Origin of the sequence: Cellulomonas xylanilytica (genome assembly GCF_007989805.1) — a bacterium.
In the GTDB taxonomy this organism is placed as follows: Bacteria; Actinomycetota; Actinomycetes; order Actinomycetales; family Cellulomonadaceae; genus Cellulomonas; species Cellulomonas xylanilytica.
Window position 1 is genome coordinate 1 of the sequence record NZ_BJUB01000018.1, and the last position, 43,612, is coordinate 43,612.

At 73.1% G+C, this 43,612-nt stretch carries 38 protein-coding genes, 1 pseudogene and 1 riboswitch; of the genes and pseudogenes, 24 read left to right on the top strand and 15 right to left on the bottom strand.

Annotation, left to right across the window (positions count from 1 at the left end):
* Window positions 1–676, top strand: a pseudogene (locus tag CXY01_RS20995) (hypothetical protein); the annotation flags it as partial.
* A gap of 100 nt (window positions 677–776) precedes the next feature.
* On the top strand, window positions 777–1,244 hold the full coding sequence (locus CXY01_RS20265; RefSeq protein ID WP_146931608.1) for an NUDIX hydrolase: 468 nt from the start codon (window positions 777–779) through the stop codon (window positions 1,242–1,244).
* On the opposite strand, the gene CXY01_RS20270 is transcribed toward CXY01_RS20265, so the two are convergent.
* The 4 genes from CXY01_RS20270 to CXY01_RS20285 are packed head-to-tail and all read right to left on the bottom strand — an operon-like array spanning window position 1,237 to window position 4,855.
* Window positions 1,237–2,052, bottom strand: coding sequence for an MBL fold metallo-hydrolase (locus tag CXY01_RS20270; RefSeq protein ID WP_146931611.1), 816 nt, complete (start codon window positions 2,050–2,052; stop codon window positions 1,237–1,239). The genes CXY01_RS20265 and CXY01_RS20270 overlap by 8 nt on opposite strands.
* A 57-nt stretch (window positions 2,053–2,109) precedes the next feature.
* Window positions 2,110–2,631, bottom strand: a complete 522-nt coding sequence (locus CXY01_RS20275; protein WP_146931614.1) for a hypothetical protein — start codon at window positions 2,629–2,631, stop codon at window positions 2,110–2,112.
* Window positions 2,628–2,975: a VOC family protein gene (locus CXY01_RS20280; RefSeq protein WP_146931617.1), complete on the bottom strand. Its 348-nt coding sequence runs from the start codon at window positions 2,973–2,975 to the stop codon at window positions 2,628–2,630. Before CXY01_RS20280 ends, CXY01_RS20275 begins: the two co-directional genes overlap by 4 nt.
* Window positions 2,972–4,855 carry an ABC transporter ATP-binding protein gene (locus tag CXY01_RS20285; RefSeq protein ID WP_146931703.1) on the bottom strand — a complete coding sequence of 628 codons (1,884 nt, stop codon included), beginning with the start codon at window positions 4,853–4,855 and terminating at the stop codon, window positions 2,972–2,974. Before CXY01_RS20285 ends, CXY01_RS20280 begins: the two co-directional genes overlap by 4 nt.
* A 138-nt stretch (window positions 4,856–4,993) precedes the next feature.
* Here CXY01_RS20285 and CXY01_RS20290 point away from each other — a divergent pair, with 138 nt between their 5' ends.
* Together CXY01_RS20290 and CXY01_RS20295 are read left to right on the top strand one after the other, a co-directional pair.
* Window positions 4,994–5,443 (top strand): MarR family winged helix-turn-helix transcriptional regulator, encoded by a 450-nt coding sequence (locus CXY01_RS20290; protein WP_246125520.1) that lies wholly within the window; start codon window positions 4,994–4,996, stop codon window positions 5,441–5,443.
* A gap of 24 nt (window positions 5,444–5,467) precedes the next feature.
* A complete protein-coding gene (locus CXY01_RS20295) occupies window positions 5,468–6,733 on the top strand; it encodes a threonine/serine exporter family protein (RefSeq protein ID WP_146931623.1) in 1,266 nt (421 codons plus the stop codon).
* A 6-nt stretch (window positions 6,734–6,739) separates the two neighbouring features.
* Here the strand turns inward: CXY01_RS20295 and CXY01_RS20300 are convergent, their stop codons facing one another.
* Entirely contained in the window at window positions 6,740–8,512 is a 1,773-nt protein-coding gene (locus CXY01_RS20300) for an ABC transporter ATP-binding protein (RefSeq protein ID WP_222594610.1), read from the bottom strand.
* Window positions 8,513–8,708: 196 nt separating this feature from the next.
* Here CXY01_RS20300 and CXY01_RS20305 point away from each other — a divergent pair, with 196 nt between their 5' ends.
* The 7 genes from CXY01_RS20305 to CXY01_RS20335 are packed head-to-tail and all read left to right on the top strand — an operon-like array spanning window position 8,709 to window position 17,051.
* On the top strand, window positions 8,709–10,157 hold the full coding sequence (locus CXY01_RS20305) for a pyridoxal phosphate-dependent decarboxylase family protein (RefSeq protein ID WP_371862788.1): 1,449 nt from the start codon (window positions 8,709–8,711) through the stop codon (window positions 10,155–10,157).
* Entirely contained in the window at window positions 10,154–11,416 is a 1,263-nt protein-coding gene (locus tag CXY01_RS20310; protein WP_146931626.1) for a lysine N(6)-hydroxylase/L-ornithine N(5)-oxygenase family protein, read from the top strand. The genes CXY01_RS20305 and CXY01_RS20310 overlap by 4 nt, the downstream gene beginning before the upstream one ends.
* On the top strand, window positions 11,413–11,988 hold the full coding sequence (locus CXY01_RS20315; protein ID WP_146931629.1) for a GNAT family N-acetyltransferase: 576 nt from the start codon (window positions 11,413–11,415) through the stop codon (window positions 11,986–11,988). Before CXY01_RS20310 ends, CXY01_RS20315 begins: the two co-directional genes overlap by 4 nt.
* Window positions 11,985–13,739, top strand: coding sequence for an IucA/IucC family protein (locus tag CXY01_RS20320; RefSeq protein WP_146931632.1), 1,755 nt, complete (start codon window positions 11,985–11,987; stop codon window positions 13,737–13,739). The genes CXY01_RS20315 and CXY01_RS20320 overlap by 4 nt, the downstream gene beginning before the upstream one ends.
* A complete protein-coding gene (locus CXY01_RS20325; RefSeq protein WP_146931635.1) occupies window positions 13,736–15,721 on the top strand; it encodes a penicillin acylase family protein in 1,986 nt (661 codons plus the stop codon). Before CXY01_RS20320 ends, CXY01_RS20325 begins: the two co-directional genes overlap by 4 nt.
* Window positions 15,718–16,275 (top strand): GNAT family N-acetyltransferase, encoded by a 558-nt coding sequence (locus CXY01_RS20330; RefSeq protein ID WP_146931638.1) that lies wholly within the window; start codon window positions 15,718–15,720, stop codon window positions 16,273–16,275. The genes CXY01_RS20325 and CXY01_RS20330 overlap by 4 nt, the downstream gene beginning before the upstream one ends.
* Window positions 16,272–17,051: a siderophore-interacting protein gene (locus tag CXY01_RS20335; protein ID WP_146931641.1), complete on the top strand. Its 780-nt coding sequence runs from the start codon at window positions 16,272–16,274 to the stop codon at window positions 17,049–17,051. Before CXY01_RS20330 ends, CXY01_RS20335 begins: the two co-directional genes overlap by 4 nt.
* A 23-nt stretch (window positions 17,052–17,074) precedes the next feature.
* On the opposite strand, the gene CXY01_RS20340 is transcribed toward CXY01_RS20335, so the two are convergent.
* Together CXY01_RS20340 and CXY01_RS20345 are read right to left on the bottom strand one after the other, a co-directional pair.
* Window positions 17,075–17,518 (bottom strand): pyridoxamine 5'-phosphate oxidase family protein, encoded by a 444-nt coding sequence (locus tag CXY01_RS20340; RefSeq protein WP_146931645.1) that lies wholly within the window; start codon window positions 17,516–17,518, stop codon window positions 17,075–17,077.
* Window positions 17,515–19,605, bottom strand: coding sequence for a (Fe-S)-binding protein (locus tag CXY01_RS20345; protein WP_146931648.1), 2,091 nt, complete (start codon window positions 19,603–19,605; stop codon window positions 17,515–17,517). The genes CXY01_RS20340 and CXY01_RS20345 overlap by 4 nt, the downstream gene beginning before the upstream one ends.
* Before the next feature lie 385 nt (window positions 19,606–19,990).
* Between CXY01_RS20345 and CXY01_RS20350 the strand changes: the two genes are divergently transcribed.
* From CXY01_RS20350 to CXY01_RS20380, 7 genes are read left to right on the top strand one after another with little or no spacing between them, the layout of a single operon-like run.
* Window positions 19,991–23,092, top strand: a complete 3,102-nt coding sequence (locus CXY01_RS20350) for a Na+/H+ antiporter subunit A (RefSeq protein ID WP_146931651.1) — start codon at window positions 19,991–19,993, stop codon at window positions 23,090–23,092.
* Between the two features lie 5 nt (window positions 23,093–23,097).
* Window positions 23,098–23,589, top strand: coding sequence for a Na(+)/H(+) antiporter subunit C (locus CXY01_RS20355; protein WP_146931654.1), 492 nt, complete (start codon window positions 23,098–23,100; stop codon window positions 23,587–23,589).
* Window positions 23,586–25,130, top strand: coding sequence for a Na+/H+ antiporter subunit D (locus tag CXY01_RS20360; protein WP_146931657.1), 1,545 nt, complete (start codon window positions 23,586–23,588; stop codon window positions 25,128–25,130). Before CXY01_RS20355 ends, CXY01_RS20360 begins: the two co-directional genes overlap by 4 nt.
* Window positions 25,127–25,678 (top strand): Na+/H+ antiporter subunit E, encoded by a 552-nt coding sequence (locus CXY01_RS20365; RefSeq protein WP_146931660.1) that lies wholly within the window; start codon window positions 25,127–25,129, stop codon window positions 25,676–25,678. The genes CXY01_RS20360 and CXY01_RS20365 overlap by 4 nt, the downstream gene beginning before the upstream one ends.
* A complete protein-coding gene (locus tag CXY01_RS20370; protein ID WP_146931663.1) occupies window positions 25,675–26,088 on the top strand; it encodes an MrpF/PhaF family protein in 414 nt (137 codons plus the stop codon). Before CXY01_RS20365 ends, CXY01_RS20370 begins: the two co-directional genes overlap by 4 nt.
* Window positions 26,085–26,486 carry a monovalent cation/H(+) antiporter subunit G gene (gene mnhG / locus CXY01_RS20375; RefSeq protein WP_146931666.1) on the top strand — a complete coding sequence of 134 codons (402 nt, stop codon included), beginning with the start codon at window positions 26,085–26,087 and terminating at the stop codon, window positions 26,484–26,486. Before CXY01_RS20370 ends, mnhG begins: the two co-directional genes overlap by 4 nt.
* Window positions 26,487–26,503: 17 nt before the next feature.
* Window positions 26,504–27,952 carry a phytoene desaturase family protein gene (locus tag CXY01_RS20380; RefSeq protein ID WP_146931669.1) on the top strand — a complete coding sequence of 483 codons (1,449 nt, stop codon included), beginning with the start codon at window positions 26,504–26,506 and terminating at the stop codon, window positions 27,950–27,952.
* A 58-nt stretch (window positions 27,953–28,010) separates the two neighbouring features.
* On the opposite strand, the gene CXY01_RS21000 is transcribed toward CXY01_RS20380, so the two are convergent.
* Both CXY01_RS21000 and CXY01_RS20390 read right to left on the bottom strand, forming a co-directional pair.
* The gene (locus CXY01_RS21000) at window positions 28,011–30,161 is read right to left on the bottom strand and encodes a carboxypeptidase regulatory-like domain-containing protein (RefSeq protein ID WP_186813495.1); all 2,151 of its coding nucleotides are present in this window, start codon (window positions 30,159–30,161) and stop codon (window positions 28,011–28,013) included.
* Window positions 30,162–30,265: 104 nt separating this feature from the next.
* The gene (locus CXY01_RS20390) at window positions 30,266–30,523 is read right to left on the bottom strand and encodes a DUF4235 domain-containing protein (RefSeq protein WP_146931672.1); all 258 of its coding nucleotides are present in this window, start codon (window positions 30,521–30,523) and stop codon (window positions 30,266–30,268) included.
* A 90-nt stretch (window positions 30,524–30,613) separates the two neighbouring features.
* Window positions 30,614–30,731: riboswitch (TPP riboswitch) on the top strand.
* Between the two features lie 56 nt (window positions 30,732–30,787).
* Here CXY01_RS20390 and CXY01_RS20395 point away from each other — a divergent pair.
* The 4 genes from CXY01_RS20395 (at window position 30,788) to CXY01_RS20410 (ending at window position 35,395) form a co-directional block, all read left to right on the top strand.
* Window positions 30,788–31,810 (top strand): thiamine ABC transporter substrate-binding protein, encoded by a 1,023-nt coding sequence (locus tag CXY01_RS20395; RefSeq protein ID WP_146931675.1) that lies wholly within the window; start codon window positions 30,788–30,790, stop codon window positions 31,808–31,810.
* Between the two features lie 2 nt (window positions 31,811–31,812).
* Window positions 31,813–33,558, top strand: a complete 1,746-nt coding sequence (locus tag CXY01_RS20400; protein ID WP_146931678.1) for an ABC transporter permease — start codon at window positions 31,813–31,815, stop codon at window positions 33,556–33,558.
* An 11-nt stretch (window positions 33,559–33,569) separates the two neighbouring features.
* On the top strand, window positions 33,570–34,544 hold the full coding sequence (locus CXY01_RS20405; protein ID WP_246125521.1) for an ABC transporter ATP-binding protein: 975 nt from the start codon (window positions 33,570–33,572) through the stop codon (window positions 34,542–34,544).
* A gap of 83 nt (window positions 34,545–34,627) precedes the next feature.
* Window positions 34,628–35,395, top strand: coding sequence for a hypothetical protein (locus CXY01_RS20410; RefSeq protein WP_146931684.1), 768 nt, complete (start codon window positions 34,628–34,630; stop codon window positions 35,393–35,395).
* On the opposite strand, the gene CXY01_RS20415 is transcribed toward CXY01_RS20410, so the two are convergent.
* Window positions 35,382–36,485, bottom strand: a complete 1,104-nt coding sequence (locus CXY01_RS20415; RefSeq protein ID WP_146931687.1) for a GNAT family N-acetyltransferase — start codon at window positions 36,483–36,485, stop codon at window positions 35,382–35,384. The genes CXY01_RS20410 and CXY01_RS20415 overlap by 14 nt on opposite strands.
* Window positions 36,486–36,553: 68 nt before the next feature.
* Between CXY01_RS20415 and CXY01_RS20420 the strand changes: the two genes are divergently transcribed.
* Together CXY01_RS20420 and CXY01_RS20425 are read left to right on the top strand one after the other, a co-directional pair.
* Complete coding sequence (locus CXY01_RS20420; RefSeq protein ID WP_146931690.1) at window positions 36,554–37,189, top strand: YgjV family protein; 636 nt, start codon at window positions 36,554–36,556, stop codon at window positions 37,187–37,189.
* Between the two features lie 218 nt (window positions 37,190–37,407).
* Complete coding sequence (locus CXY01_RS20425; protein WP_146931694.1) at window positions 37,408–38,655, top strand: Nramp family divalent metal transporter; 1,248 nt, start codon at window positions 37,408–37,410, stop codon at window positions 38,653–38,655.
* A gap of 125 nt (window positions 38,656–38,780) precedes the next feature.
* On the opposite strand, the gene CXY01_RS20430 is transcribed toward CXY01_RS20425, so the two are convergent.
* From CXY01_RS20430 to CXY01_RS21005, 5 genes are all read right to left on the bottom strand, one after another.
* On the bottom strand, window positions 38,781–39,527 hold the full coding sequence (locus CXY01_RS20430; protein ID WP_146931697.1) for a type IV toxin-antitoxin system AbiEi family antitoxin: 747 nt from the start codon (window positions 39,525–39,527) through the stop codon (window positions 38,781–38,783).
* Between the two features lie 405 nt (window positions 39,528–39,932).
* Entirely contained in the window at window positions 39,933–41,390 is a 1,458-nt protein-coding gene (locus CXY01_RS21280) for an RNA polymerase sigma factor (protein ID WP_246125522.1), read from the bottom strand.
* The gene (locus CXY01_RS21360) at window positions 41,387–41,509 is read right to left on the bottom strand and encodes a hypothetical protein (protein ID WP_281285345.1); all 123 of its coding nucleotides are present in this window, start codon (window positions 41,507–41,509) and stop codon (window positions 41,387–41,389) included. Before CXY01_RS21360 ends, CXY01_RS21280 begins: the two co-directional genes overlap by 4 nt.
* Window positions 41,510–41,748: 239 nt before the next feature.
* The gene (locus CXY01_RS20445) at window positions 41,749–42,672 is read right to left on the bottom strand and encodes a hypothetical protein (RefSeq protein ID WP_146931700.1); all 924 of its coding nucleotides are present in this window, start codon (window positions 42,670–42,672) and stop codon (window positions 41,749–41,751) included.
* Between the two features lie 54 nt (window positions 42,673–42,726).
* Window positions 42,727–43,612 (bottom strand): hypothetical protein (locus CXY01_RS21005; RefSeq protein WP_222594611.1); only part of this gene is annotated, 886 nt, incomplete at its 5' end.

Sequence of the window (43,612 nt, forward strand, 5' to 3'; positions counted from 1 at the left end):
CGTGGCGCCGGTCGATGTGTCGGGTGTGGCGGTCGGTGTCCTCGGTGACGCGCTCGTCTCCGGCGGCACGACCGCGCCGGGGGGTTCGTCGGACGGCGAGGCTCCCGGTGGTTCGGGTGGCGGGCTCATCTCGCTGCCCGTGACGCTCCCGGCCACCATCTCCGACGTCGCGATCGGGGTCGTCGGCGACGCCGCCGTGACCACCGGGACGCCCGGTACGACGCCGGGCACGACGCCCGGCACGACGCCGGGGACGTCGCCGGGCACGACGCCCGGCACGACGCCCGGTACGACGCCCGGTACGACGCCGGGCACGACGCCGGGCACGACGCCGGGCACGACGCCGGGCACGACGCCGGGCACGACGCCCGGTACGACGCCGGGGGCCACCTCCGGGAGCACGCCGGCGACCGTCGACGTGGTGGGCGCCACGGTCGTGGGGGCGTCGGTCGTCCCGGCCGGCCGGACCGTCAGCGCCGCCGCGGGGACGACCGCCGCGGCGCTCGCGGACACGGGCTGGACGCCGTGGGCCGCCGTCGCCGGGCTGGGCCTGATCGCCCTGGGCCTGATGCTGCACCGGACGGCCACGACGCGTCGGTCGACGCGGAGCCCGTTCACGCACCCGGCGCTCATGAACCACGTGCCGACCCAGCGCGGGGAGACGCCGGCTCGATGAGGGGACGCCGTCGCCGGGCCTGTGGGGCGGTCGCGGGGGGATCGCCCCGCGGGCCCGGGCGGCGGCACCCGGCTAGGGTCGCCTGCGTGACGACGGAGGCATGACGGTGGCAGCGCGCACGAGTGCCGGCCTGCTGGTGTTCCGGCGGACGGCCGGTCTCGAGGTGCTGCTCGGGCACATGGGCGGTCCGTTCTGGGCGCGCAAGGACGCCGGCGCGTGGACCATCCCGAAGGGGGAGCCGTCGCCGGGAGAGGCCCCCTACGTCACGGCGCTGCGGGAGTTCGCCGAGGAGCTCGGGGTGTCGGCGCCGTCGTCGGAACCCCTCCCGCTCGGGGACGTGCGGCAGAGCGGCGGCAAGGTGGTGACGGCGTGGGCGCTGGAGGGTGACCTCGACGTGTCCACCGTCGCCAGCAACCTGGTCGAGATCGCGTGGCCGCCGCGGTCGGGACGGACGCTCCTGGTGCCCGAGCTCGACCGGGCGGCCTGGTTCGCGCCCGACGAGGCGCGGCGGCTCGTCGTGACCGCGCAGGCCGCGTTCGTCGACCGGTTGGAGGAGCTGCTCAGGTGAGGTGGTCGAAGTCGCCGTTGGCCCAGCCGATGTGGCGCTCGGCGGAGCGGCGGACGACCTGCTTGGCGTCGGCCGCGATGACGTTGGCGAAGTTGCCGTAGAGACGGTCGAACTCCAGGCGGTCCACGTGGTCGGCGACCCGGCGGGCGACGGCGCCGGACAGCGGCAGGTGGTTGGGGTAGCTGCGCATGAACGCGACGGACTGCCGGTCGGGGTTGGCGAAGATGGTGTCGCCGCTCAGCAGCACGCCCCTGCCGTCCGCGCCGGCAGCCCAGTGCGCGACCGCGCTGCCCGGGAAGTGGCCGCCGGGCTGCGAGAGGGTCACGCCGGGCAGGACCTCCAGCTCGCCGGACCAGGTCTCGATGACGGGGTCCGGGCGGTTGATCCAGTGCGCGTCGGTCTCGGCGACGAGCACCCGCGGGTCGCCCAGCGCGCGGCTCCACTCCACCTGGACGCCGTACATGTGCGGGTGGCTGGCCGTGATCGCCCGGACCGGGCCGAGGGCGAGGACCTGCTCGACCACCGCGTCGTCGAGGAACCCGATGGGGTCCCACAGCAGGCTGCCCTCGGGGGTCACCAGCAGCTTCGACTGCTGGCCGATGCCGGCGCCGGGGGAGCTCGTGATCGCGTACAGGTCGGGTTCGAGCTCCTCGAGCTGCGCGCGGTATCCCTGGCCGCGCAGCTCCTCCAGGGTGGTCCAGCGCTGCCCGGACGCGGGCACCCACTGGCGTTCGTCGGCGCAGATGGCGCAGACGTCGTACTGCTCGGCACTCTCCACGGCGCACGTGGCGCAGATCCAGAACGTCATGCGGGTCACGCTAGCCGGAGGCACAGGTCCCGCAGCAGGGCGGTGCGCTACCCGGGTTCAGGAGAGGCCGAGCCGCTGGAGGGTCGCGGGGTCGAGGGCGACCGGGTTGCCGGGGCCGGCGACCGCGTGTCCGTCCGTGACGCCGTAGAAGCCCTGGTCGAGGTTCACCGGTGTCGGCAGCCAGTCCTCCTCCCGGTCCGCCGAGTCGTCCAGCAGGACCACGTACTCGCCGCCCGCCTCCGGCTCGGTCCAGTCGCCGGTGGCGCAGCTCGTGTAGCTGATCTCGACGGTCGAGCCCGCTGGTGCCGTGCCCTTCGCCGTCGCAGTGACCTCGATGGTCGCGATCGCGGTGGACAGCGGGTCGTCGGGGTCCTCGACGACCGACGTAACCGTGCCGCGGAGGATGAGGTCGGCGCTGGCCTCGAGCTCCGCTGTCGTCGGATAGGACGGGTAGTCGGCGGCGCACCCGGGCTGCGAGGCGGTGATCCGCGGCGCCACGAGCACGATCGCGACGACCGAGGCGGCCGCCATGGCGAGGACGCCCAGCGTCCAGCGCAGCACGCGGGTGCGGCGGGTCACGCCGGCGTCACCACGCACCACTCGTTGCCCTCCGGGTCCAGCAGGACCTGGAACGAGCCGGCGGTGTCGACGTGGACCTCACCGACCCTGGTCGCGCCCAGGGCCTCCGCCTGCCGTGCGGCCTCGGGGATGTCGTCGACGGCGACGTCGAGGTGGACGCGGTTCTTCACCACCTTGCCCTCGGGCACACGCTGGAACGCCACGCGGGTCCAGCCGGGCGGGTCGACGTGGTGCCAGTCGTCGTCGCGGCGCTGCGGGGTGCCGCCGAGCACGTCGGCCCAGAAGCGGGCCAGGCGGGCAGGGTCGGCACAGTCCATGACGACCTCGTCGATGCGTCCGATCATGCGGCGACGGTAGCGCCGCTCTCGAACTGGGTGCGGTACAGCTCCGCGTACACGCCGCCGCGGGCGAGGAGCTGGGCGTGGGTGCCCTGGTCGACGACGCGGCCGTCGCTCAGGACGACGATCGAGTCGGCCTTGCGCACGGTGGAGAGGCGGTGCGCGATGACGATGCTGGTGCGACCCGTCAGGGCCTCGTCGAGCGCGGCCTGGACCGCGGCCTCCGAGCCGGAGTCGAGGTGCGCGGTGGCCTCGTCGAGGATGACGACGTCCGGCGCCTTGAGCAGCATCCGTGCGATGGCGAGGCGCTGCCGCTCGCCGCCGGACAGCCGGTAGCCGCGGTCGCCGACGACGGTGTGGATGCCGTCGGGGAGGCTCGCGACGAGGTCGGCGATGTGCGCCTGCTCGAGCGCGCGCTCGATCTGCGCGTCCGTGGCGTCCGGCCGGGCGTAGCGCAGGTTCTCCGCGATCGTGTCGTGGAAGAGGTGGGCCTCCTGGCTGACCACGCCGACCGTCGCGCGCAGCGAGGCCTGCGTGACGTCCCGCAGGTCGGTGCCGGCGATCCGCACGGCGCCCTGCGTCGGGTCGTACATGCGGGTGACCAGCTGGGAGATCGTCGTCTTGCCGGCGCCCGAGTGGCCGACGAGCGCGACCATGTGGCCCGCGGGGACGGTGAAGCTGACGTCGTCCAGGGTGTTGCGGTGGACCTCGCCCTGCAGCGTCGCGACGGACTCCAGCGACGCCAGCGACACCTCGTCGGCGCCCGGGTAGCGGAAGCTGACGGCGTCGAGCTCGACCGTCGCGCCGTGCTTCTCCTTCGCGGCGCGCAGGTCGGTCGCGTCCGGCTTCTCCGCGACCGTGGGCTCCAGGTCGAGCACCTCGAGCACGCGCTCGAAGCTGACCAATGCCGTCATGACGTCGACCTGGACGTTCGACATCGCGGTGAGCGGGCCGTAGAGGCGGCCGAGGTAGGCGGTCAGCGCGACGACGACACCAACGGTCAGCTGCCCGCGGATCGCCATGACGCCGCCGAGGCCGTAGACGATGGCGACGGCCACGGAGGCCAGCGTCGTGAGGCCGACCCGGAACCAGGTGGAGTACAGCGCGCGCTTCACGCCGATGTCGCGGACGCGGCCCACCTGCTCGGCGTAGCTCTGCGACTCGCGCTGCGGGTCCCCGAAGATCTTCACCAGGTGCGCGCCGGCGACGTTGAAGCGCTCGTTCATGATCTGCGCGGCGTCGGCGTTCAGGGCGTAGCTCTCGCGGGTGATCGCGGCGATCTTCTTGCCGAACCAGCGGGCCGGGAAGATGAACGCCGGCAGCAGGACCAGGCTGAGCAGGGTCAGCTGCCAGGACATGCTCAGCATCGCGGCGAGCACGAAGACGATGGTCAGCGAGTTGCTCACCACGTTCTGCAGGGTCGACGTGAACGCCTGCTGGGCGCCGAGCACGTCACCGTTGAGCCGCTGCACGAGCGCACCGGTCTTGGCGCGGCTGAAGAACGCGAGCGGCATGCGCTGCACGTGGTCGAACACCTCGGTGCGCAGGTCCTGGATGAGGCCCTCGCCCACCTGGGCGGAGACCCAGCGGTCGGCGACCGACAGGCCGGCGCTCACGATGGCGAGGACCGCGACGACGGCCGCGATGGTGAGCACCACCTGCGTGTTGCCGGCGGTGATGCCGTCGTCGATGAGGTTCTTGAAGAGCAGCGGCGTCACCGCGCCGGCCGCGGCCTCGACGGCGATGAGCGCGACGAAGATTGCGAGCCTGCCGCGGTACGGGCGCGCGAAGCGCAGGATCCGTCGCAGGGTGTCGCGGGTCAGCTTGTGGTCCGCGACCGTGCGGTCCTTGGCGAAGCTGCGCATGTTGGGGCTGCCGGTGGTCATCGACACGGGCCCACCTCCTCGGTTCTGGTGCGTCCCGGTCAGGGTTCACGGGTCGCTGGGCGCCGCTCGGTGTCGCGTGCCGATGCTGAGGTTAACTCACTATGTGTGTACATCACAAGTTGGGGTAGTCTCACCGCCGTGACCACGTCCGACGGCTCCGGAGAGCTCCTCGAGCTCCTCTACGGCGTGCTCCGCGGCGTCCGTCGCGACGCCGCCGCCCGGCTCGAGCTGCAGGGCACCACCCCCGGGCAGCTCCGGCTGCTGCGCACCCTCGAGCGGTGCGACGGGCCCCGCCGCCTCGGGGAGCTCGCCGCCGCCCTCGACGTCGCACCGCGGTCCGTGACATCCAAGGTGGATCTCGCCGAGGAGCACGGGCTGGTCCGGCGGCTGCCCGACCCGACGGACCGGCGCGCGACCCTGCTGGAGCTCACGCCGGAGGGGCGGTCGCTGCTGGCTGCCATCTCCGCGCAGCGGCACGAGGGTGCCGCGGAGCGGCTGGGGCGGTTGTCGGGGGACGAGCAGGCCGAGCTCCTGCGGTTGCTGCGCATCGTGGGGCAGGACACGGCGCCGGGGGATCCGGGCGCGTAGGCGCCGGCAGGTCATCATGGCTTCGTGCCCACCGTGCCGGACGACGACGAGCTCGAGCTGATCCGACGGTCCGGGGTCGTGCTCCGGGTCGGGCGACTGAGCCTGTCGGCGGGGACGGGCTCCTACCGGGTCAAGGCCTCGATGGCGCGGGTCGCGCGGGCGCTCGGGATCGACCGGCACGAGGCGCACGTCACGCTCACGGAGATCACGACGACCTCGCACAGCGGGCCCAGCTTCCGCACCGAGGTGACCGAGGTGCGCACGATCGGTGTGAACGTCGACCGGCTGACCGAGCTGGAGCACCTGGCGGGCCGCGTCGACGCCGCGCAGAGCGTGACGCCCGACGAGGTCACGGCGGAGCTCGACCGCATCGCCGACAAGCCCCCGCTGTACCCCGTGGCGCTCAACGCCCTGTGGGCGGCGATCGCCTGCGGGGCGTTCTCCTTCCTCAACGGCGGTCGCGTGGTGGAGGTCCTCGCGGTCCTCGTCGGGGCGTTCCTCGGGCAGGGGCTGCGCCGCACGTTGCTCGACCGCAGGCTCAACCAGTTCGGCGTCACCATGCTCAGCGCCGCCGTCGCGTGCCTCGGTTACCTCGCCTTCGTCGGGCTCCTGCGGGCGTTCGGCGCCGCGAGCGCGGGGAACGAGGCCGGGTACGTGTCCGCCGTCCTGTTCCTGGTGCCCGGGTTCTCGCTCGTCACGGGCTTCCTCGACCTGGCCAAGCTGGACTTCTCGGCGGGTGTCGCCCGCCTGGTGCACGCGCTCATGGTCCTCACGTCCGCGGCGCTGGCGCTCTGGGCCGTGTCACTCGTCGTCGGGCTCAGCCCGGACCCGCCGGCCCCCGACGCGCTCGACCCGGGCCTGCTCCTCGCGCTGCGGTTCGTCGCGAGCTTCGTCGGTGTGCTCGGCTTCGCGCTGATGTTCAACAGCCCGTGGCGCATCGCGCTCGCGGCGGCGGGGGTCGGCATGGTCGCGAACGCGCTGCGACTGGCGCTCGTCGACGGGGCGGTACCTCCGCAGGCCGCTGCGGCGGTCGCTGCCCTCGTCGTGGGGCTGCTCACCGCGGTCGTCGCACCCCGCCTCGACGTCCCGCGCATCACGGTCTACGTCCCGGCGGTCACGATCATGGTGCCGGGCGTGCTCGCCTACCGGGCGGTGTTCCACATCTCCAACGGGCAGACGGTCGAGGCGCTCGCGTTCGGGGTGCAGGCCGCGCTCGTGGTCGCCGCGCTCGCCATCGGGCTGGCGGTCGCCCGGATGCTCACCGACCGCACCTGGGCCTACGAGCGCTGAGGCACCTCACACCTGCTGGGCGCGCTGCAGGCGGGCGTACCGGCCGTCGGCGGCGAGGAGGTCCTCGTGCGTGCCGATCTCCACCACGCGGGCGTCGTCGAGGACGACGATCCGGTCGGCGGAGCGGATGGTCGACAGGCGGTGGGCGACGACGAGCGTGGTGCGTCCGCGCATGAGCCGGGCGAGCGCCTCCTTCACCGACGCCTCCGACTCCGGGTCGAGCGCCGAGGTCGCCTCGTCGAGCAGCAGGATGCGGGGGTCCCGCACGAGCGCGCGGGCGATCGCGATGCGCTGCCGCTGGCCACCGGACAGCCGTGCACCGCGCTCGCCGACGACGGTGTCCCAGCCGTCGGGCAGCGCGTCGACGATCTCCGCGGCGTTCGCGTCGACGAGGGCCTGGCGGACGCGCTCGTCGGACACCTTCGGCATGCCGTAGGCGACGTTCTCCCGGATGGACCCCTCGAACAGCACGGACTCCTGCGGGACGACGGACACGTGCTTGCGGACCGACCGCAGGTCGAGCTGGGCGGTGTCGACCCCGTCGAGCAGGAGCCGGCCGCCGGTGGGCCGCAGGAACCCGAGCGCGAGGTTGAGCACGGTCGACTTGCCCGAGCCGGAGGGGCCGACGAACGCCACGGTCTGCCCGGCCTCGATGGTCAGGTCGATGCCGGCGAGCGCGTCGGTGTCGGCGTCGGGGTAGCGGAAGTGGACGTGGTCGAGGGTCAGTCGGCCCTCGACGTGCTCGACGCGCCGCTTGCCGGCGTTCACCTCGAGGTCGGGCTCCTGCATGACCTCGGCGATGGACCGCACCGACTCGAGGCCCTTGGCGCCGATCGGCAGCAGCATGAGCAGGCCCGTGACGGACCCGGTGATGAGCGCGAAGTAGGAGCTGAGCAGGACCACCTGCCCGGCGGTGATGGCGATGAGCCCGGTGATCGACACCCAGGCGGCCAGCACGAGGCACAGCACGCCGAGCAGCTGCAGGCTGACCCAGCTGAGCGACGCGAACCGGCCGTTGAGGACGTCGAGTCGGTAGCCGGCGGACCGCACGCCCTCGGCGCCGGCCGCGACGCGCTCCTCCGCCGTGGCCTCCAGGCCGTGCGCGCGCGTGATCGGCATCAGCGTGGCCATCTCGCCGACGCGGGCGGAGAAGTGCTCGACCTCGCGACGGAAGGACTCGTTCCGCTCCCGCGAGCGGCGCGCGAGCATGAACCGCAGGAGCACGGCGAGCGGGATGGTCAGGGCGTAGACCGGCAGGAACTGGGGGACGGCCAGGGCGGTCATGACGATCGCACCGACCACGACCATCGTCGCCGACAGCAGCGGGTGGGTGATCTGCTGCAGCATCACCTCGACGTTCTCCACGTCCCGGACGACCTTGGTCTGCACGATCGAGGCGCTGACCCGCGAGTGGAAGCCGATCGACAGGCTCTGCAGCCGCGCGGTCAGGCCGTTGCGCAGGTCGGCCCCGATCTGCCGGACGGCACCCATGTAGAGCTTCGTGTACTGCACGTGGTTGGGGTAGTTCTGCACGAGGGCCACGACGGCGACGGCCGCCCACAGCCACAGCTCGCTCAGGGGGCCGCCGTCGACGACGACGTCGATGACCCGGGCCGTGATCACCGGCATGAGCCAGAGCGGGATGTCCTTCAGCGTGAAGAACGCGACGGCGGACAGCACGCGGCGTCGGTGCGCGCCGAGGAGGCGGAAGACCGACCGGACGGGGTGCTCCCCGTCGATGTCCACGACGGCGAGCTGGGGGCGGGAGTGATCCGTCACGGTTCCATCGTTCCATCCGCTCCCCGAGTCGGACAGCGCATACCCGGGTGAGGTCGCATCGATTCGACCTGAGCCACCCTGGCCCGCCGGTGATGGACGGAGGGTTGACGGATGCCGGGAGTCGGCTACGTTAGGCGAGGCTTACTTAGGACGACCTAAGAACGAGCCCGCCCACCGCCGAGAAGGGGCTCTCCGCGTGCACGAGCTGTTGTCCTCCACGTCCGCCGACCGCTACGTCGAGCAGATGCGCGTCACCGTCGACCGGATCGCCGGGCGGCTCCGCGACACCCCGCAGCCGTTCTCGGGCGCCAGCCGTCAGCAGCTGCAGGAGCTCGTCGACGCGGTGGACCTCGACTCCGCCGGGCTGGGCACCGCGACGGCGCTGCGGGAGGCCGACGACCTCGTCGGCGAGCACGCGGTCTGGTTCCACCACCCCGCCTACGCGGCCCACCTCAACTGCCCGGTCGCCGTCCCGGCGGTCGTCGCCGAGGCGATGATCGCGGCCGTCAACCCGTCGCTCGACACCTACGACCAGTCGACGATCGGCACGCTCATGGAGCGCAAGCTCGTCGACTGGACCTGCGGCCGGATCGGGTTCGCGGCGGGCGACGGGGTCTTCACGTCCGGGGGCACGCAGTCGAACCTCCAGGCGCTGCTGCTGGCGCGTGACGCGGCCGTCGCCCGGGGTGGACGGCCGGAGGGGCTGGTGATCGTCGCGACGGCGTCGAGCCACTTCAGCGTCCAGAAAGCGGCCCGGCTCCTCGGGCTCGGTGACGACGCCGTCATCCTGGTGCGCACGGACGCGCACGGCCGCATGGACCCCGCGGCGCTGGCCGGCGTCCTGGACACGCTGACCGCGATCGACCGGGTGCCGATGTGCGTGGTCGCCACCGCGGGCACCACGGACCGCGGCCGGCTGGACCCGCTCGCGGCCATCGCCGACGAGTGCGACCGGGCGGGCGTCTGGCTGCACGTCGACGCGGCGTACGGGTGCGGGCTGCTGGTCTCGCCCACGCGGCGGCACCTGCTGGACGGGATCGAGCGCGCGCGCTCGGTGACGGTCGACTTCCACAAGAGCTTCTTCCAGCCGGTGTCGTCCAGCGCGCTCCTGGTGCGCGAGCCCGGCGACCTGCGGCACGTGACCTGGCACGCGGACTACCTCAACCCGGCGGACGCCGAGGAGCCCAACCAGGTGGACAAGTCGATGCAGACGACCCGCCGGTTCGACGCGCTCAAGCTGTGGACGACGCTGCGCGCGCTGGGCCCCGACGGCATCGGCGCGATGTTCGACGCCGTCCTGGACCTCGCCGCCCGGGTGCACGACGAGGTCGACCGCGACCCGGACCTCGAGCTCGTCGGCCGGACGGAGCTGAGCACGGTCCTCTTCCGCTACCAGCCCCCGCACGTCAGCGACGCGCAGGCCGACGGCCTGGTCCCGCTGGTGCGCCGCGTGCTGTTCGAGTCGGGCCGGGCTGTCGTCGCGAAGACCGTCGTGGCCGGCCGGCCGTGCCTCAAGCTGACGCTGCTCAACCCCGACACGACCCTCGACGACATCCGCGGCGTGCTCGAGCTGGTCCGCGGCGCGGCCGCGGCGCTGGTCGAGGGCGACGACCTGGTGGCCGCCGCCGAGGTGGGCGTCCGATGAGGGTGCACGACGTCGTCGGCATCGGCATCGGGCCGTTCAACCTCGGGCTCGCTGCGCTCAGCGCACCGGTCGCGGACCTCGACGCGGTGTTCCTCGACGCGGCCGACGAGTTCCGCTGGCACCCCGGGATGATGATCGAGGGCGCGACGATCCAGGTCCCGTTCCTGGCCGACCTGGTCTCGATGGCGGACCCGACCTCGCCGTACTCGTTCCTCAACCACCTCAAGGCGACGGGCCGGCTCTACCCGTTCTACATCCGCGAGAGCTTCTACCCGCTGCGCGCGGAGTACGACGCCTACTGCCGCTGGGTCGCCGCGCAGCTGCCGTCCCTGCGGTGGGGCAGGCGGGTCGTCGGGCTGGAGCAGGAGGGCGATCACTACGTCGTGACCACGGACCGCGGCGAGACGTACCGCGGCCGGCACGTGGTGCTCGGCGTCGGGACCCAGCCCGTCCTGCCCGAGACGGTGCACGGTCCGGTGGTGCACAGCGCCGACTACCTGACGCACCGGGACGCGTTGCGGGCCGCCGGGTCGGTGACGGTGGTCGGCAGCGGGCAGTCCGCGGCGGAGATCTACCGCGACCTGCTGGGCACCACGGGACGGCTGGACTGGGTCACGCGCTCGCCGCGGTTCTTCCCGATGGAGTACACCAAGCTCACCCTCGAGCTGACGTCGCCGGAGTACACCGACCACTTCCACGCGCTCCCGGCGCCGCTGCGCGCCCGGCTCGGCCGCGAGCAGCGGTCGCTGTACAAGGGCATCAGCGGTGACCTGGTCGACGACATCTACGACACCCTCTACCGGCTCAGCCTCGACGGGCCCGTGCCGACGACCCTGCTCACCGACACCGAAGTGCTCGGCGCGGCGTGGGACGGCGGCGCGTTCACCCTGACCCTCCGGCACGCGCAGCTGGACCAGGTCCACGAGCGCCGCACCGACGCTCTCGTGCTGGCCACCGGGTACGCCGCGCAGGTGCCCGACTTCGTCCTCGGCATCCGGCACCTGCTCGACTGGGACGACACCGGCAGGTTCGCCGTCGCACGCGACTACTCGGTCGACGGCGGTCGCGGGCGGGTGTTCGTGCAGAACGCCGAGGAGCACACGCACGGCCTGACCGCGCCCGACCTCGGCTTCGGGGCGTGGCGCAACTCGTCGATCCTCGCATCGGTCACCGGCCGGGAGATCTACCCCGTCGAGCGCCGGATCGCGTTCCAGGAGTTCGGCGTCCCCGCCGACGCCGTCGTCGGAGGTGTCCGATGACCATCCGCATCCTGCCCCTGGACCGGCACCGGTACGCACCGCTCGTCCAGTCGTGGCTGGCGCACCCCGCGTCCGCGTTCTGGCAGATGGGTTCCCTGTCGGTCGACGACGTGCGCGCGTACCTGGCCGCCGTGGCGGCGGACCCGCGGCAGGACTCGTGGCTCGGGTTCGTCGACGACGAGCCGACGTTCCTCGTCGAGACCTACGACCCGACGACCGTGCTCCTCGACGGCGTCCCCGAGGTGCAGCCGGGCGACCTCGGCATGCACCTCCTGGTCGCCCCGCCCGGGGGAGCGCCCGTGCACGGGCTGACGTCGGACGTCATGGCCGCGACGGTGGCGTTCTGCTTCGACGAGCTCGCCGCGGCGCGGGTCGTGGTCGAGCCCGACGTCCGCAACGCCCGGGTCGCGGCCAAGAACGCCGAGGTCGGGTTCCGCGTGCAGCGCGAGCTCGACCTGCCCGGCAAGCGCGCCTCGCTCGCGCTCTGCACCCGGGAGGCGTTCGCGGCGAGCGGCGGGCGCCTGCGGGCCGACGGCGTCACCGCACCGACCACGGCGGGGAGCCGACGATGACCGAGCTGCTCACCCGACCGGCGCTCGCGCTGCACCTCAACCCCGTCGCCATGGGCGTCGCCCACCGGCACCTGGTGACCAAGGCGCTCGCGGAGTTCGCCCACGAGCGCCTGCTCGCCCCCGTCGCGGACGGCCAGGGCTTCCGGGTGACGCTCGGCACGGTGGTCTACCGGTTCCGGGCCCGCCGGCTGGCACTCGAGCACTGGGCGATCGACGAGTCCTCCGTCGCCCGCACGGTCGACGGCGAGCCCGCGGAGCTCGACGCGCTCGCGCTCGTCCTCGAGCTCCAGCCGCTGCTGCAGATCCCGGACGACCTGCTGGCGGTGTACCTCGAGGAGCTGTCCTCCACGCTGGCCGGGGCGGCGTACAAGGCGCACCACGGCGGACCGTCGGCCGCCGAGCTGCTGCACGCGGACCTGCCGACCATCGAGCGCGCGATGACCGAGGGGCACCCGTCGTTCGTCGCCAACAACGGCCGCATCGGCTTCGGGGTCGACGAGCACGCGGCCTACGCCCCGGAGGCCGGCGCCGCGATCCGGCCGCTGTGGCTCGCGGCCCGCACGGCGTCGAGCCACCTCGCGCTCGGCACCGGGCTCGACGAGGACGCGTTCTACCTCGACGAGCTGGGCGCCGCGACGCTCGACCGGTTCGAGCAGCTGCTGCGCGACCTGGGCGAGGACCCCGCCGACTACCGCTACCTCCCGGTGCACCCGTGGCAGTGGGAGCACCGGGTCGCCGTGACGTTCGCGCCCGACGTCGCCCGCCGCGACCTGGTGCCGCTCGGTGTGGCCGACGACGACTACGTGGCGCAGCAGTCGATCCGGACGCTGTTCAACACCACCCGCCCGGACCGGCACTACGTCAAGGTGGCGCTGGCGATCCAGAACATGGGGTTCCTGCGCGGGCTGTCGCCGGCGTACATGCGCGCCACGCCCGCCATCAACGACTGGGTGTTCGACCTGGTGAGCGAGGACCCGACGCTGGCCGCGTGCGGGTTCCAGGTGCTGCGCGAGCGCGTCTCCGTCGGCTACACCGGCGACGTCTACCACCGGACCCCCGCCCCCAGCGCGCACCGCAAGATGCTCGCGGCGCTGTGGCGGGAGAGCCCGGCCCCGCTGGTCGGGCCGACGGAGCAGCTGGCCACGATGGCGGCGCTCCTGCACCGGGACGCCGACGGCGGCGCGTTCGTGACGGCGTGCGTGCGGGCGTCGGGACTCGACCCGCAGGACTGGGTGCGCCGGTACCTGCGGGCCTACCTCCGGCCCCTCGTGCACTGCCTGCTGGTGCACGAGGTGGCGTTCATGCCCCACGGCGAGAACCTCATCCTCGTGCTCGACGGGCACGCGGTCTCGCGCGTGTTCCTGAAGGACATCGGGGAGGAGGTCGTCGTGCTCGGCGAGCGGCCGCTGCCCGACAGCGTCGCGCGCGTCCGGCAGGTCGTCGACGACGAGGAACGCGCGCTCGCCGTCTTCACGGACGTGTTCGACGGGGTGTTCCGGCACCTCGCGGCCATCCTCGACACGGACGGCGTGCTGCCGGAGGCGGCGTTCTGGGCGCTGGTGCGCGAGTGCGTCGACGAGCACGCCGCCGACCACCCCGACCTGGACACCGGCGTCGACCTGCGCGCCCCGCGGTTCGCGCACTCCTGCCTGAACCGCCTGCAGCTGCGGAACACGCTGCAGATGGTCGACCTCACCGACCAGTCGTCGTCGCTGATCTACGCAGGCACGCTGCGGAACCCGATCGCATGACCGTCTTCCGTGACGCCCTCGGCGTGCCGCACGTCCGGGCCGCGGACCACCTCGCGCTGGCCCGCGAGCAGGGGCGCGTCACCGCCCGCGACCGCGGCCGGCAGATCGAGGTCGACCGGTGGCGGGCCGAGGGGAGGCTGGCCGAGCACGTCGGTGCCGACGGCGTCGAGTGGGACCGGTTCGCCCGCCGGGCGCGGCTGGCGGACACCGCCCAGCGGGCCTACGCGGCGCTCGCCGACGAGGACAGGGCGTTCGTGGACGCGTACGTCGAGGGAGTGAACGGGGGCCGCGACCCTGACGTGCACGACCCGTGGCCCGCGTGGGCGCCGCTCGGGATCATGCTCGTCGCGCACGCACTCTTCTCGATGTTCCCGCGGCTGCTCTGGAACGAGCACGTGCTCCACACCCTGGGCGAGGACGCGATCGACCTGTTCGACTCCGCCGAGACGGCCGCGTCCGGGTCCAACGCGTGGGCGCTGCACGGGTCACGGACCGCGTCCGGTGCGCCGCTGGTCGCCGGGGACCCGCACCGGATCCTCGAGCTCCCCGGCGTCTACCAGCAGGTCCGGCTCGCGTGCGACGAGTTCGACGTGGTCGGTCTGGCGTTCCCCGGGGTGCCGGGCGTGCAGCACTTCGGCCACACCGGGACCGCCGCCTGGGGGATCACCAACGCGATCGCGCACCACGTCGAGCTCTTCCGGGAGGAGCTCTCCGCCGACGGGCTGTCCGCCCGCGGGCCGGAGGGGTGGGCACCCGTGCACCGGCACGTCGAGACGATCCGCGTCCGTGGCGGCGAGGACGTCACCGTCGACGTGGTCGAGACCGCGCGCGGACCGGTCGTCCTCGACGGGCTCAGCATCCGGTTCCCCGCACGGGTCGCGTCCGACGTCGGGTTCTCGTGCCTGCTTCCCCTGCTGCGCTCGCGGACCGCCGCCGACGTGGTGGACGCCCTGCGCGGCTGGGTGGACCCCGTCAACCGCGTCCTCACTGCCGACTCCGCGGGCACCGTGCTGAGCCTCGACGCCGGGCTGGTCGCGACCCGGCGCTCGGCCGACCGGCGGCTGCCGCACGACGCCTGGTCGGAGGCCGCGCGGCCGGTGGACTGGCACCGGCTGGCCGACCCGACGCCGGTGCCGGGCATCGCGGTGGACGCCAACGAGCGGCCCGCCGACGCCGCCCGCGACCTCGGCCGCGCCTACGTGGCGCCCTACCGCGCGCGGCGGATCCGGACCCTCCTTGGCGCGGGCGGTTCTTTCGGTCCGGCCGACCTGGCGGCGATCCACGGCGACACGCTCCTGGGCAGCGCCGGCGAGCTGCTCGGGTGGGTGCGGCGCGCCGAGGACCTGTCGCCCGCGGCCGCCGCGCTGCGCGACCGGCTCCTGGCGTGGGACCGGCACATGGCCGCCGACAGCACGGACGCCGGCGCGTTCGCCGCGTGGCGCACGCAGGTCGCCGTGCTACTCACCGACCACCCGACCCTGGCCCCGCTGCACGCGCCCCACGGCCGCGGGTCCCTGCTCGACCCGTGGCTCGGTGTCGGCCCGCGGGTGGCCGACTCGCTCACCCGGCTGCTCGCCGCCGCGACGCACGGCATCGACGGCGTGGCCGTCGCGCGCGAGGCCCTGGAGCGGGCCGCGTCGGCGACCGACCAGGCGTGGGGCGACCGGCACCGGCTGCATCCCGTCCCGACGCTGGAGGGTCACCCCGGCCCGGCCGTCGAGCCGGTCCCGCTGTCGGGCGACACCGACTGCGTCCGGTGCACCGCGAGCGTCCCCGGCGTCAGCGACCGGTCGTGGCGCGGGTCGGTGGCGCGCTGGGTCTGGGACCTCGACGACCGCCGGCGCAGCCGCTGGAGCGTGCCCTTCGGGGCGTCCGAGGACCCGGCGAGCCCGCACGCGACCGACCAGCTCGACCTCTGGGCGTCCGCCGGGACGGTCGAGATCGTCACCGACTGGGACCAGCTGCAGGAGGAGGCGCCATGAGCGCGGCTCGCGTCGTCGACGAGCGGCAGGTGGAGGGACTCGGGCGGGTGACGCTCCGCCTGCTCGACCCCGACGCGGACCTCGACGTCCTGCACGCGTGGGTGACCGCGCCGGGCACGCAGTTCTGGGGACTCGGCGACCTGACCCGCCAGGAGCTGCGCGACACCTACGCGTTCGTCGACTCGCTGCCCACCCACGACGCCTACCTCGTCCTGCGCGACGACGAGCCCGTCGCCCTGCTCCAGGTGTACGACCCCGCGGACGACCCCGTGGGCGAGTGCTACGACGTGCAGCCGGGCGACGTCGGCGTCCACCTGCTCGTGGGCGCGCGCGGCGGGCACGCCTTCACCACGCGCCTCCTCGGCGCCCTCGTGGCCCTGCTCGCCACCCGGCCCGGCGCTCGCCGGATCGTCGCCGAGCCCGACGTCCGCAACGATCGCGCGCTCGCGCGCCTGACCAGCACCGGCTTCGTCGCCGGACCCGTCATCGACCTGCCGCACAAGCGCGCGCAGCTCGCCTTCCTCACCGTCGAACCCACCCCGGAGACCCCATGAGCAGCATCACCGTCACGCACGCGCCGAGCGGGCTGGTGCACGCGAACGTCGCCCGCACCGAGCGCGTCACCCCGCACATGGTCCGCGTGACCCTCACCGGCGAGGACCTGCGCCGGTTCGACCACCGCGGGTTCGACCAGTGGTTCCGGCTCGCCGTCCCCGTCGACGACCACGCGCGGTTCGACAACCTGCCCGACAAGTTCGACACCCGCGCCTACCTGCGGTACCTCGTGCTACCGAAGTCCACGCGGCCGGTCATCCGCAACTACACCGTCCGCGCGTTCCGGCCCGACGAGCTGGAGCTCGACATCGACTTCGTCTGCCACGGCACCACGGGTGTCGCCGGCCCCTGGGCGGAGTCCGTCGAGCCGGGGACCGAGGTCGCGTTCATCGACCAGGGCTGCGGCTGGGCACCCGTCCCGGCGGACTGGTCGCTGCTGGTCGCCGACGAGTCCGGGCTGCCGGCCGTCCTCGGCATCCTGCGAGACATGCCGCGCGACGCCGTCGGGCACGCGATCGTCGAGCTCATCGACGCCGCCGACGCGCAGGACGTCGACGCACCCGCCGGGATGACGCTGCACTGGGTGCCGCGGGGCACGGGTGGCACCGCGCTCGCCCGGCTCCGGGAGATCGATTGGCTGCCCGGGACGCCCTACGTGTTCGCCGTCGGGGAGGCGAAGATCGCCACGGGCGCCCGCCGGTACGCCGTCGGCGAGCGCGGCGTCCCGAAGGGCAACGTGACGTTCTGCGGCTACTGGAAGGCCGGCAAGGCGTAGCACCTACCGACGACGGTGCTCGACTAGACCCAGACCCCGCCGCGCATGACCCACCGGCCCGCCAGCTCGTCCTCCTCGCGCCAGACCTGGATCGAGCCCGGGTGCAGCCGGAAGTACGTGTAGGGGTCGGTCAGGGTGCGCGGGTCGAAGCCTGTCTTCGCCGCGAACGTGTCGCCGAGGGGCTCGGAGACCGTGGTCAGCACCTCGACCGTGCCCCGCACGAGGACGACGTCGCGGGTCTGGCCGATGCCGGCCTGCACGGACGGGTTCGCGGCGAGGTTGCGACCGGTCGGGCTGGCGGTCACCGTCGAGAACAGCAGCGACTCGTCGTGCCACAGGAACGACAGCGGCGTCAGGCGGGGTGCGCCGGTGTCGGTGTCCGTCGTCGCGACCCAGGCGTCGACGTCGTGCCCGAGCCGGTACAGGGCGTCCTGGCGGCGGACCTCGGTGCTGCGCGGGCCGGTCACTCGCGCACCCGGTCGAGCAGGAGCAGGGCGATGTCGGTGACCTCGGGCACTCCCACAGTCTGCGTCTGGGAGGTCGCTGCGGCCACACCGTCGCCGATCATCACCGTGCAGAACGGGCAGGCGGTCGCGACGACGGAGGCGCCCGTGGCGATGGCCTCCTCGGCGCGTGCCGTGCCGATGCGGGTGCCGATGGTCTCCTCCATCCAGACCCGGGCCCCGCCACCGCCGCAGCAGAACGACTGCTCGCGGTTGCGGGGCATCTCCGTCACCTGGACGCCGGGGAGGGCGCCGAGCAGGTCCCGCGGCGGGGAGTAGACCTGGTTGTGCCGGCCCAGGTAGCAGGGGTCGTGGTAGGTGACGGTGCGCTCGTCGGTGGACGGCAGGAGGGTCAGCCGACCGTCCGCGACGAGGGTGTTCAGCAGCTCGGTGTGGTGCACCACCTCGTACCGACCACCCAGCTGCGGGTACTCGCGCGCGATGGTGTTGAAGCAGTGCGCGCAGGTCACGACGATCCGCTGCGCGCCGACCTCGTTCAGCACCTCGACGTTGGCGCTCGCGAGCATCTGGAACAGCAGCTCGTTGCCGGCCCGCCGGGCGGGGTCGCCGGTGCAGGACTCGCCGTCGCCCAGCACCGCGAAGCTGACCCCGGCGGTGTGCAGGAGCTCCGCGACGGCCTTCGTCGTGCGGATGGCACGGTCCTCGTAGGCGCCCGCGCAGCCGACCCAGAACAGGTACTCGACCTCGGCGGCGGACTCGACGTCGACGCCGACCACGGGCACCTCGAACTCCAGGCCCTTGGCCCAGTTCAGCCGGTTGCGCGCCGGCAGCCCCCACGGGTTGCCCTGCCGCTCCAGCTTGGTGAACGTGCCGCCCAGCTCCTTCGGGAACGCCGACTCCATGAGCACCTGGTAGCGCCGCATGTCGACGATCGCGTCGACGTGCTCGATGTCCACCGGGCACTGCTGCACGCACGCGCCGCAGCTGGTGCAGGCCCACAGGGCGTCGGGGTCGATGACGCCCGAGCCCAGGAGGTCGATGCCGGAGTGGTCGGCCGAGCCCGCCTGCAGGTAGGGCGCCGTGGCGGCGGCGTGGTCGCGCAGCGCCAGCGTGACCAGCTTGGGGGAGAGCGGCTTGCCCGTCGCCCAGGCCGGGCACTGGTCCTGGCAGCGGCCGCACTCGGTGCACGTCGAGAAGTCGAGCAGGCCCTTCCACGTGAAGTCCTCGATGGCGCCGACCCCGAGGCGGGCGTCGTCGGGAAGGTCCTCCAGGGCGGCCAGGTCCACCGGCGCACCGTCGAGCGTCATCGGCTGCAGCGGCCCGAGCGCGACCCCGCCGCGCGGCTCGCGGCGCGTGTAGACGTTGACCACGGCGAGGAACCGGTGCCACGCGACGCCCATGGTGGGCTGCAGGCCGACGACGACGAACCACGACATCGACACGACGATCTTGACGGTCGCGACGACGACGATCGCGTTCTCCAGGGTCGCCGGTGCGACCCCGGCCCACGACGCCCCGAACCACGAGGTCAGCGGGAAGTGCCACGCGTTTCCGGACGACAGCGCGTACTCCAGGCCGCGCAGCACGAGCACGCAGAGCACGACGGCGAGCACGGTCGCCTCGACGAAGAACGCCTGCGCCTGGTTCGAGCCGAAGAACCGCGAGCCCCGCTCCCGGGAGCCGAGCCGGAGCCGGATCGTGATCAGCGCCAGGATGCCGACCAGCGACAGCCACGCGATCGCCTCGATCGCCCACTCCAGCGGCGCCAGGTGCCCGACCAGCGGCAGCGCGAACGCCGGGTCGACCACCTGCCCGTACCCGGTGACCAGGGTGAGGAACAGCAGCGCGAAGGAGACCATCACCACCCAGTGCGCGACCTTCACCACCGGACGGTGCTGGAACCGCCCGTGCCCGAGCACCTCGCGGGTCAGCGTCGCCAACCGTGGCCCGACCGGCGTCCACCGCCCGCCGGCTGCCCGGCCGACCCGCACGGTCCGCACGATCTCCCGGGCACCCCGCGCGAACACGACGACCCCCACGACCGTCGCGACGACCACGATCACCAGGCACACCACCTGCAGCGCATCCACGCCGCCACGCTAGCCGCGCGGGGGGCCCGGGCCGACCGAACTCGTCCGGTACGTCTGAACTCGTCACGCGCACCGGACGAGCTCGGCCGGGACCGACGAGCCCGTGGGTCCGACGCCAGATCGTGGCTCCGCACGCACGATCTCGCGTCGACGCCACGTTCTCGGCCGTCGGCGCGTATTCCCACCCTCGACGTGACAAGCGCGACGGCGTGACGGCCCCCCGTGGGAAGAGGTGTGGGAAATCGGTTGGTAGAGTCTTGACCAAATCTTCAGTGCACCGCGGGGGCGCCAGCCATGACCCCCGACGCGTGCCCGCACCTGCGCCTCACATCCAGAACCTGACGACCACCCGACCGACCACCCGCCCTCAAGGACGGAGCCGGACGTGCTGCTGCTGCTCGCCGTTCACCTGGCCGCAGCCGTCGTCGCGCCCGTGCTGGTCCGCTGGATGGGCCGCAAGGCGTTCTGGGTCCTCGCCCTCGCGCCCGCCTCTGCCGCCGCGTGGGCGCTGAGCTGGACGTCGCGGGTGCAGGCCGGGAACGGGCCGGTCGAGAACGTCGAGTGGATCCCCGTCCTCGGCCTCAACCTCACCTTCCGGCTCGACACGCTGTCGTGGTTGATGACGCTGGTGGTCGGCGGCGTCGGTGCGCTCGTGCTCGTCTACTGCGCGGCGTACTTCAAGACGAGCGCCGCGGGGCTGGGCCGGTTCGGGGGCGTGTTCGTCGCGTTCAGCGGGTCGATGCTCGGGCTGGTCACCGCCGACGACATGCTGCTGCTCTTCACGTTCTGGGAGCTCACGACCGTCACGTCGTACCTGCTCATCGGCCACTACGCGGAGCGCAAGGCGAGCCGGCGGGCGGCGATGCAGGCCATCGTCATCACGACCGCGGGCGGCCTGGCGATGCTCGTCGGCCTGGTGCTGCTGGGCGAGTCCGCGGGGACGTACCTGCTGTCGGAGGTGATCGCGAACCCGCCGCAGGGCACCCCGGCGGTCACGGTCGCGATCGTCTGCCTGCTGGCCGGCGCGGTGACGAAGTCGGCGCTCATCCCGTTCCACTTCTGGCTGCCGGCGGCGATGGCGGCACCGACGCCGGTGAGCGCGTACCTGCACGCGGCCGCGATGGTCAAGGCAGGTGTCTACCTGGTCGCCCGGTTCGCGCCGGCGTACTCGACGGACCCCACGTGGATGTGGATCATCGTCGTGCTCGGCTGCGGGACCCTGCTGCTGGGCGGCTACCGGGCGTTGCGGCAGCACGACCTCAAGCTCATCCTCGCGTTCGGCACGGTCAGCCAGCTGGGCCTGATCGTCCTGCTGGTGGGGCTGGGCACCCGGGCGACGGCGCTCGCGGGCCTGGCGATGCTGGGTGCGCACGCGATGTTCAAGGCGGCGCTGTTCCTCGTCGTCGGCGTCGTCGACGCGGCGACCGGCACGCGTGACCTCCGCCGGCTGTCGGGCGTCGGTCGCGAGCTCAAGCTGACCGCGCTCGCGGGTGCGCTGGCGACGGCGTCGATGATCGGGCTGCCGCCGTTCGCCGGGTACGTCGCCAAGGAGGCGGGGCTCGAGGCGCTGGGTCACCTCGACGACACCACCGCCGGGATGATCGTGCTGGTCGCCGTCTCCGTCGGCTCGGTGCTCACGGTGGCCTACGGGCTGCGGCTCTGGTGGGGGGCGTTCTCGACCAAGCCCGCCGTGGTGCCGGAAGCCGTGAGCGAGTCGACGGAACCCGGCACCTCGATCCACGAGGCCGCCCACGACGCCGCCGAGCCGGCCCCGATCACGCACCCGTCGCTGCTGCTCGTGTGGCCGGCCATGATCCTGGCGGTCCTCGGCCTGGCCGTCGCGCTCCTGCCGGCGCTCGGCGAGCACCTGCTGGCGCCCTACGCGGACACCTACCCCGAGGGTGAGCCGGGGCACCTGGTGCTGTGGGCCGGGCTCACGCCGACGTTCGTCCTGACGCTCGCGATCCTGCTGACCGGCGCGCTGCTGTTCGTGATCCGCGAGCGGGTGGAGCGGTGGCAGACGGCGGCCTACCGCGGCCCGGAGGCGGACCGCGTGTACCGACGGTTCATGCGGCGGCTCGACGACGTGGCGGCGGACGTCACGGCGGTCACCCAGCGCGGTTCGCTGCCGCTGTACCTCGGCCTGATCCTCGTCGTGTTCGTCGTCGCGGTCGGCGGCACGGTGCTCGGCAGCACCGACTTCCCGGCCGAGGTGCGGCTGTGGGACACCCCCGCGCAGGCGGTCTTCGCCGCCGGGGTGATCGCGTCCGCGCTGCTGGTCACGCGTGCCCGGCGGCGGCTCAAGGCCGTCATCCTGCTGGGGATCGGTGGCTACTCGGTGGCCGGCCTGTTCCTGCTGCACGGCGCCCCGGACCTGGCGCTGACCCAGGTGCTGGTGGAGACGGTGACGCTCGTCGTCTTCGTGCTGGTCCTGCGCCGCCTGCCCCCGTACTTCTCCGACCGTCCGCTCGCGGCCAGCCGGTGGGTGCGCCTGGCGCTCGGTCTGGCGGTCGGGGTGACCGTCGCCGGGATCGCGCTCGTGGCGCCCGGCGCGCGGATGCACCTGCCCGTCTCCACCGACTTCGCGGAGGAGGCCTACAGCTTCGGAGGCGGCAAGAACATCGTCAACGTGACCCTCGTCGACATCCGCGCCTGGGACACGATGGGCGAGATCTCGGTGCTGCTGGTGGCGGCGACCGGCGTCGCGTCGCTGGTCTTCCTCTCACGACGCGCGGGAGCGATCTACCGGGCCGACGAGGCCCGTGCGGAGCGTGCCGTCTGGGGCGGCGTGCCCGACCCGATGGCGGCGCTCCGGCGTCCGGGTGGCGACAGCGCGGCCGTCGACGCCGGCGGGATGGTGGCCGACCGCGACGAGTCCGCGGTGCCGTCGAGCGCCTCGCGGGGCCGCGAGTGGCTGCAGGCGGGCCGGACCCTGGCGCCGCAGCGGCGCTCGGTGATCTTCGAGGTCATCGTCCGGCTGCTCTTCCACACGATGATCGTGTACTCGGTCTACCTGCTGTTCAGCGGCCACAACGCTCCCGGTGGAGGGTTCGCCGCCGGCCTCGTGACGGGCATCGCCCTGATCGTCCGCTACCTCGCGGGCGGTCGGTACGAGCTGGGCGAGGCGGCCCCGGTGCAGGCGGGTCTGCTGCTCGGCCTCGGGCTGTTCCTCTCGGCCGGTGTCGGCCTGCTCGCGCTGCTGGCGGGCGGCGAGGTGCTGCAGTCCTGGATCATCGACATCCACGTGCCGGTCATCGGGGACATCCACCTGGTGACGTCGCTCTTCTTCGACCTCGGGGTCTACCTGGTGGTCGTCGGCCTCGTGCTCGACGTCCTGCGCAGCCTCGGGGCGGAGCTCGACCGCCGCGCGGAGTCCGGCGAGGACCCCGTCGGCGGCGACGCGGCCGGTGGCGACATCCCGGGCGACGCGTCGGAGCAGGTCGGCGCCACCGCGAAGCCCGCCGGCTGGGACGGGGGCGTGCCGTGATCGACATGAGCCCCAACATCGTCCTCGTCGTCACCATCGGTGTGCTCTTCGCCGCGGGCGTCTATCTGCTCCTCGAGCGCAGCCTGTCGCGGGTGCTGATCGGTGTGATCCTCATCGGCAACGGCGCGAACCTGCTGTTCCTGGTGGCGGGCGGTGCCGCGGGGCGGCCGCCGATCGTCGGCACGGAGCCCGAGGGGCAGATGAGCGACCCGCTGCCGCAGGCGATGGTCCTGACCGCCATCGTCATCACGCTCGGCATGACCGCGTTCCTGCTCGCCCTGGCGTACCGGTCGTGGCAGCTGCACCGGCACGACGAGGTCCAGGACGACGTCGAGGACCGCCGCATCGCGCGGCTCGCGGCCGTCGATGAGCGCGCGTTCACCGACGCGGACACGGAGATCGCCTCCGACACGCTCGACGTGGAGGCGGCCGAGGCACGCGACGAGACCGACCAGGGTGCACCGGCACGCGAGACGCCGCGGGAGGTGCGCCCGTGACCGACTACACGTGGCTCGTGCCGCTGCCCGTCGTCATCCCGCTGTCCGCGGCGGGCCTCGCGCTCGCGCTCTACCGCCGGCCGAACGTGCAGCGGCTGGTCACGGTGGTGGCGCTCGCGCTCGTGCTGGCGGCCAGCGTGGCCCTGCTCGTGCTCGCCGACGAGGGCCCGCTCGTGGTCGACGTCGGCGGCTGGGCGGCGCCCGTGGGCATCGACCTGGTGGCGGACCGGCTGTCGGCGCTCATGCTCACGATCTCCAGCGCGGTCACCCTCTGCGTCCTGCTGTACTCGCTGGCGCAGGGCGGTGAGGACGACGAGGAGTCGGCGCCCGTCTCCATCTACCACCCGACGTACCTGGTGCTGGCGGCGGGCGTCGCCAACGCGTTCCTGTCCGGGGACCTGTTCAACCTCTACGTCGGCTTCGAGATCCTGCTGGCCGCCAGCTACGTGCTCATCACGCTCGGCGGCACCGGCGAGCGCATCCGTGCGGGGACCATCTACATCGTCGTCGCGCTGCTGTCCTCGGTGCTGTTCCTCGTGGCGATCGCGATGATCTACGCGGCCACCGGCACGGTGAACCTGGCGCAGCTGGCCATCCGGCTGCCCGAGATCGACCCCGGGGTGAGCCTCGTCCTGCAGGTGCTGCTCCTGCTCGCGTTCGCCATCAAGGCGGCCGTCTTCCCACTGTCCGCCTGGCTCCCGGACTCCTACCCGACCGCCCCCGCACCCGTGACCGCGGTGTTCGCCGGCCTGCTGACCAAGGTCGGCGTCTACGCGATCATCCGCACGCAGACGCTGCTCTTCCCGGACGGCCGGCTGGACGACGCGCTCATGTGGGCGGCGCTGGCCACGATGGTGATCGGCATCCTGGGCGCCGTCGCACAGGACGACATCAAGCGACTGCTCTCGTTCACGCTGGTCAGCCACATCGGCTTCATGGTGTTCGGCATCGCGATGGCCACGGACCTGGGCTACACCGCCGCCATCTACTACGTCGCCCACCACATCACCGTGCAGACCGCGCTGTTCCTGGTGGTGGGCCTGGTCGAGCGTGCGGGCGGGTCCACGTCCCTGACCAAGCTCGGCGGTCTGGCCAAGCTGACCCCGCTGCTCGCGGTCCTGTTCTTCGTCCCCGCGATGAACCTGGGCGGCATCCCGCCCCTGTCGGGCTTCCTGGGCAAGATCGGGCTCATCGAGGCCGGGGTGCAGCTGGGCACCCCGCTGGCGTACGTGCTCGTCGTCGGCTCCGTCGTGACCTCCCTGCTCACGCTCTACGCGCTGGTCAAGGCGTGGAACAAGGCGTTCTGGCAGACGCCCGAGGAGCCCCGCCCGCCGGTGCGCCTGCCGTTCGGCATGGTGGCGCCGACCGCGGCCCTGATCGGTGTCGGGCTGCTGCTCACCGTCGCGGCCGGCCCGCTGTACGCCTACACCGAGCGCGCGGCCGTCTCCCTGACCGAGCGCACCCCGTACGTCGAGGCGGTGCTGCCCGACGGTGAGCGGGGCCAGGGCGTGTCCGACGACGTCGCGGAGGAGCAGCCGTGAGCCTGCACCCGCGCCGGCACCGGTGGCGCACCCAGTGGGCGACGATCGTCTGGCTGACCGTCGTCTGGGTCTTCCTGTGGGGCGACCTGTCCGTGGGCAACGTGCTGGCCGGCCTGGCGATCGCGCTCGCCGTGACGACCGGCCTGCGGATGGCCCCCATCGCGTTCCACGGGCGGTTCCGGCCTGCGGGGTTCCTGCACCTGCTCGGTCGGTTCGTGCTGGACCTCGTCAAGGCGTCGTTCGAGGTCAGCCTGATCGCCCTCCGACCGCGGTACGTGCCGCACGGTGCCGTGATCGGCGTGCAGCTGCGCAGCCACTCGGACCTGTACCTGACCCTGACGGCGGAGCTGTCGTCGCTGGTCCCGGGCTCGCTGGTGGTCGAGGCGCACCGGCTCACCGGGGTGCTCTACCTGCACGTGCTCGACGTTCGGCAGAGCGGCGGGATCGAGGCGGCACGCCAGGCCGTGCTGGACCAGGAGGAGCGGGTGCTGCGGGCGTTCGCGTCGGACGAGGAGCTGGACGCTGCCGGGCTGGGGGTGCGCGCATGACCGCCGTGATCTGGGTCTGCGGTGTGCTGCTCACCGTCGGCGCCGTGCTCGCCGTGATCCGGGCGGAGAAGGGTCCGTCGATGCTCGACCGGACCATCGCGCTCGACATCGTGGTGACGACGATGATCGCGGCCGTGGCGCTCTACGCCGCGGTCGAGCGCCGCACCGACGTCGTGCCGATCCTCGTCGTGCTGTCGCTCGTCGGCTTCGTCGGGTCGGTCACCATCGCGCGGTTCGCGGCCGTCGAGCCCGAGGGTGAGGGCCGCGTGCGCACCCGCGAGGAGATCGCGGCCCAGGAGGCCGAGCGGATGAACGCCGAGGACCAGGCCGAGGGGACGCGCCGCTCGGGCCGCCGCGAGGGGTACGACGAGCACCACGGCGGCGGCGCCGAGGGGGAGGTCCGCGAATGACCCAGGACCAGTGGACGATCGTCGCCGACGTCGCCTCCGCGGTGTGCCTGCTCGGCGGGGCGTTCCTCGCGTTCGCCGCCGGCGTGGGCGTGCTGCGCTTCCCCGACCTGCTGGCCCGCATGCACGCGGGCACCAAGCCGCAGACGCTCGGCCTCGCGCTGGTGCTCATCGGGCTGGCGCTGCGGCTGCGCTCCGGCGGCGCGGTGTGGGCGCTGGTCCTCGTCGCCGTGTTCCAGATGCTCACGGCGCCCGTGGCCGCACACATGGTCGGCCGGGCCGGCTACCGGACCGGCAAGGTCCGCAGCGACCTGCTGGTCGTCGACGAGCTCACCAGCGACCAGGAGCGCGCCCAGGTGCGCGACCAGGGTCGACCTGACGACGACGGCCCCCGAGACTGAGGGTCGGGAGGAACGCGATGACGCGACCGGACGTGGTGGTGGTCGGCTCGGGCCCCAACGGGCTCGCCGCGGCCGTCACGCTCGCGCGCGCCGGCCTGCGCGTGACGGTCCTGGAGTCGCAGCCGACGGTCGGCGGCGGCGCCCGGACCCTCGACCTCGGCCTGGCCGACGGGGTCACGCACGACATCTGCTCCGCCGTGCACCCGATGGCGTGGGCGTCCCCGTTCTTCCAGCAGCTCGATCTGGCGGCGCGCGGGGTCGAGCTCCTCGTACCCGAGATCTCCTACGCCCAGCCGCTCCCCGACGGGCGCGCCGGGCTGGCCTACCGCGACCTGGAGCGCACCGTCGAGGAGCTCGGCGTCGACGGTGCGGTGTGGCGGTCGCTGGTCGGCGGCGACCCGGCAGCGACGGTCAAGGTGGCGCTGGGCGACAAGCGGTCCGTCCCGCTGGTGGACCCGCGCGCGGCGGTGCACTTCGGGCTCGGTGTCCTCGAGCAGGGCACGCGCGCGTGGGGCCGCCGGTTCGTCGGCGACGTCGCGCCCGCCCTGCTCACGGGGGTCGCGGCCCACACGATCACGCCGCTGCCGTCGTTCGCGGCCGCGGGCACGGCGCTGCTCCTCGGCACCCTCGCGCACGCCGAGGGCGGCTGGCCGATCCCGCGCGGCGGTTCCGGGGCGATCACCGCCGCGCTCGTCGCGGACCTCGAGGCGCACGGCGGCACCATCCGCACCGACCACCGCGTGCGCCGTCAGGCCGACCTGCCCGTCGCGCACTGCTACGTGTTCGACACGACCCCTCGCACCCTGGTCGACGTGCTGGGCGACCGCCTTCCCCCGCGCGACCGGGCCGCCCTGACCGCGTTCCGGTACGGCGACGCTGCGGCCAAGGTCGACTTCGTCCTCGACGGGCCCGTGCCCTGGACCGTGCCCGAGGTAGGACGTGCCGGCACCGTCCACGTCGGCGGCACCCGCGCCGAGATGGCCCGCGCCGAGAGCGCCGTCGCGCGCGGCGAGCACGCGGACCTGCCCATGACCCTGGTCAGCGACCCGACCGTCGTCGACGACACCCGCGAGGTGCACGGCCGGCGGCCCCTGTGGACCTACGCGCACGTGCCGGCCGGGTCCGACGTGGACGTGACCGAGGCCGTGACCCGGCACATCGAGCGCTACGCCCCCGGGTTCCGGGACGTCGTCGTCACGTCGCGGTGCGTCCCCGCTGCCCACCTGAGCGACCACAACGAGAACTACGTCGACGGCGACATCTCCGCCGGCCGCGCCAGCATCGGCCAGCTGTTCGCCCGTCCGACCCGCCGGCTGGACCCGTACTTCTCCGGCCGCGCCGGGGTGTACCTGTGCTCGGCGTCCACCCCGCCCGGCCCCGGCGTGCACGGCCTCGGCGGCTGGTTCGCGGCCAAGCGGGTGCTGCGCGAGTTCGGCATCATGGCGCTGCCGAGCCTGGCGCCGTAGGACGACGAACGGCGCCGCACCCTCGCGGGCACGGCGCCGTCGAGGCGGCTGTCCGACGTCAGCCGATGGTGGCCGTCTGCGCGGACGTCCTGGCGACCGTCGTGTACCCGGTCTTCGTGCCGGTGACCTTGACCTTGATGCCCGTGCCCTTGTCGGCCGCGACGAGCTTGTACGTCGGGCTCGTCGCCCCGCTGATGGCGACCCCCGCGCGGTACCACTGGTACGCCAGGGTGACGGGGGCCGGGCCCCACGTGCCGGGCTTGGCGGTGAGCGTCGAGCCGACCTTGAGCGTGCCCGAGACCGTGGGCGTCGCGGTCGTCAGCAGCCCCGCGACCGCGGCGGTCTTCGCGGACGCCTTGTCCACGGTGGTGTACCCCGTCTTGCTCCCGATGACGTGCACGGTGAGTGTCTTGCCCAGGTCGGCGGTGGTCAGCGTGTAGGTGCTCGCCGTCGCCCCGGTGATCCTGGTGCCCGCGCGGTACCACTGGTACGCCAGGGTGACCGGTGCCGGGCCCCAGGTGCCCGGCGTGGCGGTCAGCTTCTGGCCCACCCGGACGGTGCCGGAGATGGTGGGCGTCGGCGCCGTCAGCAGCCCGCCGACGACCGCGGTCTTGGCGGACGCCTTGTCGACCGTGGCGTAGCCCGGCTTGCTGCCGATGACGTGCACCGTGAGCGTCTTGCCCTGGTCGGCCGTGGTCAGCGTGTACGTGCCGGTCGTCGCGCCCGTGATCTTGGTGCCGGACCGGTACCACTGGTACTTCAGCGTGACCGGTGCGGGCGCCCACGAGCCGGGGACAGCGGTGAGCACCTGACCGACGGTGGCCTTGCCGCTGATCGTCGGCGTCGGCGCCGTCAGCGGGACGCCCGACTGCACGACCGCGCTGGTGGCGGAGGTGTGCAGGACGCCGCCGCCGTCGCCGTAGGACGTCATGCGGGCGGTGATGCGCGTGCCGATGTGCTCGGCCGTCAGGGTGAAGGTCTTCTCCGAGGTGGTCCAGCCGACCGGGAAGCCGTCGACGAGCCACTGGAACATCGGGTAGTCGTCGGGGGGCGTGATCGTGCCGTACGTCGCGGTGAGCGTCTGCCCGACGGCCGCGGTGCCCGCCAGCGTGAGGGGCTGGGAGATGGTCGGCGCCGTCGTGCCCACCTCACCGGCCCATGCCTGCATGGTGGCGGTCCGGTACCCGGCGAGCGTGCCGGTCACCTCGACGTTCAGGCTCTTCCCGACGAGGTCCGCGGTGGGTGTGAAGGTGGCGCCGGTGCCGGCGGGCAGCAGGACGCGCTCGTTGTCGACCCACGTCACCCACTGGTAGCTCAGCGCGACGCCGGCGGGCTTCCACGTCCCGGTCTCGGCCGTCAGGGTGCCGCCCACGGCGGTGGACCCGGTGACGAACGGCTCGACGGGGCGCAGCGACTGCCCGACCACGGGCAGGGTGACGACGACCTCCTGCCGACGGGTCTGCTCGGTCACGGTGAACGTCGCGGCGTCGTCGTAGGTGGTGCCTCCGCCGACGCACGCGTCACCGTGCCGGACCCCCGGCTGGTACCAGTCGTCCTGGTAGTAGTCGTCGCTGACGCACAGCTTGTACGTCGACCCGACGACCGTGTTCTCCCACAGGTGCCCGGTCTCGTCGGTGAGGTTCGGGCCACGCTGCAGGCCGTACCAGTCGTCCTCCTCGGGGCGGTACACCTGCATCCCGTACTGGATGCTCGGCAGCGGGTTCCCGGCCTCGTCGGTGACGAGCACGCGGACCCCGGTGGCGTCCGCCAGGACCAGGTCGACCCCGGTCAGCGCGGCGCCGTCGGCGACCGTGAAGCCCACGTACTGCGAGGTGCTCGCGGTGCCGTCCCAGAAGGCGGCGTCGTACAGGTGCTCGCCCGAGACCTCGGCGGCGCGCAGGGTGTACTGGCCCGCCGGGATGCCGGACAAGGAGAAGCTCCCGGCCGCGTCGGTCGTCGTCTCGACCACCCGACCGCCCGCGGTCGGGGAGAGGGAGAGGGACGCGGCGAGCGGCGCACCGGCGGCGTTCTTCACCGACCCGCTGATCGTCGCCGGGGTCGCAGCCTGCGCGGGCGCGGCCGCGAGCGGGGCCAGCGCGGCGACGACGGCGGCTGCGGTGAGCGCGGTGAGAACCTGACGAAGGGACCGGCGCGGAGGTCGACTCGTCGTCGCCCCCGGCAACCGTCCGCTGACGCGGTGACGGATCACGCTTTCCTCCTGTGGTGTGCAGCCGCGAGGAAGCGGCGCTCGCACAGCCTAGGCGGAACGTCCGACTCGTCGTGATCTGCGCACAGGAGGCGCGCCGCGCAGCCTCAGAGCTTCGCGGTGAACCGCGCGGTGCCGCGGGTGGCCAGCACGCGGGAGATCGCGACGAGGGCGCCGGTGAGCGCCGCGGCGGCGACGATCTCCGCGAGGCCGGCGTCGCCCTGGTCGTCGGCGGCCGGCGGCTTGTGACCCGTCTTGGCCTTCCACGCCTGCGTGATGATCTTCTGGACGACGACCGCGGCGCCGAGCGCGACGCCCGTGCCGACGAGCTTGGCGATGATGGACTGCGACTGCTTGTCGTCCACGGGGGAGCCTCCGAGGTCAGGGGACAGGTCCGGTGACGACCGTATCCCGGTGGTGACGTCCGCGCCGCTCAGCGGCGGCGTAGGATCGACCGCGAACGACAGGGGAGCGTCGGACCCGCACGGGTCTGGACGCTGAGAGTGCGGATCACCGCAGACCCTCGAACCTGATCCGGTTGATACCGGCGTAGGGAGTCGGGCTTCTCAGTCCTCATGGGAGCACCCCATGACGACCCCCTCCTTTCCGACCAAGGAGGAGCATCACCCATGGCGAGGATCCACTCGCTCATCGCCGTCGTCGGCATCGCGGCCCTGGCCGGGTGCTCGGCGATCGGCTCCGACGACCCCGCGCCCAGCGCGTCGGCCGGCACGGTCACGCTCGTCACGCACGACTCGTTCGCGCTCTCCGACGGCCTCCTCGACGCGTTCGAGGAGGAGTCCGGGCTGACGGTCGAGGTGGTCCAGCCGGGCGACGGTGGCGCGCTGGTGAACCAGCTCGTGCTCACCAAGGACGCCCCGCTGGGGGACCTGGTGTTCGGCATCGACAACTCGTTCGCCTCGCGCGCGGTCGACGAGGGCGTCGTCGCGCCGACCGACCTGCCGGACGCGTACGGGGGTGCGCTGGTGCCGGTGGACTACGGGGACGTCTGCGTCAACGTGGACCACGCGTGGTTCGCGGAGAAGGGGCTGGCCGAGCCGGTCACGCTCGAGGACCTCACCAAGCCGGAGTACAAGGACCTGCTGGTGGTGCCCAACGCGGTCACGTCGTCGCCGGGCCTGTCGTTCCTGCTGGCGACGGTGGGCGCGTTCGGCGAGGACGGGTGGGTGGACTACTGGACGGCGCTGAAGGACAACGGGCTGAAGGTGGCCGACGGCTGGTCCGACGCGTACTTCACGGACTTCTCCGGCGGCGGGGGCGGCGGACCGCGCCCGATCGTCCTGTCCTACGCGTCGTCGCCCCCGTCCACGGTCCCCGAGGGCGGGACGGAGCCGACGACCGGTGCGCTGCTGGGCACGTGCTTCCGGCAGACCGAGTACGCGGGCGTGCTCGAGGGTGCGGCCAACCCGGACGGCGCCCAGGAGCTGCTCGACTTCCTGCTGTCCGACGAGGTCCAGGAGGACATCCCGGTGTCCATGTACATGTACCCGGTGAGCCGTACCGCCACCCTGCCCGAGGCGTGGACGGCGTTCGCCCCGCTGGCGACCGACCCGTTCGAGGTCTCGCCCGAGGAGATCAGCCGGAACCGTGAGGCGTGGCTGGCCGTGTGGTCGGAGACGGTGATCGGCTGACCATGGCCGTCCTGACGCCGACCCGGCCCGACGCACCCACCCCGGTGGCTGCGTCGGGCCGGGCGTGCGTCGTCGCGTTCTGGGTGGTCGCGGTCACCGTCCCGCTGGCGTTCCTCGGGGTGTTCTTCGCGTGGCCCGTGGCCGTGATGATCGCGAAAGGGTTCGTCGTCGACGGGCAGCTGGACCTCGGCGGGTTCGCGGACGTGTTCTCGCGGCCGCGCACGTGGCGGATCATCGGGCTCACGCTCGCGCAGGCGACCCTGGGCACCGTCCTGAGCGTGCTGCTCGGGGTGCCCGGCGCGTACGTGCTCTACCGGCACTCGTTCCGGGGGCGGTCGCTGGTCCGGGCGTTCGTCACCGTGCCGTTCGTCCTGCCGACGGTCGTCGTCGGCGTCGCGTTCCGGTCGTTGCTGGTCGAGGGTGGGCCGCTCGGGTTCCTGCACCTGGACGGCACGTTCGCGGCCATCGTCGCCGCGCTCGTGTTCTTCAACTACGCGGTGGTCGTGCGCGCCGTCGGGGGCCTGTGGGAGCGGCTGGACCCACGGGCGGAGCAGGCGGCACGGGCGCTGGGGGCGTCTCCGTGGCGAGCGTTCCGCACCGTGACGCTGCCGGCGCTGACCCCGGCGATCGCGTCGGCCGCCTCGCTCGCGTTCCTCTTCTGCGCCACCGCGTTCGGGACCGTCCTGGTCCTCGGTGGTCTGCGGTTCGGCACCATCGAGACCGAGATCTGGATCCAGACGACCCAGTTCCTCGACCTGCGGGCGGCCGCCGTGCTGTCCGTCGTGCAGCTGGTCGTCGTCGCGGGGACCCTGATCGTGGCCGGGCGTGCCCGGTCGCGCCGGGAGCGGGCCCTGGGCCTGACGCTCCCGGCCGCCTCCGTCCGTCCGCTGCGGCGGCGCCGGCCCGCCGGGATGCCCCCCGGCGACGGCCATGCGCTCACGCTCGTCGCCACCGCCGTGACCGCGGGGGTCGTCCTGCTGCTGGCCCTGCCGCTGGTCAACCTCGTCGTCCGGTCGCTGCGGACCGCCGACGGCTGGGGTGTCGACCACTACATCGCGCTGGGCACGACGGAGGGCGGGCTGACGGTCACCGTCTGGCAGGCCACGCTGAACTCGCTGCGGGTCGCCCTCGACGCCACCGTGCTCGCGCTGGTCGTCGGCGGGCTCGTCGCCCTGGTGGTGTCCCGACGACCACGCCGCACGGTCGGTCGCCGCGCCGTCGCCGGCCTCGACGCCCTGTTCATGCTCCCGCTCGGCGTCTCCGCGGTGACCGTCGGGTTCGGCTTCCTGCTGTCCATGCACCACCCGCTCGGGCTGCCGGTCGACCTGCGGACGAGCCCGTTGCTGGTGCCGATCGCGCAGGCCGTGGTCGCCGTGCCCCTCGTCGTGCGGGTGGTGCTGCCGGTGCTGCGCGCCATCGACCCGCGGCTGCGCGAGGCGGCCGCGACGCTCGGTGCCGCACCCGGTCGCGTGCTGCGGACCGTGGACCTGTCGATCGCCGCCCGGTCCCTCGGGCTCGCCGTGGGGTTCGCGTTCGCGGCGTCGCTGGGGGAGTTCGGTGCCACGTCGTTCCTCGCACGCCCCGACCGGCCGACGCTGCCGGTCGTCATCTTCCGGCTCATCGGCCGCCCCGGTCCCGAGTCCTACGGCATGGCGCTCGCCGCGTCCGTCGTCCTCGCGGTGCTCACCGCGGGGATCGTCGCGGCCTGCGAACGACTGCGCGCCCCCGGCGCCGGAGGTGAGTGGTGAACGGTCTGTCCGTGCGTGACGTCGTGGTCCGGTACGGGGCCGCGGCCCCGGCCGTCGACGGGGTGTCCCTCGACGTGGCCCCCGGCTCGGTCGTCGCCCTGCTGGGCCCGTCCGGGTGCGGCAAGTCGTCGCTGCTGCGCGCTGTCGCCGGCCTCGAACCCCTCGCGGCCGGATCCGTCTCCTGGGACGGCTCCTCGCTGGCCGGAGTGCCCGTGCACCGGCGCGGCTTCGGGCTGATGTTCCAGGACGGCCAGCTCTTCCCGCACCGGACCGTCGGCGGGAACGTCGCCTACGGCCTGCCCGCCCGCTCCGGTGCGCGCGTCGCGGAGCTGCTCGACCTCGTCGGGCTCGCCGGCTACGAGGACCGCGGCATCGCGACCCTGTCCGGCGGCGAGCGGCAGCGCGTCGCGCTGGCCCGCGCGCTCGCCCCGGAGCCCCGGCTCCTGCTGCTCGACGAGCCCCTGTCCGCTCTCGACCGCGCCCTGCGCGAGCGCCTCGCCGTCGACCTGCGCGCCGCGCTCGTCGCCACCGGCACCACCGCCGTGTTCGTCACCCACGACCAGGACGAGGCCTTCGCCGTGGCCGACCGGGTCGCCGTGATGTCCGCCGGCCGGCTGCTGCAGGTCGACGCACCCGCCGACCTCTGGGTCCGGCCCGCGTCCCGCGAGGTCGCGTCGTTCCTCGGCTACGAGGCCTTCGTGCCGCTCGACACACCCGCCGCGGCACCCTTGCGGGAGGCCCTCGACGTCCCCCCGTCGGCCGCGACGCTCGCGCTCGCGGAGGGCGCGTTCGTCGTCGGGCGCACCGGGGTGGCCAAGGGCACCGTGCGGGGGGTGTCGTCGCGACGGGGCCGGTCCGAGGTCCGCGTCGACGTCGACGGGATCGGCTCGGTCACCGCCCTCGGACCCGTCGGCGGGCGCTGGTCCGTCGGCGACGTCGTGGAGCTCGGTGTGGAGCCGGACGCGCTCGCGGTGCTCGACACCTGATCGCGGTCGGCGCCCGGTCGGACTACCGTCGGAAGCATCCGGTCGGGTGGGTCTGAGCAGGTTCGAGCACCGAGGTGATGGCGATGACGCTGGAGCTCCGTGAGGTCGTGTCGGTCGACATCCCCGCGCCACTGTCCAAGGTCTGGTCGTACCTGCGGGACCCGGCGCTCGTGCGCCGCTGGTACGGGTGGGACCACGCCGGCCTGGACGCCCAGGTGCGGGCGTTCGTCGACACGGCCATCGAGACGCAGGACGTCGTCGGCGACTCGGCCATCCACACGCTGAGCTGGCCGCACCACGACCGGCTGACGCTGCGGTCCGCGGCGCACGAGCCGCGTCGCACCCACCTGGCCGTCACACGGCGCAGCCACGAGGGCATGGCGACGTTCGACGGCGTGCGCGACGAGGCCGACGAGAGCTGGGTGGCGGACGCGCACCAGCTGCAGTTCGCGCTCACGGTCCAGCCCGACCAGGACCGGCGGACGCTGTCCATGCTCGGGCTGCCGTCCGGCGACCGCCGCGACCGGCTGCTCGACCGCGCCGGGCTCGTCGGCATCCGCGGGGTGCCGGTCGGCGGGCACGTGCAGGCCCGCCGTCCCGACGGGACCCTGCTCGGCGGGACGCTCGTCTACGAGACACCGCTGCAGCTCGGCCTCCGCCTGCACGGCATCTCCGAGATGTTCCTGGTGCTGCAGGAGACCCCCGCCGCCCATACGCCGCCGCACGGCACGGTCGACGCGGTCCTGTCCACCTACGGGCTCGACGACGAGACGTTCGAGCAGATCCGCGAGCGCTGGACCCGCTGGTGGGAGATGGCCCTGCCGCGGTCGTCGCGCGTCAGCTCAGCCTGAGCTGCCACTCCCCGGAACCGCCGGCGGGACGGAAGCCCAGCGCCACGTTGATGGCGAGCATGTAGGAGTTCTCCTCGGCGTTCCACGTGCCGACGCGCCGGACCGTCGGCCGCTCGGCCGCGAGGCGCTGCAGGTTCGCCGCCTTGACCAGCATGCCCAGCCGTCGTCCCCGGTGCTCCTTGATCACCAGGGTGTCGTCCTGGTGCACGAACTCGTCCGAGTTGGGGACCGCCATGAAGCAGGTGAACGCGGCCAGCGTGTGGGTCGGGACGTGCTCCGCGGCCATCACCAGCAGCGCGAGCCCCCGGTCCTGGTACTGCTGCTCCGTGACACGGATCCGCTCCGCGTCCCAGACGTCCTCCTCGAGGTCCAGTCCGCCGAGCGGGACGTCCGTGCTCATGCGCGTGTTCAGCAGCGCGTACTCGTCGACCCACTCCTCCGGGACGTGGTTCACCCAGCTCACCAGGCGGTAGTCGGGACCGGCGTGCGCCTCCGCCTCCGCCCGGTGCTTCGCGACGAGGTCCTCGTCGAACGGAAGGTCGAACACCGAGTAGCGCTCGACCTGCTCCAGCGCGAAGCCGCGCGCCAGCGCGAACCGCGGGCCGGCGTCGTCCGCCACCAGGCGACCGACGCCCGTCGTCGCCGCGAGCGTCCCCGGGCCCTCGGGCGGCTCCGCGCGCTGGTCGGTGGACGTGGTGAGGGTCGTGCGGCCGGCGTCGCGGACGACCGCGAGGACCGCGTCGTACAGCGCGGACGCGACGCCCTGACGGCGGTGCGCGGGGCGCACCCCGACCTCGACCTGCGCCGTGTGCGTGTTGTCCTGCAGCGGCAGGTTCACCATCGCGTAACCGAGGATCCTGGCCGGGTCTGGGGCGTCGTGCTCGTCGTCGGCGACCGCCACGAGCCGCGGCTTGCGGATGTACCGCTGGTCGCGCATCGAGCCCAGGATCTCCGTCGCGGTCCGCTCGAAGTCGCGGTTGCCCCACGCGTCGAGCAGCACGTCGTTGATCGCGTCCGTGTAGCCCTGCAGGAGCCAGGCCCCGTCGGGCGTCTCGGAGACCGGAACCTCACGGATGGACCACGTCGTCATGACGACCACCATCCGCCTGTCGCACCGACGTGGCGAGCCCTTTTCCGCGCCGTCGCTAGTCTCGCCGGATGGTGTGGTTGGAGATCGTCGGCTGGGCCGGCTCGCTGCTGGTCATCGTCTCGCTCACGCAGGCGCGCGTGCTGCGCTTCCGCGTGCTCAACCTCGCGGGCGCCGTGATCGCCACGGCGTACAACGCGATCGTCGGCATCTGGCCGTTCGCCGTGATGAACGGGGTCATCGCCGTCATCGACGTGTACTGGCTGTTCCGCCTGCACCGCGAGCGGCACGACGCGCAGGTCTACGGCGTCCTCGAGGTCCCCGCCGACGACTCCGTCCTGCGCCACCTCCTCGACACCCACGCACCCGACATCGCCCGGTTCCACCCCGCGTTCGCCGCCGGCTCGTCCGACCCGGCCGGCTCCGCTGCGTTCGTCGTCGTCCGCGGCGACGAGCTGGTCGGCGCCGTGGTCGTCCGGTCCGCGGGCGACGGGGTCGGCCGGGTCGACCTCGACTACGTGACGCCGCGGTACCGGGACTTCACGCCCGGCGAGTTCGTGTACCGGGACAGCGGCGTGTTCGCAGCGCACGGGTTCCGTCGCCTCGTCGTCGACTCGCCCTCGCCCGAGTCGCGCGCGTACCTGGAGCGGGTCGGCTTCCGGTCGACCGCCGACGGCTGGGAGCGCGAGGTCCTGGCCGCGGCCTGACTCCTCTCGGCTGTGGCGAGCGAGCTCCTGCGGCTGCACGATGGCCACCTGGTCGGTCGCGGCTGGCCGCGAGCGCGAGGTCAGGTGGCGCGGCGTCGATCGAGCTCGGCGGGTCCCGGGTGCTGTGCGTCGGCGGGGCCTCGTCGTTCCGCGTGCGACATGTTCCGCACGTCCGCTAGCATGAGTTCGGACGTCCGAACTTTCCTCGAGGTGGCCGCATGACCAGCAGCACGACGGACGACGCCGTCCAGGTCGCTCCGCGACGCCCTCGTCGCGCCCCGCTGCTCCTCGGTCCCGCGTTCGTCGCGGCCATCGCCTACGTGGACCCCGGCAACGTCGCCGCCAACCTCACCGCCGGCGCCCGCTACGGCTACCTGCTCCTGTGGGTCCTCGTCGCGGCGAACGCGATGGCCGTCCTCGTCCAGTACCAGTCCGCCAAGCTCGGCCTGGTTACCGGCGACTCGCTGCCGGGCGTGCTGGGGCAGCGGATGCGCCGCAGCCCCCGGCTGGCGTTCTGGGTGCAGGCCGAGGTCGTCGCGGCCGCCACCGACATCGCCGAGGTCGTCGGCGGTGCGATCGCCCTGAACCTGCTGTTCGGCGTGCCGCTGCCGGTCGGCGGGCTCATCGTCGGCGTCGTGTCCCTGCTCCTGCTGGCCACGCAGAACCGGTACGGGCAGCGGCGGTTCGAGCACGTCATCATCGCGCTCCTCGCCGTCATCACGGTCGGGTTCCTCGCCGGGCTGTTCGTGTCACCGCCCGACGCCCGGGGGGTCCTGTCCGGGCTGGTGCCGCGCTTCGACGGCACCGACTCCGTCCTGCTCGCCGCGTCGATGCTGGGCGCCACAGTCATGCCGCACGCCATCTACGTGCACTCGGCCCTCGCCCGCGACCGGCACGGCCGCACCACCGGCGCGACCCTCCGGGAGATCCTGCGGTCGACCCGCTGGGACGTCGGCATCGCGCTGGCCGTCGCCGGCGCCGTCAACATCGGCCTCCTCCTGCTCGCCGCCTCCGGCCTGCGTGGCGTGCCCGGCACCGACTCGATCCCCGGGGCGTACGACGCCATCGCCGACGCCCTCGGCATGGGCATCGCGATCGCCTTCGCCATCGGCCTCCTCGCCTCGGGCCTGGCGTCTACCTCCGTCGGCGCCTACGCGGGCGCGACGATCATGGAGGGCCTGATCCACCGCCGGATCCCTCTGCTCGTCCGCCGCGTGGTCACCCTCATCCCGGCGATCGTCCTGCTCGCCGTCGGGGCCGACCCCACCTGGACCCTGGTCCTCTCGCAGGTGGTGCTCAGCTTCGGCATCCCGTTCGCCGTCATCCCGCTGGTCGCGCTGACCCGCAACCGCACGGTGATGGGCACCCACCGCAACGGCCCCTGGCTCCACGCCACCCTGCTCCTGGTGGTAACCCTGGTGGTCGCCCTGAACGTCACCCTGCTGGTCCTCCTGCTCCTGGGCTGACGAGCGGCTAGGCCCGCGAACTGGTCACTCTCCGCCGAGCTCGTCCGTTCGCGCCGACCTCGTCTGTTGTCACGGACGAGTTCGGCCGCAGGTGACGAGCTGGGCTGCCCGCACGAGACCTGCGGTCAGCTGCGCAGGGCGCGCCGTGGGTTCAGGGCGGCCGCGTCACCGACGGGGATGAGCGGGAGGATGCGGCGCACAAGGGTCGTGCCCCGCAGGTCCTCCTTTGTCACCCGCAGGATCCGCCAGCCGGCGTCGAGGATGGCGTCGTGACGTCGCTTCTCCCGGACGAACGTGTCGGTGGCGTTCTCGTCGTACTTCGTCCGCCCGTCGTACTCGAGGGCGAGTCGCCACCGGGTCCAGCCGAGGTCGCACCAGAAGGTCCCGAGCCGTGTATCGACCTGCACCTGTGTCTGTGGCGCCCGGAGTCCGTCACGCAGGATCACGAAACGCGCGGCGGACTCGCCTGGTGACTCGGCGCCGTCGTCGGCGACCGCGATCACGGCTCGGGCGCGCGTCACGCCCCGGCGCCCGGTGCTGCTTGCCAGGACGCGATTGAGCATCTCCCGATCCGCGCCGGCACGGAGCGCGGCATCGGCGATGACGAGACCCTGCATCGCAGGAAGGCTCGACGCGCAGTCGACCACGGTCCGTTCCAAAGAGGTCACCGGCAGTCCCCGTACGACGGTGCGCTGGTCCTCCGGGGGCATCACCGGGTGGTGCGCGACGGCCGGATCCCGGTGCGAGCCCGCGGTGTGCCGCTGCATGAGGTGGGTCCGTGCGGGCGCGATCCACAGTGGCAGACCCCAGATCAGTGCTGCCGACTCGTGGCTGAACCAGTGCACCGCGTCGAGCCGATCATGGAGACCCACGATGCGACCGAGGGCGACCGACCTGGCCCGGTCCGGATGCGGGACATCCTCGGCCGCGAGGTACACGCCTCGCGCGATCCGCTCCCAGGTACCGGACGTGCTCCGGCTTCGGAGCACGTCTTGTGGATGGCTCCGGGCGAGATGCACGGTCGGCAGCACCGCGGCCGCGGGTCTGGAGCGATCTGTGGGGCGTCGAGGCATGCCAGCACCGTCGTCGTCCCGCGGAGGGTCCGACGACTAGGCCGCTCGTCCTGTGGAAGCGCAGTCGTGGTGCGTGGCAGTGGGCGGATCGACAGCGGCTGCCGAACTCGTCCGGGCGCGTCGAACTCGTCCGTTGCAACCGACGAGTTCGACCGCTGCTGACGAGTTGGGCGCCGGCGCCCGCTGAGGGGCGGCGGATGAGGGTCAGGCCTCCGCCTCCGATAGGCGGGTCTCCAGGTGGGTGCGTTCTGTGGGGTTGGTGACCAGGGCGAGGGCTGCGCGGTAGGAGTCGGCGGCTCCTGAGCGGTGGCCGGCCCGCAGGAGGAGCTCGGCGCGGACGGCGGGGACCCGGTGGTGGCGGGGGAGGGCGTCGTCGAGGCCGTCGAGCAGCTGCAGGCCGGCCTCCGGACCGTCGGCCTCTGCCACCGCGACAGCCCTGGCCAGGCGGACGACGGGGGAGCCGGTGAGGGCTTCGAGCCGGGCGTAGAGGTCGGCGATGACGGACCATCGGGTGTCCGCGGCGGTCGGTGCGGTGGCGTGCTCCGCGGCGATGAGGGCCTGCAGCCGGTACTCCGCCGCGAGCCGCGTCTGGTGACCGGCTTGGGTGGACGACGTCTCAGCCGGGCCCACGGACGACGGCTCCGCCGAACGGGCGGATGACGGCCCCGCTCGACGGGCGGATGACGGCTCGACCGGGCGGGCGGGCGACGGCTCGACGGCGCGGGTGGCCGACGGTTCAGTCGGGCGGGCGGACGACCGCTCGGTCGGGTGGGCGGATGGCGGAGGTGCCGCGTCCGCGGGCGAGGGGCGCTGGAGGGACTCCAGGAGCGCCACGCCCTCGGCGATCTCGTCGCGGTGCCAGCGGGTGCGGTCCTGGTCGGGGAGCAGGACGAGGGCGCCGGTCGAGTCGAGCCGGGTGTCGCGACGGGAGTGCTGCAGGAGCAGGAGGGCGAGCAGGGAGCGGACGACGGCGCGGTCGGGCAGGAGCGAGTCGAGCACGCGCAGGAGCCGGATGGCCTCGTCGCCGAGGTCGACCCGCAGGGGTTCCTCGCCGACGCCGGGGTGGTAGCCGGAGGTGAAGGCGAGGTAGACGACGGTGGCGACGACGTCGAGCCGCTCGTCGAGCCGGGCGGCTGCGGGAGTCGCGAAGGGGATGCCGGAGGAGGCCAGCCGCTTCTTGGCGCGGGTCAGCCGGGCGGCCATCGTCGACTCCTGGACGAGGAGCAGACGGCCGATCTCGGTGGTGGTGAGCCCGACCACGAAGCGGAGGGTCAGGGCGACTCGGTCGTCGGGCGCGATCGCGGGGTGGCAGCACGCGAAGATCAGGCGGAGCCGCTCGTCGGCCACGTGGGCGCCGGGGTCGACGACGGCCGCGGCGGCGGCACGCATCTCGTCGTCGACCACCATCAGGGGTTCCTTCCGTCGGGCGACCGCCTCGGAGCGGAGGCGGTCGAGGACCTTGCGTCGTGCGGCGGTGAGGAGCCAGGCGCCGGTGTTGTGGGGGACGCCGTCGACGGGCCAGTGCCGGGCGGCCGACTCGAAGGCGTCGGAGACGGCGTCCTCGGCCAGGTCGGGGCGTGCGAACTGGCCGATGAGCAGGCCGATGAGGCGGGACCAGTGGGCTCGCCACGCCTCGGCGAGGGCGTCGTCGGAGGTGCTCACCGTCGGGGCCGGACCCGGGCCGTCCCGACCGGGGGCACCGTGCCGGAGTCCGTCGACGCGGGAGCGCCGACCGTCGCGCTCAGCAGCGTGCATGCCCCCGGCGGGGTCGAGGTGTCCATGCGCCCCAGTGTGGTGCTCGACGACGGCAGCGGCATGGGGCACGTGCCGACGATCTCCATGAGACCCTCAGCCCGTGCGCGGCCGTCGGGTGCCCAACCGCGCCTCCGCCCGCAGGATCGTGGGCTCCACCATGTCGTCTCCTTCGCCGTGGGGACGACGTGCGCGTCCCTCTGCCCGATGACGCGCGACCCGTGCGCGGATCGACACGCGACCGCGGTCAGGTGCGGACGGTCGCGCGTCAGCCGGCATAGGCGCGCAGCACCGCGGCGAACAGCCCCGGGTCGCGCTGCTGCGTGAGGTGCTCCACCGCCGAGTGCACGAGGCCCGTGCGAGGGGTGCCGTGCTCGTCGACGCGCTTGAGGAAGGGGTGTCCGACGAACGGGTCGGTCCCGGCCTCGCCGGGGCGCAGGCTCCACTGTCCGGGTGCCTGGCGCAGGAGCACGGCCCCGAGGTAGCTGGCGTACTGCGCGACGAGCTCGGCGCCGGCCTCCGAGCGGGCGTCGAGACGGGGGGTTGTCAGGTCGGCCTCCGCGAGTCGCTCGAGCACCGACAGCGACTCCGGGCTCAGGTCGAGGTCACGGCCGTGCTCCCCGGCGTGGGCCCGTAGCGCCTCGATGCGCTCGTCGACCCTGGCGGCCCAGGCGTCGCGCTCGGGGGTGTCGCCCGGGTCGTGCTCGGGCGGGGTGATGCCTGGCACGGGCAGCCGCGTCGGCTCCCAGTCAGGACCTTCTGCCTCGCGGCGCTCCTGCACCTCGAGCAGCTGACCGTCGTACACCTGGGCCAGCACGCCGCCGGTGCGGCGGTGGAGGAGGGCGGTCAGCAGGTGACGGGGAGAGATGGGGAACGGGTCGATCGTGTCGAGCCGGACGACGGGCACCCCGCTGAACGCTGTGCCGGGCTTGTTCTCGACGTACCAGCCGCCGCCCCCGATCCGCAGGTAGGCCTCGCCGATGTACCGCATCGCGCCGTCGATCCAGTCCAGGTCCGCCTCCTCGAGGAAGGCGTCCGAATCCGGCCAGCGGTTCAGCGCGTACTGCTCGAGCTCCTCGAGGGACTCGCGTGTGAAGCCTGGGGTCCAGCCGGTCGGCATGAGGAAGTCCTCGAACCGCGCCAGGCGAGGATGCATGTCGTCCAGCCACGCCTCGAACTCTTCGTCTGTCACGACACCCTTCCGTCCACGTTCCCGCCGGCCCGCTGCGGGCACCCTAGCGAACCACTACCGAACCACAGACGTGCTGTGGATGACCTGCCACTGGATGCCGGCCTTCGTGAGAGCTGCGATCGTCTCGGCGTCCGGCTCGGCGCCGAAGATGTACTTGACCGTCCATCCGGACCTGACCAGCTTGGTGTCCTTCGCGAGCTGGTCCGGCTTGACGGTGGTCCCGGACTTGAGCTCGATGCCGAGCTGCTTGTCCTCGTCGAGGATGTCGAAGCGGCGGTCGATGCCGGTGGCCCCCTTCACCGACCTGGGAGCCGTGGCCGGGTACCCGAGGAGCTCCCGGAGGGCCTGCTCGTACGCGGCGCCGCGGCTCCGGTTCCCCGCGATGGTGATGTATTTGTTCCGCCACTGCTCCCAGCTCAGCTTGTTGGCGCCGTTGGTCTGGTACTCGACCCAGCGGGCGAACAGGTGCTCCCGGGTGCCGGGTTCGTAGTCCGTGTATGGGCCCAGCCTCTGGAGGTCCGCCGCGGTCGGCTCCGGGGTGTCGCGGAACGCGTAGGAGGGGTGGGAGTACTCGTACACCACCGGGTCGTCTCGGGTGCCGGTGCCGCGCCACGTGCGGTTGTCCTCCTGCTTCTTCAGCAGCTCCTCGAGCTTCTTGCGCCAGGACGCGGGCAGGTACTTGAAGGTCTTCTGCAGGATCTTCCCGACGACGCCGACGCCGATCAGGGAGGTGATGGCGAGCGCGAGCTCGAGGGTGCCTTGTTTGACGAGGTCCTGGCCGTCGATCTTGCCTTCGCCCCAGTCGGCCACGACGTCGAGGAAGTCCCCGACGGAGACCAGGGTGAACCCGACGCCGAGGATCTTCAGCCCGAAGGTGGCTCCGGCGATGGCGCCGGCGGCGCCGCCGGGCACGGCTCCGACGCCGAACCCGAACACGGCC

Bases quoted from the DNA above. Each gene is read 5' to 3' on its own strand.
- CXY01_RS20425 (WP_146931694.1), top strand. From the start codon at position 37,408: ATGACCAGCAGCACGACGGACGACGCCGTCCAGGTCGCTCCGCGACGC.
- CXY01_RS20315 (WP_146931629.1), top strand. From the start codon at position 11,413: ATGACCATCCGCATCCTGCCCCTGGACCGGCACCGGTACGCACCGCTC.
- CXY01_RS20265 (WP_146931608.1), top strand. From the start codon at position 777: ATGACGGTGGCAGCGCGCACGAGTGCCGGCCTGCTGGTGTTCCGGCGG.
- CXY01_RS20415 (WP_146931687.1), bottom strand. From the start codon at position 36,485: ATGACGACGTGGTCCATCCGTGAGGTTCCGGTCTCCGAGACGCCCGAC.
- CXY01_RS20395 (WP_146931675.1), top strand. From the start codon at position 30,788: ATGGCGAGGATCCACTCGCTCATCGCCGTCGTCGGCATCGCGGCCCTG.
- CXY01_RS20335 (WP_146931641.1), top strand. From the start codon at position 16,272: ATGAGCAGCATCACCGTCACGCACGCGCCGAGCGGGCTGGTGCACGCG.
- CXY01_RS20330 (WP_146931638.1), top strand. From the start codon at position 15,718: ATGAGCGCGGCTCGCGTCGTCGACGAGCGGCAGGTGGAGGGACTCGGG.
- CXY01_RS20400 (WP_146931678.1), top strand. From the start codon at position 31,813: ATGGCCGTCCTGACGCCGACCCGGCCCGACGCACCCACCCCGGTGGCT.
- CXY01_RS20380 (WP_146931669.1), top strand. From the start codon at position 26,504: ATGACGCGACCGGACGTGGTGGTGGTCGGCTCGGGCCCCAACGGGCTC.
- CXY01_RS20270 (WP_146931611.1), bottom strand. From the start codon at position 2,052: ATGACGTTCTGGATCTGCGCCACGTGCGCCGTGGAGAGTGCCGAGCAG.
- CXY01_RS20310 (WP_146931626.1), top strand. From the start codon at position 10,154: ATGAGGGTGCACGACGTCGTCGGCATCGGCATCGGGCCGTTCAACCTC.
- CXY01_RS20355 (WP_146931654.1), top strand. From the start codon at position 23,098: ATGAGCCCCAACATCGTCCTCGTCGTCACCATCGGTGTGCTCTTCGCC.
- CXY01_RS20320 (WP_146931632.1), top strand. From the start codon at position 11,985: ATGACCGAGCTGCTCACCCGACCGGCGCTCGCGCTGCACCTCAACCCC.
- CXY01_RS20325 (WP_146931635.1), top strand. From the start codon at position 13,736: ATGACCGTCTTCCGTGACGCCCTCGGCGTGCCGCACGTCCGGGCCGCG.
- CXY01_RS20370 (WP_146931663.1), top strand. From the start codon at position 25,675: ATGACCGCCGTGATCTGGGTCTGCGGTGTGCTGCTCACCGTCGGCGCC.
- CXY01_RS21360 (WP_281285345.1), bottom strand. From the start codon at position 41,509: ATGGACACCTCGACCCCGCCGGGGGCATGCACGCTGCTGAGCGCGACG.
- CXY01_RS20280 (WP_146931617.1), bottom strand. From the start codon at position 2,975: ATGATCGGACGCATCGACGAGGTCGTCATGGACTGTGCCGACCCTGCC.
- CXY01_RS20420 (WP_146931690.1), top strand. From the start codon at position 36,554: ATGGTGTGGTTGGAGATCGTCGGCTGGGCCGGCTCGCTGCTGGTCATC.
- mnhG (WP_146931666.1), top strand. From the start codon at position 26,085: ATGACCCAGGACCAGTGGACGATCGTCGCCGACGTCGCCTCCGCGGTG.
- CXY01_RS20285 (WP_146931703.1), bottom strand. From the start codon at position 4,855: ATGACCACCGGCAGCCCCAACATGCGCAGCTTCGCCAAGGACCGCACG.
- CXY01_RS20410 (WP_146931684.1), top strand. From the start codon at position 34,628: ATGACGCTGGAGCTCCGTGAGGTCGTGTCGGTCGACATCCCCGCGCCA.